At 71.3% G+C, this 57671-nt stretch carries 42 protein-coding genes, 1 tRNA gene and 1 pseudogene (2 of these 44 running past the window's edge); 27 read left to right on the forward strand and 17 right to left on the reverse strand.

Translation table 11 applies throughout. From position 1 onward, the window contains the following. Positions 1-314 carry the 5' portion of a hypothetical protein gene (locus PKF00_RS07975; RefSeq protein WP_271216730.1) on the reverse strand. The gene continues 67 nt to the left of window position 1, outside the view, so the window shows 314 of its 381 coding nt (coding positions 1-314); its start codon is at positions 312-314; its stop codon lies off the left edge, out of view. A 190-nt stretch (positions 315-504) separates the two neighbouring features. Here PKF00_RS07975 and PKF00_RS07980 point away from each other — a divergent pair, with 190 nt between their 5' ends. The 11 genes and pseudogenes from PKF00_RS07980 to PKF00_RS08030 all read left to right on the forward strand — a co-directional run bounded on the left by PKF00_RS07980 (position 505) and on the right by PKF00_RS08030 (position 19399). Then, complete coding sequence (locus PKF00_RS07980; protein WP_271216731.1) at positions 505-2271, forward strand: PD-(D/E)XK nuclease family protein; 1767 nt, start codon at positions 505-507, stop codon at positions 2269-2271. Between the two features lie 15 nt (positions 2272-2286). Continuing rightward, positions 2287-3399: a pPIWI_RE_Y domain-containing protein gene (locus PKF00_RS07985; RefSeq protein ID WP_271216732.1), complete on the forward strand. Its 1113-nt coding sequence runs from the start codon at positions 2287-2289 to the stop codon at positions 3397-3399. After that, positions 3396-6590, forward strand: coding sequence for a hypothetical protein (locus PKF00_RS07990; protein WP_271216733.1), 3195 nt, complete (start codon positions 3396-3398; stop codon positions 6588-6590). Before PKF00_RS07985 ends, PKF00_RS07990 begins: the two co-directional genes overlap by 4 nt. After that, the gene (locus tag PKF00_RS07995) at positions 6587-9115 is read left to right on the forward strand and encodes an RNaseH domain-containing protein (RefSeq protein WP_271216734.1); all 2529 of its coding nucleotides are present in this window, start codon (positions 6587-6589) and stop codon (positions 9113-9115) included. Before PKF00_RS07990 ends, PKF00_RS07995 begins: the two co-directional genes overlap by 4 nt. A 178-nt stretch (positions 9116-9293) precedes the next feature. Beyond that, on the forward strand, positions 9294-10793 hold the full coding sequence (locus tag PKF00_RS08000; protein ID WP_271216735.1) for a TIGR02677 family protein: 1500 nt from the start codon (positions 9294-9296) through the stop codon (positions 10791-10793). After that, the gene (locus PKF00_RS08005; RefSeq protein WP_271216736.1) at positions 10790-11941 is read left to right on the forward strand and encodes a TIGR02678 family protein; all 1152 of its coding nucleotides are present in this window, start codon (positions 10790-10792) and stop codon (positions 11939-11941) included. The genes PKF00_RS08000 and PKF00_RS08005 overlap by 4 nt, the downstream gene beginning before the upstream one ends. Continuing rightward, positions 11941-16026 (forward strand): TIGR02680 family protein, encoded by a 4086-nt coding sequence (locus PKF00_RS08010; RefSeq protein WP_271216737.1) that lies wholly within the window; start codon positions 11941-11943, stop codon positions 16024-16026. Before PKF00_RS08005 ends, PKF00_RS08010 begins: the two co-directional genes overlap by 1 nt. Then, positions 16023-17291 (forward strand): TIGR02679 family protein, encoded by a 1269-nt coding sequence (locus tag PKF00_RS08015; RefSeq protein ID WP_271216738.1) that lies wholly within the window; start codon positions 16023-16025, stop codon positions 17289-17291. The genes PKF00_RS08010 and PKF00_RS08015 overlap by 4 nt, the downstream gene beginning before the upstream one ends. Beyond that, a pseudogene (locus PKF00_RS08020) lies at positions 17291-17380 on the forward strand (VOC family protein); the annotation flags it as partial. The gene PKF00_RS08015 and the pseudogene PKF00_RS08020, both read left to right, overlap by 1 nt. A gap of 280 nt (positions 17381-17660) precedes the next feature. Further along, positions 17661-18716, forward strand: coding sequence for an STM4015 family protein (locus tag PKF00_RS08025; protein ID WP_271216739.1), 1056 nt, complete (start codon positions 17661-17663; stop codon positions 18714-18716). Between the two features lie 317 nt (positions 18717-19033). Continuing rightward, positions 19034-19399 (forward strand): ricin-type beta-trefoil lectin domain protein, encoded by a 366-nt coding sequence (locus tag PKF00_RS08030; RefSeq protein WP_271216740.1) that lies wholly within the window; start codon positions 19034-19036, stop codon positions 19397-19399. Between the two features lie 208 nt (positions 19400-19607). Here the strand turns inward: PKF00_RS08030 and PKF00_RS08035 are convergent. Beyond that, positions 19608-19679, reverse strand: a tRNA-Arg gene (locus PKF00_RS08035). A 103-nt stretch (positions 19680-19782) separates the two neighbouring features. Continuing rightward, complete coding sequence (locus PKF00_RS08040) at positions 19783-20820, reverse strand: C40 family peptidase (protein ID WP_271216741.1); 1038 nt, start codon at positions 20818-20820, stop codon at positions 19783-19785. Positions 20821-21432: 612 nt separating this feature from the next. Here PKF00_RS08040 and PKF00_RS08045 point away from each other — a divergent pair. Beyond that, positions 21433-21822, forward strand: coding sequence for a response regulator transcription factor (locus tag PKF00_RS08045; protein WP_271216742.1), 390 nt, complete (start codon positions 21433-21435; stop codon positions 21820-21822). A gap of 136 nt (positions 21823-21958) precedes the next feature. On the opposite strand, the gene PKF00_RS08050 is transcribed toward PKF00_RS08045, so the two are convergent. Next, the gene (locus PKF00_RS08050) at positions 21959-24709 is read right to left on the reverse strand and encodes an ATP-binding protein (RefSeq protein ID WP_271216743.1); all 2751 of its coding nucleotides are present in this window, start codon (positions 24707-24709) and stop codon (positions 21959-21961) included. Between the two features lie 104 nt (positions 24710-24813). Between PKF00_RS08050 and PKF00_RS08055 the strand changes: the two genes are divergently transcribed. Then, on the forward strand, positions 24814-25434 hold the full coding sequence (locus PKF00_RS08055; RefSeq protein WP_271216744.1) for a LysE family translocator: 621 nt from the start codon (positions 24814-24816) through the stop codon (positions 25432-25434). Here PKF00_RS08055 and PKF00_RS08060 read toward each other — a convergent pair. Then, positions 25386-26180, reverse strand: a complete 795-nt coding sequence (locus tag PKF00_RS08060; RefSeq protein ID WP_271216745.1) for an alpha/beta fold hydrolase — start codon at positions 26178-26180, stop codon at positions 25386-25388. The genes PKF00_RS08055 and PKF00_RS08060 overlap by 49 nt on opposite strands. Before the next feature lie 97 nt (positions 26181-26277). Between PKF00_RS08060 and PKF00_RS08065 the strand changes: the two genes are divergently transcribed. Further along, complete coding sequence (locus PKF00_RS08065) at positions 26278-26871, forward strand: TetR/AcrR family transcriptional regulator (RefSeq protein ID WP_271216746.1); 594 nt, start codon at positions 26278-26280, stop codon at positions 26869-26871. A 105-nt stretch (positions 26872-26976) separates the two neighbouring features. Here the strand turns inward: PKF00_RS08065 and PKF00_RS08070 are convergent, their stop codons facing one another. After that, positions 26977-27699, reverse strand: a complete 723-nt coding sequence (locus PKF00_RS08070; protein ID WP_271216747.1) for a TetR/AcrR family transcriptional regulator C-terminal domain-containing protein — start codon at positions 27697-27699, stop codon at positions 26977-26979. 76 nt (positions 27700-27775) lie between these two features. Between PKF00_RS08070 and PKF00_RS08075 the strand changes: the two genes are divergently transcribed. Then, the gene (locus tag PKF00_RS08075; RefSeq protein WP_271216748.1) at positions 27776-29173 is read left to right on the forward strand and encodes a DHA2 family efflux MFS transporter permease subunit; all 1398 of its coding nucleotides are present in this window, start codon (positions 27776-27778) and stop codon (positions 29171-29173) included. A gap of 56 nt (positions 29174-29229) precedes the next feature. On the opposite strand, the gene PKF00_RS08080 is transcribed toward PKF00_RS08075, so the two are convergent. The 7 genes from PKF00_RS08080 to PKF00_RS08110 all read right to left on the reverse strand — a co-directional run bounded on the left by PKF00_RS08080 (position 29230) and on the right by PKF00_RS08110 (position 39489). Continuing rightward, positions 29230-30441 carry a hypothetical protein gene (locus tag PKF00_RS08080; protein ID WP_271216749.1) on the reverse strand — a complete coding sequence of 404 codons (1212 nt, stop codon included), beginning with the start codon at positions 30439-30441 and terminating at the stop codon, positions 29230-29232. Positions 30442-30472: 31 nt separating this feature from the next. Continuing rightward, a complete protein-coding gene (locus PKF00_RS08085) occupies positions 30473-30859 on the reverse strand; it encodes a Rid family detoxifying hydrolase (protein WP_271216750.1) in 387 nt (128 codons plus the stop codon). A gap of 35 nt (positions 30860-30894) precedes the next feature. Continuing rightward, positions 30895-32004 carry an alanine racemase gene (locus PKF00_RS08090; RefSeq protein WP_271216751.1) on the reverse strand — a complete coding sequence of 370 codons (1110 nt, stop codon included), beginning with the start codon at positions 32002-32004 and terminating at the stop codon, positions 30895-30897. Positions 32005-32075: 71 nt separating this feature from the next. After that, the gene (locus tag PKF00_RS08095; RefSeq protein WP_271216752.1) at positions 32076-33599 is read right to left on the reverse strand and encodes an N-acyl-D-amino-acid deacylase family protein; all 1524 of its coding nucleotides are present in this window, start codon (positions 33597-33599) and stop codon (positions 32076-32078) included. 159 nt (positions 33600-33758) lie between these two features. Beyond that, positions 33759-37310, reverse strand: a complete 3552-nt coding sequence (locus PKF00_RS08100; protein WP_271216753.1) for a DUF4153 domain-containing protein — start codon at positions 37308-37310, stop codon at positions 33759-33761. 58 nt (positions 37311-37368) lie between these two features. Next, positions 37369-38058 carry a response regulator transcription factor gene (locus tag PKF00_RS08105; protein WP_271216754.1) on the reverse strand — a complete coding sequence of 230 codons (690 nt, stop codon included), beginning with the start codon at positions 38056-38058 and terminating at the stop codon, positions 37369-37371. 498 nt (positions 38059-38556) lie between these two features. Then, positions 38557-39489, reverse strand: coding sequence for a GNAT family N-acetyltransferase (locus tag PKF00_RS08110; RefSeq protein ID WP_271216755.1), 933 nt, complete (start codon positions 39487-39489; stop codon positions 38557-38559). Positions 39490-39913: 424 nt separating this feature from the next. On the opposite strand from PKF00_RS08110, the gene PKF00_RS08115 reads away from it, so the two are divergent. From PKF00_RS08115 to PKF00_RS08135, 5 genes are all read left to right on the forward strand, one after another. Next, entirely contained in the window at positions 39914-40762 is an 849-nt protein-coding gene (locus tag PKF00_RS08115) for an arylamine N-acetyltransferase family protein (protein ID WP_271216756.1), read from the forward strand. A 390-nt stretch (positions 40763-41152) separates the two neighbouring features. Beyond that, the gene (locus PKF00_RS08120) at positions 41153-42817 is read left to right on the forward strand and encodes a serine/threonine-protein kinase (protein WP_271216757.1); all 1665 of its coding nucleotides are present in this window, start codon (positions 41153-41155) and stop codon (positions 42815-42817) included. Continuing rightward, a complete protein-coding gene (locus PKF00_RS08125; RefSeq protein ID WP_271216758.1) occupies positions 42814-45090 on the forward strand; it encodes a protein kinase family protein in 2277 nt (758 codons plus the stop codon). Before PKF00_RS08120 ends, PKF00_RS08125 begins: the two co-directional genes overlap by 4 nt. Then, positions 45083-46606: a serine/threonine-protein kinase gene (locus PKF00_RS08130; protein ID WP_271216759.1), complete on the forward strand. Its 1524-nt coding sequence runs from the start codon at positions 45083-45085 to the stop codon at positions 46604-46606. The genes PKF00_RS08125 and PKF00_RS08130 overlap by 8 nt, the downstream gene beginning before the upstream one ends. A 36-nt stretch (positions 46607-46642) precedes the next feature. After that, positions 46643-48013 (forward strand): protein kinase family protein, encoded by a 1371-nt coding sequence (locus PKF00_RS08135; protein WP_271216760.1) that lies wholly within the window; start codon positions 46643-46645, stop codon positions 48011-48013. Between the two features lie 63 nt (positions 48014-48076). Here PKF00_RS08135 and PKF00_RS08140 read toward each other — a convergent pair whose 3' ends face one another. Continuing rightward, a complete protein-coding gene (locus tag PKF00_RS08140; RefSeq protein ID WP_271216761.1) occupies positions 48077-49045 on the reverse strand; it encodes a winged helix-turn-helix transcriptional regulator in 969 nt (322 codons plus the stop codon). A gap of 327 nt (positions 49046-49372) precedes the next feature. Between PKF00_RS08140 and PKF00_RS08145 the strand changes: the two genes are divergently transcribed. Further along, a complete protein-coding gene (locus PKF00_RS08145) occupies positions 49373-49564 on the forward strand; it encodes a tail-anchor membrane protein (protein WP_271216762.1) in 192 nt (63 codons plus the stop codon). Positions 49565-49762: 198 nt separating this feature from the next. On the opposite strand, the gene PKF00_RS08150 is transcribed toward PKF00_RS08145, so the two are convergent. Beyond that, positions 49763-50074: a DUF3817 domain-containing protein gene (locus tag PKF00_RS08150; RefSeq protein ID WP_271216763.1), complete on the reverse strand. Its 312-nt coding sequence runs from the start codon at positions 50072-50074 to the stop codon at positions 49763-49765. 54 nt (positions 50075-50128) lie between these two features. Beyond that, positions 50129-50881 (reverse strand): SURF1 family protein, encoded by a 753-nt coding sequence (locus tag PKF00_RS08155; RefSeq protein ID WP_271216764.1) that lies wholly within the window; start codon positions 50879-50881, stop codon positions 50129-50131. A gap of 143 nt (positions 50882-51024) precedes the next feature. Here PKF00_RS08155 and PKF00_RS08160 point away from each other — a divergent pair, with 143 nt between their 5' ends. From PKF00_RS08160 to PKF00_RS08170, 3 genes are all read left to right on the forward strand, one after another. After that, positions 51025-51192: a hypothetical protein gene (locus PKF00_RS08160; RefSeq protein ID WP_271216765.1), complete on the forward strand. Its 168-nt coding sequence runs from the start codon at positions 51025-51027 to the stop codon at positions 51190-51192. A gap of 246 nt (positions 51193-51438) precedes the next feature. Next, a complete protein-coding gene (locus tag PKF00_RS08165; RefSeq protein WP_271216766.1) occupies positions 51439-52896 on the forward strand; it encodes a flavin-containing monooxygenase in 1458 nt (485 codons plus the stop codon). A gap of 201 nt (positions 52897-53097) precedes the next feature. After that, positions 53098-53439 (forward strand): hypothetical protein, encoded by a 342-nt coding sequence (locus tag PKF00_RS08170; protein ID WP_271216767.1) that lies wholly within the window; start codon positions 53098-53100, stop codon positions 53437-53439. A 267-nt stretch (positions 53440-53706) separates the two neighbouring features. Here the strand turns inward: PKF00_RS08170 and PKF00_RS08175 are convergent, their stop codons facing one another. Continuing rightward, a complete protein-coding gene (locus PKF00_RS08175; RefSeq protein WP_271216768.1) occupies positions 53707-55461 on the reverse strand; it encodes a gamma-glutamyltransferase family protein in 1755 nt (584 codons plus the stop codon). Positions 55462-55605: 144 nt separating this feature from the next. On the opposite strand from PKF00_RS08175, the gene PKF00_RS08180 reads away from it, so the two are divergent. From PKF00_RS08180 to PKF00_RS08190, 3 genes are all read left to right on the forward strand, one after another. Continuing rightward, positions 55606-56742, forward strand: a complete 1137-nt coding sequence (locus PKF00_RS08180; protein WP_271216769.1) for a sensor histidine kinase — start codon at positions 55606-55608, stop codon at positions 56740-56742. After that, entirely contained in the window at positions 56739-57386 is a 648-nt protein-coding gene (locus tag PKF00_RS08185) for a response regulator (RefSeq protein ID WP_271216770.1), read from the forward strand. Before PKF00_RS08180 ends, PKF00_RS08185 begins: the two co-directional genes overlap by 4 nt. 90 nt (positions 57387-57476) lie before the next feature. Next, positions 57477-57671 carry the 5' end (the start) of a Uma2 family endonuclease gene (locus PKF00_RS08190; RefSeq protein ID WP_271216771.1) on the forward strand. 456 nt of this gene lie beyond the right edge of the window, so the window shows 195 of its 651 coding nt (coding positions 1-195); its start codon is at positions 57477-57479; the stop codon falls past the right edge of the window.

Here is a 57671-nt window from a genome sequence, read left to right on the forward strand (position 1 = left end):
ATGCTCCTCGGACGCTGTGCCCGCTTCCTCGCGGCGGCCGAGGCCTCATAGAGGTCCAGCTCATGCGAGGTCAGTCGCCACACACCGGAGCGAAGCCGGCCAGACTCACTGCACATCGCCGAGAGATCGCGGAGGATCAGTTCTTTGCGCTCCTTGATTTTCGACTCACCCGGGAGCAGGAAAACCGCCGCCCTGATCTTCAAATAGGTCGCGCATTCATGCGGACGCTCGAATACGCGGATGTCGCAGGCGATCACCAGTCGGCCTCGCTGCCCGACCAGGGGCAATCGGCGCTCATCGGGGACGCCCAGCACCTCGTCTCACGAGCCGAACTCGGGCCGTACACCTGCCCGGACGTGACTCTCGAGCCCACCGCAATCCACCACAAACCCTACAATAACATCTCGCCACCCAAAAATTCCTTGTGACTGCTATTCACACTGTGCTTCACTGTGTCCAGAGCGAGGAGCACCCTCCTCAACCCTCCGCATCGGGAAGAGCGCGATGAGTCAGTCCCCCATCATCCAGTTCACCGGAAACCCCCGTGTCGTCCGGCTGTCGGCGAGCCTGCTCGACCGCCGGGACGCCGACTGCGACTACTTCGCGGCCGTCAAGGCCCGCCCGCAACTGTGGCCGCAGCCGTACGAGAAGCGCAGATACGCACCGTGGGAGACCTTCCCGCTCGGCCTGGTCATGGACGCCCTGAACCTGATCGAGTTCAACGGCGTGTCGATCGACGAGGCCCTGACCAGGTCACTCGGCAACGCCCGCAACGGTGTGCATCCCGGCGTCGCCAACTGGGTCCGGCACGCCTGCCAGACCTACCTGGAGACGGCCGAGAGCCTGGCAGCCATGCTCGCCTCAGAGGGGGTGGAGCTCCGTCCCGAGCGCAACCCCCGGATCGTCCAGGGCGGCCGGTCCCCCATGGAGATGCGGTCCCTCACCGTCTGGGGCCGCTGGTACGGCTCGCCGGACGGCGCAGTGGTCGAGTTCCGCAGGATGCGTCTGCGCCGCCCCCTGGGCATCGCGGACGCTCCGTCCACGCAGGCGATGGCGTACGTCGCAGCGGCCGGCAAACAGGTGGCGGACCCGGCGGAGCTGTACACCCTCATCCCCGTCCCGGTGCGGCCCGTTCCCGTGCCCCGGCGGGTGCGGGTCGTCGAGGTCGGGCTCACCGCGGGCATGGACCTGGTCCTTCTCGACACGACGGACCTGGAAAGGATCCACAACACCTACGCCTCGAACGTCAGGCCCGCGACGGTCCGGCTGCTGAACGGCGACGGCCGGAGCCCCGGGCAGGACTGCGCCGACTGCAAGGCGCGGGTCTCCTGTGACGCTCTCGCCCACGCACCGGGACTGCTCGGCCTCGACGACCGGGGCACGCACCGGCGGACCTGGTCGATCACGACGTCCCGTTATCACCAGATCTGCCCGGCGCAGGCTCACCTGCGAGAGCTGCGGCTGCCCGGTGACTGGGAGACGAGCCCGGCGGCCGAGCGCGGCCGGAACGTGCACTCATGGCTCGAAGCCGCCCATGTGCGCGAGAGACCCTGCACCGCGGCGGACCTTCCCGAAGTCGGCGCCGACGACTGCGGCATCGCCGATGAGCTGATAGAACGACAGGAGTACGCCCAGGCCAGGCCGTACCTGCTCCAGCATCTGGGGGTGTGCCCGCTGCGCGGTCCGGGTGAGGTCTCCGATGTCAGGCCCGAGCCGAAGATCGCCGTCTACGACCCGCAGGCCGACGTGGTGGTGATCTCCCACCCGGACCTGCTGCGCCGGGTGGACGGACGACTCGTCTACCGCGAGCAGAAGACATCGGCGGTGCCGCGCGGCATCACCGCGGAGAACGCGCTGGAGATGGTTCCGCAGCTCGCCCTGGCGGTCCGTTTGATCTCCGCCGGTGTCTTCGGGGACACCGGCGGACTGGTCGAGCTGGAGCAGCTCACTCCGGCCTCCGCCGAGGTGCTGACGTTCGACGCGGCCGACCCGGCGACGGTCTCGGCCGCCGGACAGGTCGTCCTCGACCGGGTCCGGTCCTGGCACCGTGACGTGGCCTTCCCTGCCAATCCGGGCTCCTGGTGCCAGTTCTGTCCGGTGTCCCGCTGGTGCCCCGACTCCTCCGGCCCCACCGCGCGCACCGTGGACGACCTCGTGTTCGACCCCGCCACCGGAGAGCTGCTGGCGAGCCCCGGCCTGGCGGACAGCCACGTCGAGGCGATCGCCGCCGCGATCGCCGAACCCGAGACCGACGACGAGCCACCGTTCTGAGAGGGACGAACAGCCGTGAGCACGCCCCCGACCCCGATGGAGCGGTCGGTCACCGCGGCCATCCGCGCGGGTTATGCCTGGAGTGTCCGCCACGAACGCCGGGAGGCTTGGCGGGAGGTGGCCCGGATGACCGGCGTCATCATGCGGCACCTCGGCCCCGGCAAAGGGCCGACCACTCCGGCCGAGCTGGTGCCGCTGCTGCGCCGACCGCTGGGCACGTGGCTGCCGACCGCCGACGAGGCGCTCGCCGAGCTGGTCGTCCTGGACGAGGACGACCAGCTCACCGACGACACCTTCGGGGTCGGCTGCGACTACACCGCCGAGGTGCTGGCCGGACAGAAGGATCCGGGAGAGCGGTGGCTGCCCTCCTGGCGGACGCACCGCGCCGAACAGGTGGAACACGACGTCTTCAAGCGGCTCGTCGCGGGCACCGACGACGACTACACCGCGGGCAGGCGTTTCCTTGTCGAGAACCCCGCGGGCCACGCGAAGACGATCGTCAAACGGCGGGTGAACCTGGGGCTGCCGCCGCTGGCGGAGTTCAAGGACATCCCGAACGACCGCCAATGGCGGGGCCAGTGGTGGCCCTGCCCGGTCTGCTCCTGGCCGATGAGTGTGGCGTCTTCTCTCGTCCGCTGCCGTTTCACTCCACACCGGGCCGTCTACACCCTGCTGGAGGGCGACGGTCGGAACCTGAGGCTGCAGCCCGCGCAGGGGTCTCGGCAGACGGTCAAGGCTCGGACGGTCGAAGGCGCGGCCTGCGTCGAAGAGTCGGTGTGGCGGTACATCGTCGTGCCGGGTGTGGTGGAGGTACGGCTGCGCGACCGCATCGCCGCCCTGCCGGACGTCGACGCGGTGCTCTACCCGGGCCAGGACACCTACGACATCGGAGTCCGGCGGCCCGGAGCGAAGGAGTGGGCCTTCACCCTCGACGTCAAGGACTACAGCTCCGCCCGAGCACTGGCCGGCAAACTCGCCGTCAGACGGATCACCGCACGTCACCTCGTGATCCCCGACTACCGCGGCGACCAGCTCGGAGAGCTTCGCCAACGACTGCCCGACCTCGACATCTCCACCGAGACCCAGATCCACCGCCGTATCAGCCGGGCTCTGGGAGGCACCCGATGAACACCCCCGCGCGCCCGCTGGTGATCTCCTGCGCGTTCGCGCTGGCCGAGGTGTTCTTCGGCACAGCGGACACCGGGCACGCCCAGTTCCTCCTCACCGGTCGTGTCGACGTCTGGCCGGGCTACTGGGAACTCTCCGAAGAGGATCGGCAGCGGGCCGGCGACCTGCTCCGGCATCGGAGCGAAGACCTGGCCAACACCGAGGTCTTCCTCAAGGCCGTGCGGGAGCTGGCGCCCGCGGGCAGGCTCGACGGTTACCGGCAGGACGCGGAGACGATCCGCCCGATCCACGGGGTGCCGCCCCGGCAGCACGCCGACCGGTTGCTGTCGGATCTGGCACGGCTGCGGCAGAGCCGGGTCCTGAAGGTGGCCAGGCCCGGTCGTTACGTCGCGATGCTGCACGGGATGCGGGTCAACGACGCGACCGTTTCGGCCGAGGCGGCGTACAACCTCACCGATCTGGGCGATCTCGCCCAGATGGCTCCGGCGGTCACCGACGCTCCCCGGTTGGACGCGGTCGAGATCTCCCTCGACGAGCTGAAGAAGACGGCCGAGCGGATCGACGACGCACGCGGCGAGTCCCACCGTCTGGAACGGCTGGAGGCGATCTTCGCTCGGCTGCCGGAGCGAGCCCTGCTCGTCCGGTCGGGCGGCATCATCCAGCCGTTGCAGGCCCCGACCGGATTCGGCAAATCGGTCCTGCTGGAGGTCCTCGGGACGATGGCCCCGGAGAGGGGCGTCCGGATGGCTCTGGTCGTCCCGTCCCGTGCCGCCGCGCTCGCTCTGACCTACCAGATCGAGACCAACCTCTCACTGCTGGAGATCTCCGGCTCCTGCGCCCCGTTGGTGTCTCCCGCCAAGGTCATGGAGGACGCGGAGAGGATCGCCCGGGACGACCCCGGCGGCTTCGGAACATGGGCCTACGATCGGCTCTCCTACGGCTGCGCGCTGTCGGCCTCCGCCGAGACCGAGGAGACGGTCGACGGGTGGAAGCCCGGGGACGAGCCCTGCCGAGATCTCCATCTGAACCGCCTGGACGGGCGGCGCCACGCCTGCCCATGGCGGAGCTCCTGCGGCAAGTTCCGGCTGATGCGCGACGCCGTCGAGGCCGACGTCATCGTCACCGTGCACCAGACGTTCACGTCGGGTCGCATGCACATCCCCCTGACCACCGCCCGGGGCGTCAGCGACCAGGTGCCCGTCGAGGAGTTCCTGCTGCGCCACTGCCAGCTCATCGTCATCGACGAGCTGGACCAGTTCCAGAATTCGGTGATCGGCAAGAGCGCCCGTCATCTCGAACTCGCACACGGGCGGCGTACGACCCCGATTCACCGGCTCGACAACGAGTTCCGCGACGTCTTCGGGCTGGTGCCGCCGAAGGTAGACGGCGAGATCCGAGCGATCCTGTCCGATCTGCGGCTGCTGTCCGAGCAGTACATCGCGAACCTGGTCAAGGAGTGGTCACCCCCGGTCCGCGTCACCCGGAACCACCGTCGCGTCGACCACTGGATCGTTCCACGCGGTCACGACGCCTGGATCACCGCGCGCCTGCTCGGCCTCGACACCGAGGACAGGAAGGTCACTCCGGACGAGGTCGAGGCTCTCCAACAGCTCTACGCCGCACCCGGCACCCGCCCCGTGCCACCGCTGAAACCGACCGGCCTCGACGAGGGCACCGCGGCGGAGATCTGGGCGAGGATCACCGCAGCGCTGACCGCTATCTCCGACGGCTGCCGCACGGACACCCTCATGACGCACAAGGTCGCGCTCAGCGAGTCACTGCAGAGCGTGCTCCCTGGCGACCGGCTCCGCGGTGACGTGGTCGACCGGATGATCCGTCGCGCCCATCTGGAACCACTCCGGCGTAAACTCTCCGAGCTCTTCTACCGCACCGCGCACCTGCGGGCGCTGGGGGTGGAGTCAGCCGAGACCATCGCCGACGCGCTGGGAGGCTTCACAGCGTGGGAGGCCATGCCCGCCAGCCCGCTGGGCCGGCTGTTCTTCGCCTTCAAGGAGCGCTACGACAAGGAACAGCCGAGGCAGACCAAACTGTCCGTGGCCGCCTTCGGCGGTGACCCGCACGGCTACGTCCGGTACCTCGGCGAGATCACCGCACGTGGGCACGCGCGAGTTCCCCGCGGGGTCCTCGGATTGTCAGCGACCAGTTTCCTTCCCGGCGCGCCGCACCATCACGTCCTGGCCGACCCCGCGTGGGTGATCCCCGACACCGACCCCACAGGGGTGACCATCCATGCCGCCCGTGTCTTCGGCTCCGACCAGCGGGCGATCCGGGTCTCCGGAGTCCAGGGCCGTCAGCGTGAGATCAACCTCGGAGACGTGGCGGAGGGCCTCTACCGGCTCAAGCTCTCCTCTCATCTGCGGGAGCTGGCACGGCAGCGAGACGAGCGGGGCGAGCCCGGCCGGGACCGCGTCCTGGTGGCCACCACCTCCTACGACAGCGTGCTGACCATCGCCGAGGGCATGGTCCGTGCGGGAGCCCCGCACGGCAGCCTCTGCCTGCTCGCCCGGCCCAAGGGGGAAATCCTCATCAAAGATCCGCGTTGGCACGTCCTGCCCTCCGACCGGGTGGAACGGTTCCCCTCGACCGGCGCGGACATCCTCATCGCTCCGCTCGCCGTGGTCGAGCGCGGCGTGAACATCCTCGACGGCCGTGTCTCCGCGCTGGGCGCCATCTACATGGTCGTCCGTCCCGTTCCGGTCCTCGACGAGCCCGAGGAGCTGCTGGCGCACATCAGCCACCGACTGTGGGCGGACACGCGCGACGAGGACCGCGCTTTTCTGGACCTGCTGGATCCTCTGGACCGGATGGAGGAGCGGATGCGGCAGGCGGGCCGACACTTCGAGGAGATCGTCCGCTCGGCGCAATATTTCGGTTCCCTGCCCGAATGGGTCCAGCTCGGCATCGTCGCCGAGATCATTGTCGGACTCGTCCAGCTCGTCGGCCGGGCCCGTCGCGGCGGCACCCCCGGCGAGGTTCACCTCGTCGACGACGCCTTCTTCGACTCCCGCAGCAGGTCCGACCTGCCCACCCTCATCGGCCGTCTCAGGGAGCGCTGGACCGAGGACAGGCAGCTCGACCGGCTCCTGGCCCTGTACGGCCCCACTCTCCAGGCCTTCTTCGACTTCGCGGACCGTATGAACCGCATGACTTCCCCCGGAGAACCATCATGATGACCACCGCCGCCTTCCGGCTTCCCCGCAATCTCCTGGGCGAGGTCTGGGTCTATCCTCTGCCGCCCACCCTCGGCACCGCCCTTGAGGAGCTCAACGGCAGATGGCGCCGGAACGGCAGGAACGGCGAGCATGCCAGTGCTCCACGGGCCTCCCTCGCCACCGCGCTCTCCGCGGTGACCGGGCAGCCGGTGATCATCCTGCCCGACCCGCGCCCGGGCGTGGACGGTCCCTGGCTGATCACCACCGCCCCCATCGAGCCGTCCGCCCTGGCCGTCGCCACCCGCGTGTGGGAGCGGCTGGCCCGGGGCGGTCAAGACTCCAACGTCCTCGCCCCCGTGCTGGAGACGCTCGTCCCCCGTCGCATGAGCGTCGGCGGCGACGTCGAGCCGTCCGCACTGGGCCGTGTCACCGCGTCCAACTGGGTCTATCGAGTGCTCGGCTGGACGCTCGCCGAGCGCCTGGCCTCCCAGCCGATCGATTTCGACGGCCGGAAGGTGGAGTTCCGGCTCGACACCAGGGGCGACCTGATCGCCTGGGACGACGTGATCACCCTGCCGCTGCGCAACGGCACTGTGGCCCGCGGGATGATCAGAATTTCTCTGGGGATCAAGACTCTGCGGGGGATCGGCGACCTGGTCTGCATCCCTCAGGTGAGTTTCAGCCGCCTGGTGGACAAGCTGCCCAAGGTGAAACAGGTGTGGATCGAACATGGGCGTTCCGCCGGAGGAACCGCCCTGCTCAAGCTCCCCGTCTCCGCCAGGAGGGCGGACGGCGGGTGGGAGCACTTCTTCCGGGACTACAGCGGCGCCATCGTGGAGGAGTGCGGCCTCTCGCCGATTCCCTGGGGTGAGACGGTCCTCACCGAGCACCCCGACCGGGTCCGTGCGAGCAGGAGCGTCAACTGGTCACACCCCTTGGGCACCGGTGTCGGGACCCGCGCCTACCTCCGTCTGATGGACCACGTGACCAAGGTGTTCGACGTCAAGCCGGTCGCCTACCTGCCAACGAAGATCAAGGTTCAGCACGACGACGCCATCGACAAGGAGCGGATCAGCCCGGACTCCTTGGACGCCGCCGTCTCGTCTGCGGGATTCGAGAGGCTGCGCATCGTCCACCTCTCGGCCAGGTCGGCGATGCGGGAGCGGGTCCGCGGAGAGCTCGAGAAGTACGGACAGGAAGGCGCCGCCCGACTGCTGCCCGACGTGGGCCTCCCCCAACCCCTGACCCCGCGGACAGAGGTCGTGTCCTACGACGTCGCGCCGCTGCTCCAGCACGGCAGGACCGACAGGTCGGGACTGCTGGCCGCCGCCCCGCTGCTCGGACCGGAAGCTGGCACCCTGGTCCTGGCGGTAGTGGACACCGAGTACGAGAACGGCGGTGACCAGCCGGACGACGCCAAGCCGGTACTGCGGCAGGCACTCGCCAAGCTCGGCGTGACCTCGCAGTTCATCGCGTTTCCCCCCGGTTCGGACGGTTCCCTGCCCGCGGCCAAGAGGTCCGCGCCGGACGCCGAACCCGTCGACCAGATGGACTACCCGCTCGTCGCGGCGATCAGGGACCTGTTGCGCGGGGGCGGTCTGACTGACGGCCGTCTCGCCCGAGCCGTCACTCTCACGCCGTTCCCACTGGACCGGAGCGCCTGGCTCCTCGGCGTCCACGTGCGGATCCAGACCACCTCCAGGAAAACCAACGGCACGAACGGCCGCCCCCTGCTGGTGAGCGTCCTGGTCGCCGCGCACGCCCACACCGACCCTCTCCAGCCCTGGGATTTCAGGATCTACGTTCCCGGTCGAGGATGGCTTCGGCACGCGGCAGGCCTCAGCGTGTTCCACGCAGGATCCATCGGCACCCCGATCGTCAACTACCAGGGGGCGTTCGCCGACCTGCGAGGGTTCGTCGACAGCGCGCTCAGCGAGCTGCCGGGAAACGACCCGGTGGTGGTCATGACCAACGCCGAGGCCACCCGGCGAGTCTGGAGCGGGCTCACCGACACCCGGCTGGGCGAGGGAACCCTGCCCGGAGACAGCCTGCCCGCCTCCCGGGACATCGCCGTAGTACGCGTCGGCACCGAGGACGCCACCGTTCCCCGCCCTGTCAACCACACCGACGGCCGCCAGCCCGACAAGGATCCCGGCAAGCCGACCTCCCCCAGGAACAGGCTCTACGAGCTCGTCGGGGACGACGGCACCCACAGCTGGCTCCTCGGTCAGGCCTCCCGCACCTTCAACAGCGGTAGCAAGGGGCGTGTCGGTGCGGACTTCACCCGGTTCACCCTGCCTCCCAGCCGCCAGAAGGAGCAAGGCAACAACTGGCACGCCTTCACCGGCACCGAGTTCGTGGCGGCCAGATCGGGCCTCTTCGACGAGGAAACGGTCGTGGCCCTCACCGCGCGCCTGTGCGCTCAGCCCCTCTCCTGGGACAGCCGCACCCGCCAGCCCGTGCTCCTTCACATGGCCGACGCCGCCGACAGGACCCATCCGGGCTACCGGACCGAACAACAGGACGGCGAGACCTCCGAATGATCCTCTCAGCGCATCCCTTCGCCTCGGGAACCGGTGAAAGCACTCCGAGGTGCCAATCCATACAGATCATCCAGGACACCGCGTCGTCTTCCCGCTTCGGAGCGGCTACCTCAGGCAAAATGGCACAGTGATCGACCCGTCACAGGCAAATCACCGGAGTTCCCACCCCTTCGCCCATTTGAGCGCGCCGAACGCCCCCCTCTACCGCCAGGTGCTACGCGCGTTCGCGCGGGCGAAAGAACGCTTCGTCGTGCACCTGCGGCCCGAGGACGTCGCGGCCGAGTTGAAAAGGGACAGCGACGAACAACTCGCGCAGGCACTGGAGAAGCTTGTCGAATGGGGGAATCTGCGGGCCGACGCCGACACCGGCAGGGTCACCTCCGTCGAGGACTTCCACCGCAAGCGGTTCCTGTTCCAGCTCACCGCCGCAGGACACGCCGCTGAGCAGGCCATCGCCTTCTACGAGGAGGCGATCGGTCGGCGCGGCGCGCTCCAATCGGTGGCGCTGGGCGACATCGCCGGCCAGCTGCAGGCCTTGCGCGGGCTCGCCAAGCAGGCAGACCCCGACCCCGTCAAGGTCCACCTCCTGCTGCTTTCCCTGGCCGAGCGGTTCTCCTCACTGGCCGACAACGCCCAGGCGTTCATGGCCTCGCTGCGCCGTGCGATCGATTTCTCCGACGGAGACGTCGAGGGGTTCGTCGCCTACAAGGAACGGCTGATCGACTACATCAACCGCTTCATCGCCGACCTGGCCAACTCCGGAGCCCGGATCGCCGTGCTCCTGACCGAGCTGGAAGCCCACGGCCACGACAGGCTGCTGCGGCTGGCCGCCCGGCGCGAGGCTGCAGACGCCGTACCCGAGGGGACGGACGAGGCCGAGGCATACGGCAGAGCCGAGGCGACGGCCCACGCCTCCTGGGAGAACCGCTGGCATGGACTCAAAGAGTGGTTCGTCTCCCGTGACGCGGGCCGCCCGTCCCAAGCCCGTCTCCTGCGTCAGTCCGCGGTGACGGCCATCAAGCAACTCCTCGACGCCGTCGGTCTGCTCAACGAGCGGCGTTCCGGCCGTTCTGACCGCTCGGCCGACTTCCGTGCCCTAGCCCGCTGGTTCGCCGAAGCACCGGACGAGCAGGCGATGCACCGCCTCTGGCGGGCGGCTTTCGGGTTGTCGCCCGCGCGGCATCTCACGGTCACCGCCGAGACGCTGTCAGTTTGGAAGGAGGGGGATGTCGCTCCCGGCACGTCATGGCGTGACGCCCCGCCGATCCGGATCTCCCCCCAGCTGCGCATGACCGGCTCTTATGAGCGCCGGGGCAAGCCGACCAGGATCCAGGACCGTTCCCAGGCTCGCAGACTTCTTCTGGAGCACGCCGAGCGGGAGGCTCTCGAGACGGCCGCCGCGCGGGCCCAGCTGCGCACCGACGGCCCGACGCTCCTGTCCGAGCTGGACGTCCTCGACCCTCGGGCGTTCCGACTCTTCCTCGCGTTGATCGGCGACGCCCTGGCCGCCCGGCTTCCAGGGGAGACCGGGGCGAAGGTGGTGAGCGGCGACGGTTCGCTGGAGATACGGCTCTCACCGGTGCCCGATGGAGGGCAGGTCGAGATCCGCACCGTCGACGGGGTGCTCACCGGGCCCGAGCACCTCATCGAGATCACCGACCTGATGGATGTCTCGTGACCCCCGCGGAGGAGGCCGCCCGGCGTCGGGCCGCGCTCCGCGCCCTACTGGCGAAACCGCTACTCACCGTCGGGCACGATGCCGACAAACTCGCGCTTGTCCGGCAGTACGCGGCCGAGCTGCGCGACTGGCTCACCCGAGAGACCGGCTGGCGGCTGCTGGCCGACGCGGAGACCGCCAGGTTGTTCAAGACCGTCCCGGACGGCGACGACGCCACCCGTCCGGCTCGAGGCCGGGCCAGGGAGCCGTTCGGCCGCCACCGTTACGTCGTCCTCTGCCTGGCGCTGGCCGTACTGGAACGGGCAGACGCGCAGACCACGCTTGGCCAGCTCGCCGAGGGAGTGCTGAACGCGACGGCCGAACCGGAGCTTGACTTCGCCTTCACCCTGGACAGCCGGACGGAGCGGGCCGACCTTGTGGCGGTGGTGCGCATGCTGCTCGACTGGGGAGTGCTGCGCAGGGTCGCCGGTGACGAGGACGCCTACCTGTCGGCCAGCGGAGACGTCCTGTACGACATACGCAGGCACGTCCTGGCCGCGCTCCTGGTCACAGCGCGCGGACCGTCCACGATCGACGCCCTCTCCTTCGAGGAACGTATGGCCCAGCTCGTCGCGGAGCCCGTCGCCGACACCGAGAGCCTGCGCAACCAGGCGGTGCGCCGACGACTCACCCGCAAGCTCCTGGAGGACCCCGTCGTCTACTACGACGACTTGGACGAGGCCGAGCGCGCCTACCTCACCTCCCAGCGTCACGCGGTCATTCGCAGGGTCGAGGAGGCCACCGGGTTGGTCGCCGAGATCCGCGCCGAGGGGATCGCGATGGTCGACCCCGACGACGAACTGACCGATGTGCGCATGCCCGAGCAACGCACTGACGGGCACGTCACGCTGCTGGTGGCCGAGCATCTGTCCGCTCGCGACGAGGTCACTCCGGAGGAGCTGCGCGTCTTCGTACGACAAGCTGCCGCGGCGCACGTCTCCTTCTGGCGCAAGGGCGTGACCGAACCCGGCGCCGAGGACGAGCTTCTCGCCGTAGCCCTGGAGAAACTGACCGCCCTGCGCCTGGTCGAGATCCGCGGGGAGCGCGTCCACGGCCTGCCCGCCATCGCCCGCTACGCCCTCGACACCCCCGTCATCCGAGGACAGTGATGCTCCCGACCCCCACCTCCGAACGCTGGAAGCCCTTGCGAGCCGGGCTCGTCGACATGTTCCACTACGACGTGGAGGAGTTCCACTTCCACGACGGACGACTGCTGCTGCGCGGCAACAACGGCACCGGCAAGTCCAAGGTGCTTGCCCTAACCCTGCCGTTCCTGCTCGACGGTGAGCTGGCCCCGCATCGGGTCGAACCCGACGGTGACCGTCAGAAACGGATGGAGTGGAACCTGTTGCTGGGCGGCAGGCATCCACATCCCGAACGGCTCGGCTACACGTGGATGGAGTTCGGCCGCCGTGCGGCCGACGGAGGCGTGGAGTTCCGGACCGTCGGGTGCGGCCTGAAGGCGGTCAAGGACAAGGGCATCGTCAAGCACTGGTTCTTCGTCACCGGCCAGCGGATCGGTGACGGGCTGGAACTGACGTCCCCTGCCGGGGTCGCGCTCACCCGCGAGAAGCTGCGGGAAGCCGTCAACGGGCGCGGCATGCTCTACGAGCGGGCCTCCGACTACCGCAGAGCCGTGGACGAGGCCCTGTTCGGCCTGGGCGAGCACCGCTACGAGGCCCTGGTCAACCTGCTCATCCAGCTTCGCCAGCCGCAGCTGTCGAAGAAGCCCGACGAGAGAATGCTTTCGCGTGCCCTCACCGAGGCGCTGCCGCCGATGAGCTCCGTCCTGATCGCCACGGTGGCCGAGGCGTTCCGTGGGCTCGACGAGGAGCGTGAGACGCTGCGGGCGCTGGAGGAGACCCGTAAGGCCGCCTCAGAATTCCTCGACCACTACCGGCGATACGCCAGGGTCGCCGCCAAACGCAAGGCCGCGGCGCCCCGCCTGACCCACAGCCGCTACGAGCATCTTGGGCGTGACCTCCTCGATGCCGAGGCTCGCCACACCGAGGCCCAGGCGGAGCTGGAGGCGGCGCAGAAGCAGCTCACCGAGCTGGCGGCGACTCGGGTCCGCCTGGAGGCTCGCGGGCAGGCGCTCCGGCAGAGCCCTGAGATGCGTGACGCCGAACGGATCAAGCAGGTCGGCGAGGAGGCCGAGCGGCAGACCCGACACGCGCGTTCCAAGGACAAGGACCGGGACGGCCTGGCGACGGAGGTCACCCGCCGTCAGCGTCGGGCGGACACCGCCAAGGAGAAGGCCGACCAGGCCGCGGGTGACTGGGACGCCGCACGGAGCGAGGCGAGCACCGCGGCGCGGCGGGCCGGATGCGAACACGCTCACCTGGAGATCACCACCCGGTGGGAGAGGAATCCGGCTGCCTCTCACCGGGACGCCGAATCCCTGGTCGACCGGCGATCGCAGGCAGTGGCCGAGCTCGACCGGCTGCTTTCGGCCGTGGAGCGAGCCCAGGCACGGTTCGAGGCCGCCCGCGCGGAGGTGGACCGCCTGACCGGTGAGATCCAGGCCGCCGGCGAGCGGATCGCCACCGCCGAGACGACTGTCCGGCGGCAGGCGGCCGGCCTTGCCGACGCCTACATCTCCTACCTCGCCGACGTGGTGGAGCTGCGGATCGACGACCCGGACGAGCTCCTGACCGCCCTCGAGTCGTGGGCCGAGACGACCGAGGGCCAGAACCCAGCGGCATCGGCCGTTGACGACGCGGCACGGGCCGCCACGGCCGAACTCAGCCGCGGGGAGGCCGAACTCGGTGCCGAACTGCGCGAGCGGCGACAGCAAGCCGTGGCCGTCCAGGAGGAGATGGCGCGGCTGGAGGCAGGCGGTCACGACGCCCCGCCTGCCCCGTACACGCGCCCTCCCGGGGTACGCGACGGCCGCCCGGGAGCGCCGCTGTGGAAGGTGGTCGACTTCACCGAGGCCGTCTCCGAAGACCACCGCGCCGCCCTGGAAGCGGCGCTGGAGGCCTCGGGAATCCTGGACGCCTGGGTGACTCCCGAGGGGGCTCTCCTCGCGGTGGACGACACGGCCGTCCTCACCGGCTCCCCCATCGTCGGCCCCAGCCTCTCCACCGTGCTGCGTCCGGCCGTCGACCGCGCGGATCCCTGGACGGCCGCGCTGCCGGACTCCGCCGTCCATGCCGTCCTCGCCGGGATCGGACTCGGGCCGGGCGCGGCGACCTGGGTCGCAGTGGACGGGCGCTGGGCCAACGGCGTACTCGGTGGTTCCTGGCGCAAACAGAGTGCCGTTCACATCGGTGAAGGAGCGAGATGGGCCGCCCGGCGGGCCCGGCTGGCGGCTCTCGCCACGGAGCTGGACCAGGTGCGCGGGGCACTCGCGGAGCTGGACGAGAAGCTGAGGGCGCTCGCCGTACGGCAGGTAACCCTCGCGGCCGAGCACCGCGCGCTGCCGTCCGACGCCCCACTGCGTGAGGCGCACTTCAAGCTGTCCACCGAACACGGGCGCAGACGCGAGCTCGACGCCAACCGCACCACCGCCGTCCAGACCGTGGCCACTCGACGGGGTGAGGTGACCGAGGCTCAGGAACGGGCGGCGGAGTTCGCCGATGATGTCGGGCTGCCATCGGACAGGGACAGGCTCGCCGAGGTCCGGAACGGCGTGTCGGACTACCGGCTGGCCCTGGCCGGACTCTGGCCCGCGGGCAAGGCGCTGCTCGCCGCCCGCCAGGCGGCGGAGGAAACAGCGGAGGAGCTGTCACTGGCCCACGAACGGCACACCGAGGCCACCGAGAACGCGGCGGAGGCGCGTGCACAGGCGGAGGCCGCGACGGAGGCTCACCGGGCGCTGGTGGAGACCGCCGGAGCCGCCGTCGAGGAGCTCTACCGCCGTCTTAATGAGGTACGGCGGGCGCTGGAGGAGCGGGACGCCGCCGAACGGGCCACCCGCGAACAGGAACGGGCCACGCTGATCAAACGCGGCAAGGCCGAGGGCGAACGCGACACCCTGCGCGGCGAGATCGGACAGGCCGAACGGCTTCGCGACGCGGCCGTCGCCGAGTTCCGCTCGTTCGCCGCCACCGGCCTGCTCGGCATCGCCCTGCCCACACTGGAGATCCCCGACCCCGCCATCGAGTGGGCAGCGACCCCCGCCGTGCTGCTGGCCCGCACCGTCAACGCCGACCTCGACAGTGTCGACGACGGTGATGGCCCATGGGACCGTGCTCAGAAGCGGGTCACTGAGGAGCACAAGTTGCTCTCGGACGCCATGGCCAGACATGGCCACTCGGTCGGGCTGACCCTGCACGACGGCGTCATGATGGTGGACGTGCTGTTCCAGGGTCACAGTCGGGACATTCCCAGCCTGGCAGAGGCATTGAAGGAGGAGACAGGGCACCGGGCGCGGCTGCTGTCGGCCAGGGAGCGGGAGATCCTGGAAAACCACCTGCTCAACGAGGTGGCCGGCACCCTGCACGAGTTGATCGCCGCCGCCGAAGAGGAGGTCCGGACGATGAACGCCGAGCTGGAGTCCCGCCCCACCTCCACCGGCATGCGGCTTCGGCTGCTCTGGAAGCCCGTGCGGAACGCTCCTGATGGTCTGGAAAGGGTGCGGGAGAAGCTGCGCCAGACCGTGGACGCTTGGTCGGCTGCCGATCGCGAAGCCGTGGGCGCCTTCCTGGCGGAGCAGATCGCCAGGGAGCACGTCGACAACCCCACCGCCGGCTGGAACGAGCAGCTGACGAGAGCACTGGACTACCGCGGCTGGCATGGGTTCGCGATTCAGCGCCTCCAGGACGGTCAGTGGCGATCGGCCACCGGCCCGGCCTCGGGCGGAGAACGCGTCCTGGCCGCCTCCGTGCCGCTGTTCGCCGCCGCCTCGGCACACTACAAGTCCGCGGGCAACCCGTACGCCCCTCGCTTGGTCGCACTCGACGAGGCGTTCGCAGGAGTGGACGACGACTCACGGGCCAAGTGTCTCGGTCTGCTGGCGACGTTCGACATGGACGTCGTGATGACCAGCGAGCGGGAGTGGGGCTGCTACCCGCAGGTGCCGGGGTTGGCAATCTGCCAGTTGTCCAGGCGTGACGGCATCGATGCCGTACTGGTCACCCCGTGGCGGTGGGACGGGCACGAACGCCGCCGGGCCGAGCGTCCCGACCCGCGTCCGGTGCTGCCGCCCGTTGTCGCCGCCGATCCGGAGCAGGATGGGCTGTTCTCATGAGCGAGCGGTTAGAACGGCTGCTGGGCGGGCCGGAGACCTCCTGGCTCGTCGAGCGGGTGCGCCGTCGCCTCGAACGGGGCAGGTCGCCAAGCGGCCCGGTCACCTTGAGCGCCGCCACAGCAGAACAGCGCCGGGCGATCGAGCGGCTGCTCGGGCGCAGGGCGGGCATAGGTTCCTCCCTGTCGGTCTCGCTCGACGAGGTGGATCGGGTGCTCCGGTCCAGCGGTGCCTGCCCCGAAGGCCTGGCCGCCGCGGTCGTGCTGCTTCGAGGTCCCGTCCGCAACCTTGAACAGGAAAACGCCCTTCGGGACGAAGCGTGGAGAGAGGCTTTCGCAGAGCTGGACGCGGTCCTCGCCCACCGCCCGGAGCTGTCCGGCTGGCGGTCCTGGCTGGAGGTGACCGGTCTGGTACGGCGAAGCGCCGGTGACCCGGACGAGGCCCGGATCCTTCTCGACAAGATGGCCGTGCTCCTACCGCAGTTGCCGCATCCCAGCATCCCGATCGGCCGCCTGGCCGCAGAGATCTATAGGGACGCGCACGCGCTGGACGAAGGGAAGCCGCTGGCGGCGCTCGCGCTGTCGGCGGCCCGTTCCCTGAGCGGCCTGCCGTACGCGGGAGACGGCACCGCCGACGCCCGGCGGAAAGCGTGGGCCGCCGTCGGAGTTCACCTCGACGACCTCTCGTCGTACGTCCTGTGCCTTGGTCTTCCCGGTGACGACGACACTCCGACCGGACGCATGCTCGTCGCGGCCCAGGCGGCGGGTGAGCCCTGTCTGCTCACGTTGCGTCAGCTCCACCGGCACGAGTCCCCCATCCGTGCGGGGCTGGTCAGGATCTGCGAGAACCCTGTTGTGGTCGCCGCCGCAGCCGACGAGTTCGGACCACGCTGCCCTCCTGTCGTCTGCACGAGAGGCAGGCCTTCGGCGGCCGTCTGGCGGCTACTCGACCTGCTGGCCGCCGGCGGCTCTGAGTTCGCCTATCACGGCGACTTCGACTGGGGCGGGATCGGCATCGCGAACGCCGTCCGCGAACGGGTCGGCTGGCGGCCTTGGCGCTACGACGCGCTCGCCTACGAGGCGGCGATCTCCTCGGCCAGGGCACTCTCCGCAACGCCTCTGAGCGGTCGCCCGCATGCGACGCCGTGGGACTCCGAACTGTCGGCGGCGATGGCTCGGCGGGCCGTACGGGTGGAGGAGGAGATGGTTCTCGGAGAGCTCCTCACGGATCTGGCCGCGGAGTCAGGCAATGACGGCACCCTGCCGTGAAGGCCGTCCAGGAGCCGATCGAGCAGCTGTACGGCGTTCGCGACTGTGCCTTCCGCGATCCTGTAGGGGACTTGACCCGTATCCAGGAACCACTCTCGCCGGCAACCCGACCACCGCCCGCGGCCAACTGGCCGCCCTGCTACCGACGCACGAGCAGACATTGGGCGCCGAACACCCGAACACACTGGCCACCCGAGGCGACCTCGCCCGGTGGGTGGAGGCGGCCGGGCAAGACCCCGAAGACGGCGAATGACGCACTCGCATGTCGGCCCGCGTACCGGCCGCCCAGGTGGCCGAGGGTGATCACTTCCGAAACCGTCGCCCGCGCCTGGTAAGACATAAGCCCGCACTCCCGACCGAGGACGCCGCATGTTCATCGATGGCAACGAGATGTTCGTCGACGACAACGAGTACGACAGGTATCTCGACGCGCTCTATCCCGGGAGAGCGGCCGACCCGCGCGACCCCGGCGAGACGTTCCTCCACGAGGACGGGTTCTACCGCTGGGACAGGATGGGCCGCCACCGCGACACCTACGCCGGGCTGCCCGTCGCCGGATTCCGTATGCTCAACGGCCACGGCGATCCCGACCCTTCGCACTTCGCCTGGCCCCTGCACGGCAGTGAGATGTACGAGGAGGCCGACGGCCCCGGGTTCGCCGCGGGGCTGGAGAAACTGCTCGCCACCGTCGACGGTTCCCAGATCCAGGCCATCGTGGTCGCCGGGATCAGCGCGCGCGACGCCCCCGCCGTGCTCGCCGCCAACGCCCACCGGCTGCCCCGGCTGCGCTCGCTGTTCCTCGGCTTCATCGAGCCCGACTATCAGATCTCCTGGATCCAGCAGGGCGACATCACCCCGGCCCTGGAGGCCTTCCCCCGCCTGGAGCGGCTGGACGTGCGCGGCAGCGAAGGTTTGCGGCTGCACCCTGTACGGCATGCCTCCCTCAAGGTTCTGCGGTTCGAAACCGGCGGCCTGCCCGGCGAGGTCGTGCGCGCGCTCGGGCAGTGCGACCTGCCCGCGCTGGAGCATCTGGAGCTGTGGCTCGGCGTCGCCGAGTACGGCGGCGACGCCACAGTGAACGACCTGGAGGGCGTCCTGTCCGGGACGGGCCTGCCCGCGCTGCGGCGGCTCGGCCTGCGCGACAGCGAGATCCAGAACGAGGTGGCCGCCGCCGTCGCCGCGGCACCGGTCGTCGCCCGGCTGGAAGCGCTCAGCCTGGCCATGGGCGAACTGGCCGACACCGGAGCCGAAGCCCTGCTGAGCGGCCAACCCCTCACCCACCTGCGCCACCTCGACCTGCACCATCACTTCCTGAGCGAGGACATGGCCAAACGAATCCGGCGCGCCCTGCCCGGTGTCGAGATCGACCTCTCCGAACCCCAAGCACATCTGAGGACATGGCGCTACGTCGCCGTCTCAGAGTGAAGACATGACGCCGCCACCGAGCAGCCGCCCGCCATGTCCGGCGACACACCTGCGGCCAGGCCGAACTCTTACACCACTCCCGTGGACGCTCCCGGTTTTCAGTCAGTCCGGCCTTCGTCCGAGGAGTCGACATGCCAGCGCGTGATGCCCAGGTGTCGGCGGCTGCCACGGCGACCTTCCTGGGGCGGATGCCTCGAACGAGAGACACCAGGGCTAGCAACCATTACGTTCCGCTCATGGCGGCGGATCTCGGTGACGCCCCCGCGTGAGTCGCGATCGGCGTTTCGTGCGCCGCGTTCGTCCTGCCTCTGCGCGGATTGAAGTGGCAGAGGGAAGCGGCCCAGGCGCAGAAGGTTGCGGCTGAGGCCGCTGGACGTTCGGCGAACGCCGACGAGAAAGTCGCGGCCTTAACGGAGCCGGCCCACAGCGAGCAGATTTCCCACGGGAGGACGGTCATCGACTTGTCGAACGAACGGCACGAGGAAGTGGTGAGGTGGAAACTCGACCGGTCGAAGAACCGGTTCATCCTCCGGAACGTGGGAACAGCCGTCGCAACCGGTGTGAGAGCGGGCGGGCAAGGCGTTGCCCGGACCAGCTTCTCAGTTTCCGGATGGTGCGGCGGTACGGCCTGGGGCATCGGTGAGCTTCGTGATGGCCAGCAGCTTGGCGTACGCGGCTCCTGACGAGATCGAGGTCACCTGGGACGGGCATCCCGAGCCCGTGATTCTGCCGGTGCCGCCTCGCTGATCAGGTCGCCATCATGATCTCTGCCTGCGTCCTGCCCACAGAGCCCGTCGCCGGGCGTCAAACGGCGTCACAAGGCGGCTGAAGCACTCAGGTGTCGAAAAACAGAAGACCAGCTCACACGATGTGTGAGCTGGTCCAGATCGGTGCCCCCTGCAAGATTCGAACTTGCGCTCCCGGCTCCGGAGGCCGGTGCTCTATCCCCTGAGCTAAGGGGGCCAACGAGTGATTAGATTACCAGCATCTGGAGGGGAACCGACACTCGAAGCGCGAAGCAGACGATCTCGGGGGCCGTGGGGGTTGGCGTGGGGAGCCCGGGAGGTTATCCGGGGAGGGTGCCCGGACTTGGGCGGACGGCTCCTCGGTAGCGGGCTCGGTAGTAGGGCGAGGCTGTGAAGTTCGTCGTTCTGACGACGTCGCCGGTCTTCGGGGCGTGCACCATGACGCCGTTCTTGACGTAGACGCCGACGTGGGTCGGGTCTCCGGAGCCGCCACCGAAGAAGACCAGATCTCCTGGGCTGAGCTGGGAGAACGACACCCGGCGGCCTTGCCTGAACTGGCTTCCCGTGTAGTGGGTGAGCCTGGCGCCCGCCTTCGACCATGCGTGCAGGGCGAGCCCCGAGCAGTCGAAGCCGCCGCCGGTCGGACCCGCGCCCGAACCACCGCCCCAGACGTACGGCCGTCCGACCTGGCGCAGCGCCGCCGCGACAGCCGTCCGCCCAGGAGACGCAGGGCCGCCCTGCCCAGCGAGCGACCTTCCCCGCCCGGAGGGCGAACCTCCCTGCCTGGGAGGCGAACCGCCCTGTCCGAAGGGCGAGGACGAAGGAGTCTCCGGACGTCGCGTGACCACGATGCGTCTGCCGGACAAGCGTCCAGCACTCCTCGGCTCTCTCCCCGCCTCTCCGCCTTCGTCGCTCCTTCCGGCCTCCCCGTCTTTTCCGATCTCACCGATCTCGGTGACCTCGCCGATCTCGTCTGTCGTTCCGGTCCCCGGAGCGGGGACGGCGGAGCCGCCCGCGCCGAGAGCGGTCCCCCGCCGGGTGACCCCCGGCGCACCTTCCAGCTGCCCGTCACCCGCGTGGTGCGTGGCCCCTGGCGTGCCTCCCGGCTGCCCGTCACCCGCGTGGCGGGTGACTCCTGGCATGGATTCCGGCTTCTCGTCACCCGCGCGGCAGGCGGCGGCCGACGTGGCGTGGATTCCGCCTTCGAGCCGTCTGCGGGCGTCGTCAGGCGGATCGGCCTCGAAGAGCAGTCGCATCCAGTCCTTGACGACCTCACGACAGGGACGGGTCGCGGACGTCTGGGGAGCAGCCACCAGTGCCGCCGCTAGGGCGGTGATGGTGACGAACGTCGTGATCACGCATGGCCTCCTGGCTCGATGAACGATCGAGGCCCCAGGATCGGCGGGGCGACGTGATCACCAAGGAGCCGAATCCGGTTCTGTGGAAAACGGATGGGCTGTCCACAGAACGGGGGGCGAGGAGGCAGGGAAGCTGACACGGACCGGGAGGAGGTGGGGCGAGGCCGACACAGGCCGGGAGGAGACCGGGCGGGAGGAGAGGAGAAGACCGGATGAGGTCGGCACGGGGTAGAGACCGGGCGAGGCCGACACGGGCTGAGAGAAGACCAGGCGGGGAGAAGACCGGGTGGGGGAGCTGACTGGATCGGGGAAGGTGGAGGAGTGGGGAAGGTGGAGGAGTGGGAGGGGACGGCGGGTGGCCGTAACCGTTTCCTCGTTGAGAGGTCGGCGGCCCGATCCATCTCCCGGACTGCTCCTCGGTGACGCAAGACCGGAGGGTGGGAGCCGGAGGAAAGCACCGAACTCCCTCAAGCCCGCAGCCGGGAGGATGTGACCGAAAACGCCTCAGGAACCGGCTGTTGCCTGCGAAAACCTGTCGTTCGTGGATAGCTGTGTGTACACATCCATCGAAAACCGCGCGTGACACCTCTCCGAGGGGTTAGCCTCACGGCCGTGAGTGAGGTTCTGGGCAGGGTTCTGGTGGTGGATGACGATGAGATCATCCGACAGCTCATCGCGGTCAATCTGACCCTGGAGGGGTTCCAGGTGGAGACCGCCTCCGACGGGCAGGACTGCCTGGATCGGGTGCTGGACGTGATGCCCGACGTCATCACGCTCGACGTCATGATGCCCAGGCTCGACGGCTGGATGACGGCGACCAGGCTGCGCGGCGACGAGGAGACCAGTCACATCAAGGTGGTGCTGATCACCGCGCGGGCGCAGGAGGACGACAAGCGGCGGGGGCTGGGCATCGGCGTCGACGCCTACCTCACCAAGCCGTTCGACCCCTCCGAGCTCATCCAGGTCGTCCGCGACCTGGCGCTGGCCGCCCACAGCGGCTGACCTCGTCCGGCTTCGCCTCCGCTTCCTCACGGGGCAGCCGGTTTCTTACGGGACAGTCGGTTCCCCGTTGACGGAGACGCCTCCCGCGAGCCGTACGGCTCACTGCGGATGTACGGTGCGGCCAGGGATCGTACGGCTAGAGCAGGCCTTCTTCGCGGGCGAGGGCAGCGGCCTGGGTGCGGGAGGAGACGCCGAGCTTGCCGAGGATGTTGGAGACGTGCACGCTCACCGTCTTCTGGGCGATGAACAGCCGCTCGCCGATCTCGCGGTTGGGCAGGCCCTGCGCGACCAGGGCGAGCACCTCCTGCTCCCTGCCCGTGAGCAGCCCCTGCTGGGCGGAGGTGAACCTGGCGCGGCGGCCGAGCTCGGCAAGGGCTTCGCCCAGCGGCCTGGCGCCGAGGGACCCGGCGGCCTCGACGGCGCGCCGCCACTCCGCCAGGGCGGAGGAACGGTCTCCTGAGGCGAGCAGCGCCTCGGCCAGCCGCCAGCGTGAGCGTGCGGCCTCGTAGACGAAGGCGGGGTCGAAGACCTCGACGACCCTGCGCCAGGCCTCGACGTCCGCGTGACCGTGCGCGCGCCGCCACTCGGCCTCCGCTCTCGCCATCCAGCCTTCTCCCTCCGCGCCGATCCCGGCCCTGACCGCCCCCCGCGCGCGGGCAAGCAGTTCGTCGGCCCCGTCCGTGCGGCCCAGGTCGGCCAGGGCCCACAGCGCGACGGCGCTGATGCGGATGACGCCCGCGTCCGTGGGATCCACGGCCTCGAGGACCGCGGTGGCGTGTTCCAGGGCGAGGGCGGGGTCCTGCCGCCAGAGGGCGTGCTCGGCGGCCATGCCCCGGGACATGTAGGCGACGAGGGAGTCGGACCAGAACGGCCTGAGCCAGGCGAGCCGCTCCTCCACATTGGGCGCTCCCGTGGAGACCTCGATGAACAGCGCGAAGGAGGACAGGACGGCCTCGGGGATCCTGCCGACACGCGCGCCGAACCTGGCCGCAACCTCGGCGGCCCGCGTCCAGTCTCCCGCCATGTAGTAGATCAGGAACTGGAGGAAGCGCAGGTCGGTGCCGTAGGTGCTCCACGACAGGCCGTTCTCCTCCGCCAGCCGTATGCCGTGTTCCGCGGTCACGGTGGCGTCCGCCATGGAGCCGCGTTCGTACTGGAGGCGGGCGTGGTGGAACAGGGCGCGCAGGTCCATGGCCAGGTCGCCGGAGTCCCGGAAGGCGACGGAGCCGGACAACTCCTCCGCCAGCGCGGTGTCGCCTTCCTGCTCGGCGCAGCTGGCCAGCACGATCACCGCCCCCTTCTCCGCGTCGCTTGCCCCCGTCGCGCCTGCGACCTCGAGCGCGCGTTCCGCCAGCGGCCTGACCTCGGCGGAACGGGGTGACCAGGTGAGCGTGCGGGAGAGTGTGGCCAGTGCCCTGGCCAGGGCGGCGCTCGCCGGGGCCGCGGCGGCGACGGCCGCCTCCGCGGCCACGATCGCGGCCTGGACGTCGTCGGAGTCGTAGAGGTAGTAGGCGAGCCGCTCGCAGACCTCCGCCGAGGGGGGAAGCGCCCGCAGCTGGGCGACGGCCCTGTGGTTGTCGCCCATGTCGGCCGCGGCGGCGGCGGTGCGCAGCGCGAGCCGCACGCGGTCGGTCCCGGTGAGCAGGACGGCGTCGGGAACCCGGTCCCACAGTCCGAGCGCCTGGTCGTAGTGGCGGTGGGCCTCCGCGGGGGCTCCGAGCCGCTCGGCCCTGCGCCCGGCTTCGACTGAGGCGGCCAGCCCCTCCGCGAGGTCGTGTCCGGCCAGGTAGTGGTAGGCGAGCTCGGCCGCCGCGCCGTCACGGGCGGTGAGCAGACGGGCGAACTCCGAGTGCAGTCTGGTCCGCTCGCCGGGAAGCAGGTCGGTGTAGACCACCTCCTGGAGCAGGGCGTGCCGGAAGGCGTAGCCGTACTCGCCGTCGAGGCGGAGCAGTCCCCTTGAGACGATCTCCCGCATAGCCTCGTCGAAGGCCAGGTCGTCCAGGCCCGAGGCGTCCTGGAGCAGGTCGTGGTCGACCCGCCTGCCCGCGACGGCCGCGCCGCGGAGCACCCGCTGGGCGGCGTCCGAGAGCACCTCGGTCCGGGAGAGCAGCAGGCCGGCCAGGTCACCGGTCATCGAGCAGCCCTCGGAGACGGCCTCGAACAGCTCCTCGGCGTAGAACGGGTTGCCCTCGGCCCGGTCGACGACCTCGTCGACCGTCCGGGCGTCCGCGCCGCCGAGAGCGGCCAGGTAACCGGTCATGTCGTCGCGGTCGAGCGGCCCCAGCTCGACGGACGTCACCGACGGCAGGCGTTTGAGCTCGGCGAGGACCCGGCGCAGCGGATGACGCCGGTGCAGGTCGTCCGTGCGGTAGGTGCCGACCAGGCAGACGCGCTCCGTCTGCAGCATCCGGCTGAGGAAGACCAACAGGTCTCGGGTCGACCGGTCGGCCCAGTGCAGGTCTTCGAGGACCAGCAGCACGGGCCGCGCGGCCAGGAAGCCGAGCATCGAGCCGAAGAGCTGCTGCTGGGTGAGGCCGGAGGTGGCCTCGGGGCCGAGGTCCGCGCCGCCCGGCAGCAGCCTGCCGAGGACGGGACGGGCGTCGATCTCCGCGCGCAGCTCACCGCCCGCGCCACGCAGGGCGTCGGCCAGCGGGAGGTACGGCAGGGCGTCGCCGAGCTCCGCGCACTGCCCCACGAGCACGGCGAAGCCCTCCTGCCTGGCCTGCTCGACGAGCTCCGTGACGAGGCGGGTCTTGCCGATGCCCGCGTCGCCTCCGACGAGGGCGACACCGGCCAGCCCCTCGGCCGCGGCGCCGAGCACCCCGACGAGCCTGCCGAACTCGGTAGACCGCCCGATCAGAGCACTGTGCGCCCTTCGCCACCCCATTTCGGGGAGTATGCCACGGCCATTCCGACAGCAAGCCGATCGGTCCACGGAAACGCCCCGCCAAGGCCTTCAGTACGGGACCAGGACAGGCCTATGGTCACATCATGATCTCTCTGTCCACGTTTCTGGTCTTCGTGGTGGCGTCACTGGCACTGGTCCTGGTGCCGGGGCCGAATCATCTGTACATCGCGGCCCGGGGCATCGCGCAGGGCCGGGCCGCCGCGGTCGCGAGCGCGTTCGGCGTCGAGACCGGCACGCTGGTGCACATCGCCGCCGCGGCGGCGGGACTGTCCTACGTGGTCGCCAAGTCCGCCACGCTCTTCAACGTGATCAAGTGGGCCGGCGTGCTCTACCTGGTCTATCTGGGCGTCAGGGCGCTGACCCGCAGGCAGGAGGCGACCCTCAGGGAGACTCCGCCGCAGCCGCTGCGCGCGATCTTCCTGGAGGGCGTGGTCGTCAACGTACTCAACCCCAAGGTGATCCTGTTCTTCCTGGCGTTCCTGCCGCAGTTCGTGCACCCGGAGGCGGGGGCCGTGCCGCTGCAGATCGTCGTGCTGGGCGGCACCCTCCTGTTCCTCGGCCTGATCTCCGACATGATCTACGCGGCGGGCGCGGGCGTGCTCGGCAGCAGACTGCGGAACCGGGCGGGCGTGCTGGGCTATGTCAGCGGGGTGGTCTATCTGGGGCTCGGTGTCGCGACCGCGCTCTCGGGCCGGTCGACCTGACCTGGGAGCCGCCCGGCCGCCCCGCCGGTCCGGTCGTGAAGGTCGCTGAGGTCGCTGAGATCGCTGAGGTCGCTGAGATCGCCGAGCAGGCGGGCCAGCGGTCCGGGGGCGGCCATCACGCCCAGGTGCCCGCGTCCGGGGAGCAGGATGAGCCGCCCGTTCCTGCAGGCGCGCAGGAAGTCGCGCTCGTCGGCCCTGAAGGGGTCACGGGCGCCGTTCACGAGCCACACCCGCCCGGGATAGGCGGCCAGCGCCGCGAGCTGGTCGTGTCCGGCGACGGCTTCGACGACCTGCGGCATCACCTCGCACGACAGTCCTCCGGCGACCATCGCGGCGCCGGAGGGACCCGGCAGGAGACGGCGCAGGGCGTAGGAGCTGAGCCGGTTGGCGAACGACGGGTCGCGCGCGGCGAGCGCGGCGGCGATCCGGTAGACCCGGACCGCCGACGCGCTGCGGGCCGTGCAGCCCATGGCCACCAGACCCGCCACCCTGCCGGGAAAGCGCTCGGCGGTGGCGATGCCGACGTAGCCGCCCAGTGAGAGGCCGACCACGAGCGCCCTGCCGCCGAGGGAGTCGATCGCGGCGGCCACCGCCGAGGTCGCGCCCTCCATCGAGAACGGCTCGCCGCGACGGACGCCGTGACCGGGCAGGTCCACGGCCGTGGCGGGGCGGTCGAGGCGGGAGACGACGGGGTCCCACATGGTCGCGCTGACCCGGATTCCGTGGACGAGGACGACAGGCGGCATCGGTGACCTCCAGACACGTCAAACGCAACGGTGCGTCGCGTTCATCAGGACGCCCCATTGAAACACAACGCACCGTTGCGTTGCTATAGTCGGACGCATGGCACCGCGCAAGGAGCAGCAGATCTTCCAGGCGACGCTCGAACTGCTCGCCGCCAAGGGGTACGAGGGGTTGACCGTCGAGGGGGTGGCCGAGCGCTCCGGGGTCAACAAGACCACCATCTACCGCTGGTGGCCGTCGAAGGCGGCACTGCTCGCCGCCGCGCTCGTCGAGGCCGACCTGCTCGTCAGCGCGCCTCCGGACACCGGAAGCCTCAGGGGGGACCTGGAGGCGCTGTTGCGCGGGGTGGCCGCGCTTCTCACCAGTCCTCCGGCCGCCGACGTCGCGGTGGCGGCACTCGGCGCCGCCGTGCACCATCCGGAGCTCGCCACGGCGGCCCAGCGCTTCTTCGCCGACCGGTTCGCCAGGGAGGAGGCCGTCTTCGCGCGGGCGAGGCGGCGCGGCGAGCTGCCCGACACGGCCGACCCTATGTTGATCATGGATCTGCTCGCCGGGGCGGTGTGGCTGCGCGCGGTCTTCCGCGGCCTCCCCCTCGACGACGACTTCGCCGCCGGGGCGGTGGCGGCGGTCCTCGACGGGGTGACCCGCCCGAAGGCGGCCGACGCCGCGAAGAGCCTCGGTGAGGTCCCCTGACGGGAGCCGCCGACGCCGCGGAGCGCCTCGACGGCCCCTCCGCAGAGCCGTCGACGCCCGGGAGCACCCCGGGACAGCCGGTCGCCCCGAAAGGAGGCCCAGGGGCTACAGGGCGAGGTCCCTGGCGATGCCGTCGAGCATCCAGCGCAGGCCTCGTTCGAAGTCGTCGTCGGCCCGGTCGCCCCCCTCGACGTCGGGAGCGCCGTCGGCGAGGAGCGGCGCGAGGTTGGGGAACTCGCCGCTGTCGATGAACTCGCGCAGGTAGGGCCGCATGAGGGCGTCGCGCTCCGCCTGCGTCCAGGCGTATCCGCGCGAGCCCTCCTGTCGCATCCCCTCTCGGATCACGAATCCCAGCGCGTAGTCGTCGACCGCCGCGATGATCCGCCACTTCCACTCGGGCTCGATCCGCAGGCGGGAGAGCGCGGCCAGTGACTGCTCTCCGTGCCGCAGGCCGTTCGGGCCGACCTGCGGGCGCCGGGAGACGAGGTCGACCAGCCAGGGATGACGTCGGAGGACCTCCCGCGTGCGCCGCACGATGGCGGAGATCGCCTCGCGCCAGTCGCCGGGCAGCTCCCCCTCGACCAGGATCTCCGCGTTGACCTCGTCCGCCATGAGGTCGAACAGGTCCTCCTTGCGCTCGATGTGGGTGTAGAGGCTCATCGCGCGGGCTCCGAGCTCCGCGGCCACCCTGCGGATCGAGACGGCGTCGATCCCCTCGGCGTCCGCGATCGCGATCGCGGACGCCACGATCGCCTCACGTGTCAGTTTCGGACGACGTTTCGCCACCTCACGCGCCCAGACCGGCCCTTGCGTCTGCTCTGATCCCACCTGTTCAGTGTACGGCGTAGCGACCTATCGCTACAGTGTACGGAAAATCGATACGCCGTACGGAATGGTGGGCGCGATGACAACGACGCAAGATCCGTCAGAGACACGGCCCGACCCCGCCCTTCGCGCGATCTCCCTCGTCGTGGTGCTGGGCACGGTCATGACCATGCTGGACGCGACCATCGTCAACGTCGCGATCAACGTCCTCGGCCGCGACCTGGGCGTTTCCCTGAGCACCGTCCAGTGGACGGTCACCGGCTACACCCTGGCCCTGTCCATGACGATCCCGATCACCGGCTGGGCGATCGGGCGGTTCGGCGCCAAGTCCACCTGGATCACCTCGCTCGCCCTCTTCGGGGCCGGGTCCGTCCTGTGCGGCGCGGCCTGGTCGGCCGGGGCCCTGATCGCCTTCCGGGTGCTGCAGGGCGTCGGCGGAGGCCTGCTCATGCCGGTCGCGCAGACCCTCCTGACCAGGGCCGCCGGTCCCGAACGAATGGGGCGGACGATGGCCGTGATCTCCATCCCGTCGATGCTCGCCCCGGTGCTCGGACCGCTGCTCGGCGGGGTGCTCGTCGACCATCTGAGCTGGCGGTGGATGTTCTACGTCAACGTCCCGGTCTGCGCGCTCGCGCTGCTGCTCGCCGTACGGCTGCTGCCGCGTGAGGAACGCCGCGCGGACAGTCGCCTGGACGCCCTGGGCCTGGCGCTGCTGTCTCCGGGTCTGGCCGCGCTGGTCTACGGGCTCTCGCAGACCGGCGAGGCGTCAGGAGGTTCCCGGGCGCTCGCGGGGCTGGTCTTCGGCGTCGTGCTCACGGCGGCCTTCTGCGCGCACTCGCTGCGCCGGGGCGAACGCGCCCTGCTCGACGTGGCACTGTTCCGCGACAGGGGACTGGCCGCCTCCGCCGCCGCCCTGTTCTGCTACTCGGTCGGGGTGTTCGGCGTGCTGCTGCTGGTGCCGCTGTACTCCCAGAGCGTCCCGGGCACCGGCGTGCTCGACGCGGGGCTCCTGATCGCCCCGATGGGAGCAGGGGCGATCGTCACCATGCCGCTGGCCGGACGGCTCACCGACCGGCTGGGCGCGCACCTGCCCGGGATCGCCGGAATCGTGACCGTCCTCGCCGGGATCTTCGCCTGCGCCCGCGTCGACATGTCAGCGGGCGCGTCGCCGCTGGCCGCCGCGCTGTTCGTCATCGGGCTCGGGCACGGCCTCGTCACCCCGTCGATCATGGCGGCGGCCTACCGCACCCTGCCCCGTTCCGTCCTGCCCGGAGCGGCGACCGCCTCGCAGATCGTGATCAGGGTGGGAACCGCCCTCGGCGCCGCCGTGATCACCGTCATCCTGCAGACCCTGACGCGCGGCTCGGACGGCCCGCAGGCCGCGGCCTTCGAGGGAAGTCTCCTGTGGGCCACGGCGATCGTCGCCGTCGCCCTCGTCCCCGCCCTGCTGATCCCCCGCCGTCAGGCGGCGCCGTGACGACCTCCACGCCCCGCTCCCGCCGTCGCCGGGCGCCGCCCCGAGAACCCCGCCGGTCAGCCCGAGAGCGCGCCCGGGATGCGGTCGAGGATCGGGTACGGCATGAGCCCGTACGCGTAGAAGTCGACCGCGTCCGCCCCCGCGGCCCGCACGGCCCTGACCTTGGCGACGAGCCGGTCGGCCGAGTCGGTGTCGGGAAAGCCGGGGCGGAGCACGGCCCGCAGTTCCTTGTCCTTGCCCGTCGAACGGCGGTAGGCGGCCACGTCGTCGGCGACGCGCGCGGCGTCGCGGGCGTAGGCGAGAACGCCGAGCGAGGGCACCAGGTCGCCGAGGGCGACCAGGTCGACGCCCAGCTGCCAGGAGTCGTGCGCGGAGAGCCCCGAGGGGGGCAGACCGTCGATGTAGCCCTTGGCCGAGCCGGTGGCGTCGAGGAAGACGAGGCTGGAGCCCTCGGCGGCGACGGCGGCCGAGACCTCGGAGACCAGCGACGTCACCACCTCCGAGCGCGCCCGCGCGTAGGAGACGACCTCGGGCCCCGCGTAGGCGGTCAGCGCGGCCCGGGTCACCTCGCCCTGCGCGGGCGGGTCTCCGTCGAGGACGCCTCCCACGATCCTGGCGCACTCCTCGCGGGCAACCTCCGCGTTGACGCCGAGGTCGGCGGCGCGGCGCATGCAGAAGTCGCAGAAGCACAGGCCGAGCAGGAACTCGTCCATCGGTCCCAGCGGGACGAAACTGCGCTCGTTCTGGTAACCGCAGCCGAAGGTGCCGAAGTGCAGCGCCTCGGCGACCACGCTGTCCACCCCCTGCCTGGCCACGGCCCGCCCGAGCGCCACAGCGTAGAGGCGGACGTCGGGGTGGGAGGGGCACAGATCGGCGGGCGAGCCCCGGTCTCCGAAGCAGTTGCGCAGGGTCACCTCGGGGTTGGCGAGGCCGAGCGTGGTGTTCATCAGGAACACGGTCCAGCCGTGCAGTTTGAGACCGCGCTCGGCGGTGGCCCGGCGCAGCGCGGCCAGCGGCTCCTCCTCCGCGCCCTCCTGCACCGGCGGGACGAGGCGGAGCCCGCCGAACAGGTCCTCCGGCGGTGTGAAGTGCACGCCGTCCCTGCGGACCGTCACCCGGGGACGGCCGTGCGGGGTCACGTCGCGGGCACGGTGATAGGCGGCGGCGACGGTCACGCCCGTCACGCCGTATCCGGTGATCCGGTCGAGGACCGCCTCAAGGCCCTCCCCCCGCACGTCCTCGACGTAGACGTATAGCGAGCTGTCCAAACCGCCGCCCTCCCACGCAGTCGGTCAGACTCTAACGTGCCTTGTAGGCCACGAAGTCGATCTCGACCAGGATGTCCATCAAGTCGGACCCGACAGTCGTGCGAACCGGGTAGGGCTGGGTGAAGTATGACTTGTACACCTCGTTGTAGGCGGCGAAGTCACGCTTGAGGTGCTGCAGGTGGACGGTCGACTTGACCACGTCGTCGAACCCGAGGCCGTGGGCCGCGAGGATCGCGCCCAGGTTGCGCATCGTCTGGTGGGTCTGCTCGGCCACGTCCGCGCCGACGACCTCGCCGGTCCTGGGGTCCAGCGGTCCCATCCCCGAGGTGTAGACGAAGTCGCCGACCACGAGGCCCTGGGAGTACGCCCCGACCGGCGCGGCGCCCTCGTCCGTGCGCAGTTCCTGCTTACCGCTCATGTCACAGCTCCTTGGAGACCCTCAACAACGGAAAACTAGAAGTATGTGGTTATCAGGTCGACGACCACGTAGTCGTCGTCGACCACCGGCATGACCCGCCACTTGTCGAAGGCGGTGCAGGGGTGGGAGATGCCGAAGGAGACCAGGTCTCCCGGCTTCACCGGCGAGCCCGGCGCGAGCCGCAGGACCGCGTGCTGGTCCTGGACCTTGAGCACCGTGGCGTCCGCGACGGCTCCGCGGGGGATCGGCAGCCCCTCGTCGAAGGGGGCGTCCCGCTTGCCGAAGCCGACCACGGCCATGCCCGGCTCCGGGACGCTCAGCACGTGCGCCCAGATCTCCAGCGCGGCGCGCAACTCCCCCTCGATCCGGGTGTACGGCGTGCGCTCGCGGTAGTAGCCGTCGTCGTGGGAGACGTAGGCGCCGCTGCGGAGCATGATCCTGGCCTGGCAGGCGGCGAGCTCCCTGCCGATCACGTCGAACCACTGGCTTCCGCCGACGGACAGGATCGGGTCGCGCACCCGCAGGTGCTCCAGCGCCTCGACCATCCGGCGCAGATAGGCGCGCACCTCGTCGGCCGTCCCCAGCGCCCCCTCGTAACCCGCGACGCCCGCGAGCTCGACTCCGGGGGCGGCCTGCGCGGCCGCCGCGACCTCCAGGAACTCCTCGAGCGTACGGCTGCCCGCCCGGCCGCCCTCGTGCCCCAGCTCGGCCAGCACCTGGAACGGCCTGGTCCCGGCGTGCCGGGACAGCGCCTCGACCCCGGCGACGGAGTCGACGAAGCAGAGGAACTCGAAGGACGGGTCGTCGGCGAGCTGCCCGGCGACGGCGTCGAGCCCCGCCGGGTCGAAGACCTGGTTGGCGATCATGACGCGCGGCACGCCGAACTCGCGCAGGGTGAGCGCCTGGCTGGGGGTCGCGGCCGTCAGCCCCCACGCGCCCGCCTCGAGCTGCGCCCTGACCAGCTCGGGCGACATGGTCGTCTTGGCGTGCGGGACGAGGAGCATCCCGTGCTCGGCGGCGAAGGCCGCGAGCGTCGCGATGTTGTGCTCGAGCGCGTCGCGGCGCGCCACCATCACGGGGAAGCTGAAGGCCCCTCCGAACAGTGAGGACCCCACGGCCCTGCCAGGATCGACGATCCCCTTCACATGACGCTCCCTTCGCTTCGCCCTGGCGACCCTATCCTCAGGGCCGCAACGCCCTGCCTCTGACGGCATCCTCAGGGCCGCAACGCCCTGCCGCTCACGGCCCCGGTGAGCCGTCCCCCCGCGAGCACCGGGACACCGGAGACGAGGACGTCGTCGACGCCGGTCGCGGGGACGCGCGGGTCGGCGTAGGTGGCCTGGTCGGAGACCGTCGCGGCGTCGAAGACGACGACGTCGGCCGCCTGGCCCGTGCGGATCAGGCCCCTGCCAGGCAGGCCGAAGCGGCGGGCCGGGTGGGAGGCGAGGTGGACGACGGCCTGTTCCAGGGTCCAGTCGCCGGTCTCGCGGACGTGACGCCCGAGCATGCGGGCGAACGCCCCGTAGCCGCGGGGGTGCGGGTGCCCGCCGACGTAGATGCCGTCGGAGCCGCCGGTGTGGGCCGGATGGCGCAGGATCGCGCGGACCGACTCCTCGCCCTCGGGCCCCTCGTCGGGCCTGGCCATCACGCAGCCCGCCTCGAGGCGGGTGTCGATCAGGACCCTGCGGCAGAACTCGTCCGGCTCGGCCCCCGCCCTGGCCGCGGCCTCGGGGAGCGTCAGGCCCTCGGCCCACTCGTCCCCCGGCACGTGGGAGAAGGTGATCCTCGGCCAGAGCTCCGCGTCCCACTCGATCGGCTCGGACTCCAGCAGCTCCAGCGCCCTGTCGGTGTCGGCGGCGGGGACCCAGGACGGCAGCGCGACCATCGCCAGGATGGTGCTGCCCCGCAGATAGGGATAGGTGTCGAAGGTGACGTCGAGCCCGTCGCCGCGGGCCCGGTCGATCAGCGGCACCAGGGTCGAGGCCGGCCCGTGGTAGTGCGAGACGTGCACGGCGGCGCCGGAGCTCCTGGCGATGTCCGTCACCTCGGCCATGCCGGTCGCGGCCTTCGCGCCGTACCCGCGCATGTGCGTGACGTACGGCAGGCCGCCGAGAGGCGCGCAGAGGGCGGCCAGCTCCGCGGCGTCGGCGTAGCGCCCCGGGGCGTACTCCAGGCCCGTGGACAGCCCGACCGCCCCTTCCGACAGACCGCGCTCGACGCGGGCGAGCATGGCGGCCAGCTCGTCGGCGGAGGCGGCCCGCTCCGCGGCTCCCATCACGTCGTAGCGGATGGTGCCGTGCGGCAGCAGGTAGGCGGTGTTGAGCGCGGTCGCCCTGTCATATCCCGCCAGCAGCTCCCGCACGCCGAGCGGCCCGTCCGCCGAGGGATGGGTCCCGTTGACCGCGGCGAAGTAGCGGGTGGCGTAGGCGAAGGCCTCGGGAGTGGAGGTGGGGGCGTAGGAGAGCCCGTCCTGGCCGAGGACGAACGTGGTCACTCCCTGGCGCAACGCGGCGAGCTGCACCTCGGGGTCGAAGACGAGGGCGTCGCCGTGGGCGTGACAGTCGATCAGTCCCGGCATGATGTGGCGACCGGAGGCGTCGATCACCGTCGCGGCCTCCGCGCCGGCCAGCCTGCCGACGGCGGTGATCTCGCTCCCGGTGACGCCGACGTCCGCCAGAAAGGCCGGAGCACCCGTGCCGTCCAGCACCTGGCCACCTCTGATCAGCACATCGAATGACATGATCGGATTCAATCATCGAAGAGGGATTTTTGGGCATGTTCGAGCGTTCCACCGGCTCCGCTGTCCCTCTGTCTCCCCCGTCCGGCCTGTTCGGCCTGTTCGGCCGCGGCTCCCGCCGGGAGGCGGAAGCCGCGCAACCGCGGCGACGGCCGTGACGCGTCAGTAGTCGTACTCGGCGGGGACGTCGCGCTGTGAGGCGGGAGTGACCGGGCATTCGGGGCCGGTGAGCACCGGGTGCCGCTCGAGCGCCTCTCTCGCCTGCTGTCTGGCGAGGTTCCAGCCGTTCCACGGGTCGGGAGCGTAGAGGCGGTTGACGGCGATCACGTCCCGCAGCACGCAGCTGCGCATCGGCTCGGGCAGCCGGTCGAGCGCGGGCACGGCCTCCGCCCCGAGGCCGCCCAGGTAGGCCCGGTCGAGCCGCTCCACGCCCCGCACCGCGACCTGGGTCTCCGCGACCCGCAGATCCGGGTTCCACACGGCGAACGCCAGCAGCGCCGCCCCGGTCATCATGACGAGCGCCCTGGGCAGCCAGTTCGCGTGACCACGCCGGGTGAGCCGTGCCGCGCCCGCCGCCAGGACCAGCGCGAAGACCGCGCCCAGCCACCAGATCGCCGCTCCGACCGTGGCGCGCAGCCGGGAGAATCCGTACGCGTCGACGTAGAGGTCGAGGCGGTGCATCGCGGAGACCAGGACCACCATGGTCAGCGCGCAGAGCAGGCCGAGCAGCACGGCCATCAGCCACCGTTCCCGCTCCCCGAGCTCGAGCAGGACCGAGGCGGCCGCCACGATCGCCAGCACGAACACGCTGACGACGACGAGCTGGAAGAACCCGGAACGGGCGTACTCGGCGTAGGTCAGCCCCGCGGCGGAGACCACCCACCGGGTGCTGCCGAACAGCACCGTCAGCTGCATCCCCACGAACACGCAGAACAGCAGGTTGAGCGCGACCAGCGGGGTCACCCACAGACCCCGGCCGACCGTGAGCCGCAGGGGGGGCACCGTCGGCTCGGCCACGGGGCGCATGCCGACCAGCACGGCGGAGGCGACCACGATCCCGAAAGCCGCGAACAGCACGATCCGCAACGGCATCGACTCCGCCCAGTCCTGCGCGAGGAACACCCGCTCGACGGCCTTGGCGAAGACCGCGTCCGCCGAGACGAACAGCCCGCCGAACAGCACCACCAGCACCAGGGCGAGGCATGTGCCGATCAGCGCGGGCACCACCTTCCTGCGAAAGGCCATCCCCTTCACCGGCGCCGCCAGGAACCACGGCACCGGCAGCAGCCCGATCAGCACGGACGCGCCGCCCCTGGCGATCCCGAGCCAGCTCCGTCCCGCCCCCGACAGGGCCAGGGCCGCCAGCAGGAACCCCGCCAGCAGGAGCAGTGCGACGAGCCAGTCGGAGTCCCTGATCGTCGACACCCCGATCATCCCGTACGCGATCACCCCCAGCCCCGCCGACCAGGGCGTGATCCGCCGGCGCACGACCGGCAGCGCCGCCGCGCCCATGGCCACGGCGACGAGCGCGAACCCCAGCCCCGTTCCGCTGTACGGCAGCGCGACCGCCGCGAGGAACCCGACGGCGGCGCACACCGGCAGCACCCACCGGGGGGTCTCGGGCAGCTCAGGCCGGGGGAACACCGGTGGCGCCACGTAGTCCCCGGGGGGGGATCCCGGAGGTCCGCCCGTCTCCCCCCGCCCGGACTCCCCTTCTCCTCTCCGTTCATCCCCGCCGTCGCCGGACGTATCCTGCGCCTCCTCGTCCGCTCCCGCCTGCCCCGGAACGGCGGGACGCGACGACTGCGCGGGACGCTCCGCCTCCGCCGTCGGGTGGGAGGGGGTGACGCCGAGCACCGTGCCGACGAAGCCCCCGACCATCACGGCCGTCAGACCGGCCAGCAGCGCCAGCAGGAGGCTCACGGACGCGATGGCCGCCACGACGGGCACAGCGCAGATCCCGCCGATGAACAGGCCCCCCACGAGCCCCACGAACGCTCCCAGCCAGTCGCGGGGCGGATGCGGCCGCCGAGGGGCCCTCAGCACGGGCTCGTGCACGAAGGGCGGGTACGGCGCGGGCCCGGCCGACGCGGAGGAGGGCGTGGGCACGGCGGGTCGCCCGCCCTCGCCGGTTCGCCCACCCTCGGCGGACGGAGAGGTCTCGGCGGAGGGGGAGGCCTGCGGGCGGACCCGCTCGTGAGGCGGGTGGGGCCGGAAACCGGCCGACTCCTTGTCGCCTTCGGGAGTTCCCGAGTCGTGCGGGGCGTCGGCGGGGACCCCGTCCGTCTCGGCCGTGGGAGAGAGCCCGGCGACCTCCGAGACGGCGGAAGAGGTCCCGACGGTGTCGGGAGTGGCGGGAAGGCGCGCGGAGGAGGGCACAGGGGTCCGCCCCCGCTCGGCCGCGGAGATCTTCGTGTCAGCGAGCGCGGAGGCTTCGGCGGGCACGGGAACCTCGGCGGGCTCGACCGTTTCAGCGGGCTCGAACGTCCCGGAGGCCCCGGAGCCGAGCGTCTTGGAAGATCCAGAGTCAAGCGTCCCGAAGGCCCCGGAGCCGAGCGTCCCGGAAGACCCGGAGTCAAGCGTCCCGGAGGCCCCTGAGCCGAGCGTCCCGGAAGGCCCGGGGCCGAGCGTCTTGGAAGACCCTGAGCCGAGCGTCCCGGAGGCGTCCGGGATCGCCGAGGCGGGGGACGCCTCCGCGAGGTCGGACGCGGACGGGATGTCCATCGTGATCCTTTCTGGAAGGTCGACCGCGATCCGGCAGCCGACGCCGTCCTCCACCCGGATGGAACCGCCGTGCAACTCGACGATCTCCTTGACGATCGCCAGGCCGAGTCCGGCGCCGCCCTCGTCCGCGGCCCGTCCCGCGTCCAGGCGGGAGAAGCGCTCGAAGGCTCGCGCCCGGTCCTCGGCGGGGATTCCAGGGCCCTGGTCGGTCACGCGCAGCCGTACCCCGGCGCCCGCCGAGGCCGCCGCCAGCACCACGACCCCGCTCTCGGGGCTGTGCCGTACCGCGTTGTCCAGGAGGTTCGCCAGCACCTGCGCCAGCAGGTCCGGATCGGCGCGGACGCTCAGCCCCTCCGGCACCTCGCAGCGGGCGGTGACGCCGTCCCTGGCCAGTACGGCCTCACGCAGCGCCTGGTCGCACAGCGGCCCGAGCTCGACCTCCTCCACCTCGATCGGCCGCGCCCCCGAGTCGAGGCGGGACAGGTCGAGGAGCTGGGCCACCAGCCTGCCGAGCCGCTCCGTCTGGGCCAGCGCCGTTCCCAGCGTGACGGGATCGGGCGTCGAGACGCCGTCGACCACGTTCTCCAGTACGGCCCTGAGCGCGGTGATCGGCGTGCGGAGCTCGTGACTGACATTGGCGACCAGCTCACGCCGCTGCCGGTCGACCTCTCCGAGGTCGGCCGCCATCGCGTTGAAGGCGCGGGCCAGCTCGCCGACCTCGTCACGCGAGGTGGCGGTGACGCGCAGGCCGTAGCGGCCCTTGGCGATGGTCTGCGCGGCGGCGGCCATCTCGCGCAGCGGCTTGGTCATCCCCCGCGCGAGCAGCTGCATCATGATCAGGGCGAACACCACGGCGACCGCGACGCGGACGTTGCGCGAGTAACCGGCGTTGATGCCGACCTCGTTGACGACGAACGCCGCCGCCACGGCCAACAGGATGACCATGCCCAGTTTGATCTTGATCCGGCCGAGGAAGTCGAGGGGTCTCAATGGTTGGCTCGTCCCGTTGTTCGTTGTCCGAGTGATGAGATGAGGGGAAGGGGCGGGGTCACTGCCGGACGAGGGCGTAACCGACCCCGTGAACGGTCCTGACGACGCCGGGACCGAGCTTGCGTCGCAGCGCGCGCACGTGGCTGTCGACCGTGCGGGTGGCCGCCGCCTCGGAGAACCCCCAGATGTCGGCGAGCAGCCGCTCGCGCTCGAACACCTGGCCGGGACGTTCGGCGAGGCGGCACAGCAGGTCGAACTCGGTCCTGGTGAGCTGCGCCTCCGCCCCCCGCACGTAGACCCTGCGCTCGGCGGTGTCGATCTCGATGTCGCCGACGCGGACGACCGTGTCGGCCCCGGCGAGCTGGGAGGCCCGCTCGACCCTCCGCAGCAGCGCGTGCACCCGCGCGACCAGCTCGCGCATGCTGAACGGCTTGGCCATGTAGTCGTCCGCCCCGACGCCGAGCCCGACGAGCAGGTCGGTCTCCTCACCCAGCGCGGTGAGCATGAGCACCGGCACCGGCCTGGCCGCCTGCATCCTCCGGCAGACCTCGAGCCCGTCAAGGCCGGGCAGCAGCCGGTCGAGCACCACCACGTCGGCTCCGGTCCTCGCGTAGGCCGCGAGCGCCCCCTCACCGTCCCCGACGACCTGGACGTCGAAGCCCTCGGCCGCGAGGCGGTGCCGTACGGCCCGCGCGATCGTCTCGTCGTCCTCCACCACGAGGACACGTCGTTGCTGAGGGGATGTCATGTTCCGCAGCGTAGAGGGGGCATGTGCAGATGACCTGCGGTGAATTGTGAATATTTTGCGCACCCGTCCGCTACCCGCGCCGCTCCTCTCACCCGCGAGACCACATCCCCCGCCAGGACCGTCCAGACGCGGACGGATCGGCGTCGGTGCACGACCCGGGAAGCCTTCCCGGACACAGCGCCAATGCTGTGTCCGGGAAGGTTCACCGAGTTGCGCGCCGTTCGAAGGCGCCGATCACGTCCGTACCGACACTCGCCGTACCGGCGCCCGAAACACCACGAACCTGGTGAAGACATGTGGCCACCACACCAGACCACGAACCCGGCGAAAACACGCGGCCACCACACCAGACCACGAACCCGGTGAAAACACGCGGCCACCACACCAGACCACGAACCCGGTGAAAACACGCGCTCACCACACGAGATCACGAACCCGGTGAAAACACGCGGCCACCACGCCAGACCACGAACCCGGCGAAGGCACGCGGTCACCGCACTAGATGAGGATCATCCTGCGCCCCATGACGTGGTAGCCGAGCCGGGCGAACGACGCCGCCATGGGCGCGTTGCCCACGTCGGTGTTGTCGTTGACCTCCGGCGCGCCCTCGGCGGTGAAGATGTGCAGCGCCTCGGTGACCAGGTCGTCGGCGTAGCCGTGACCCCGGTGGGCGGGGTCGACCCCGACGTAGCCGACCGTCGCCGACCTGTCGTTACGGGTGGGCATGACGATTCCGACCAGTTCACCGGAGGCGTCGCGGGCGAGCCGCCAGCGCCCCCGCCCACCGGCCATCCCCGCGACCGCGGCCACCGTCCCCTTCGCGGTCTCCCGTGCGCCCTGCTCCGCGAGGGTGCGCCTGTCCCAGGCGTCCAGGCTGCCCTCGAGGACCCTGACCAGCAGGTCGACCACGAGTCGGTCGTCGTCGGCCGGGGTGAAGGCGAGCCGGGTCGACCTGGGCGGCAGTCCCTGCTCGGGGGTCCAGCGCAGGTTGAGCCGCTCGACGGACCGACGCCACCCGGCCTGCTCGGCCCCGCGGATCCGGTCGGTGGCGTCGGCCACCGCCTCGGGTCGCTCATGCCAGTCGGCGGGCAGGACCAGGTGGTACTCGGGCCGCTCGCCCGTCCCTTCAGGGGCAGGCAGCACGGCGTGGGCGGCCCGCAGCAGGGCGGCTCCCACCTCGATCCGGTCGGGGCCGAGCCCCGGGTCGAACCAGTCGAGGCTGTAAGGACGCTCGGAGCCGCGCGGCCCCCAGAACGCGGCGCGCGCGACCACCTCGTCGCCGCGCAGCGCCACCCAGACCCATCCGGGCCGGTAGTCGCGCTCGTCAAAGGACAGGGGCCACGTCCCGACGCCCGAGGCGGGCAGCGGTCCGTAGCGGTGGAACAGGTCGAACTCGCCCGCTTCGAGCGGACGGAAAAGCAGATCTGACACGTGAAACTCCAGACAGCGGGTGCGCTCTCCGGATCTCAGGCGGTCCGCCGCCCGAGGCGGGAGCGCGTGACCAGGTTGGCGAACATCTGCTCCTCACCTCCTCATGCTCGAAGGGACGATCAGGTTAGCCGTGGGGACGACCCGCCCTCAACCGGATAACGCGGCCGGCGCACCCGCCGAAGGGGCGGCGGGGCCGGCGAGCCCTCCCGACCCGTGCCAGGCCCGCGCCCTCAGCCATGCCCGCGCCCGACGCCTCCGCGCCCCCGGCCATGCCGGGTGACGCCCCGTACCCCGGTCATGCCCGGCGACGCCCCCTGTACCCCGGCCATGCCCAGCCATGCCGGGACATGTCCCGGCCATGTCCCGGCGTCGCCCCGCGCCCCGGCCGTGCCCCCGGAGACCGCTCTCCGCATATGGTGACGGGGTGATCGACGTCGGCGCCTACCTCCGCAGGATCGGTGTCAGGGCCGAGGGCCCGCCCAGCGCGGAGTCGCTTCGCCTGCTCCACAGGGCGCACGTCGAGAGCGTGCCGTACGAATGTCTGGACATCTGGCTCGGCCGTCCCACGACGGTCGACCCGGTGGAGTCGGCCGCGCGGATCACGCGTGGCCGGGGCGGCTACTGCTACCACCTCAACGGCGCGTTCGCCCTGCTGCTCGAGACGCTCGGCTACCGGGTGGCCCGGCACGTCGGCGGCTCCCAGTACGACGCGCGGTCTCCCGCGGGCGCCGACGGCGGACACCTCGTGCTCACGGTGACCGGCCTGCCGAGCGCGGACAACCCCGGCGGCGGGTGGATGGTCGACCAGGGGCTCGGCGACGGGCTCCACGAGCCGCTCCCCCTCGCCGAGGGCGTCTACCGCCAGGGCCCCTTCACCTACGGCCTGCGCCCCTCCCAGGCGGAACCCGGCGGGTGGCGGTTCGACCATGATCCGCGCGGCACCTTCCTCGGCCTGGACTTCCGCCCGGAACCCGTTCAGATGTCGGCGTTCGCCGCCATGCACGAGTTCCTGTCCACCTCGCCCGAGTCAGGATTCGTACGCGTGGCCACGGTGCAGCGACGCGACGCCACGGGCGTCGACATCGTGCGGGGCCTGGTCCTGACCCGTCTCGGCGAGCGCGAGCACACCATGATCCTGGAGACCGAACGCGACTACTTCGAGATGCTGGCCGACGTCTTCGCCCTTTCCCTGGACGACGTGACACCCACCGAACGCGCCAAACTCTGGCGTCGCCTGTGGACCGCCCACGAGCAGTGGTCCGGACTGCGCTGATCCCGTACTGGTCCCGCGCTGATCCCGTGCCGGCCCCGTACTGGTCCCGTACTGGTCCCGCGCCGGCTCAGCGCCGCTCCAGCGGGAAACCTCCTGCCGCGAATCGCTCCTCCACAGGAAAGACGGATGGGGTCGAAGCGCCGTTCGCCTGTCCCGTGCCCCTCCACGGGAGGGGTCATGGGCGGTTCGTCCCTTCACTTACGGACACATGCGGACGCTCACATACGGATACATACGGACGCTTTCGGGGTGACCTCACACGCCGACGAGAACGCGCGTGACACTACGAAGACCGAAGCCAGGGCCAAGTGGCCGGAATGCGATCCTCATTCATTGGTCCATATGCCGCTAAGTGGCTATGTTGCTGTCCGCGATGGGATGGCGAACGGGGTGAACGGGATCGACACTCGAGTGCTAGCGGGCCGCTACCGCCTGCTCAACCCCCTCGCCGAGGGCGGGACGGGCGCGGTCTGGCTCGCCGCCGACGAGATGCTCCGCCGTGACGTGGCGGTCAAGGAGGTACGGCTCCCGCCGGACCTCGACCCCGTCAGGCGGCAGGAGGCCTGTGCCTCCGCGCTCCGTGAGGCCAACCTGGCCGCCCGGCTCAAGCATCCCTCCATCGTGACCGTCCACGACGTGATCATCGATCAGGACCGGCCCTGGGTCGTCATGGAGCTGCTGTCGGGCGCCTCCCTGGAGCAGACCGTCCGCCAGAGGCAGCCGCTGCCGACGCACCAGGCGGCCCGGGTCGGCGTGGGGATCCTCAGCGCGCTCGTCGCGGCGCACGCGGCCGGGGTGATCCACCGGGACGTCAAGCCGGGCAACGTCTTCCTCACCCGGACGGGGCGGGCCGTCCTGACCGACTTCGGCGTCGCCGTCGTCGAGGGCGAGGCGACGGCGGGACGCACCGGCCACCTGATCGGCTCCCCCAACTACATCGCCCCCGAACGCCTGCGCGGCGAGCGCGGCGGCCCCGCCTCCGACCTGTGGTCGCTCGGCGCCACGCTCTACTTCGCCGTCGAGGGCCTGCCCCCGCACCCGGCGGAGACCCCCGTCGCGGCGATCGGCCGGGTGCTCACCGACCCCGCCAGGCCGCCGGAGCGCGCGGGGGCGCTCGGCCCGCTGCTGACGCTCATGCTCGCTCCCAGGGCCGAGGACCGCCCCTCCTTCGACGACGTCGCCCGCTCCCTCCAGGAGATCGCCCTCGGCCGCCCGGCCACCGCTCTGCCCCCGGGTCCCTCCGGATCCGTCCCCTCCGGGCCCGTCCTCGAGAGGATCCCCGTCCCCTCCGAGCACGAACGCCCCCTTCCCGAGGAGTCGACCGGCGGGCGGCGGCAGGCCGGAGCGCGGGAGCGGAGCGGGGGACACGCGCCCGTGCCCGTGCCGCGCGGGAGGCGCACCGCCGTATGGGCGGCGGCCGAGGTGGCGGCCGTCGTGGCCGTCATCGCGGTCACCGCGGGCGTCGCCCACCTCCTCTCAGACGGTACGGCCCCGGCGGCCCCGGCCAGGCTCAGCGAGAAACCCGGCGTGTTCGCCGTCCCGGTCGACCCGTGCAAGCTGATCTCCGCGACCGAGGTCAGACAGCTCCTGCCCGCCCTGAAGGCGGCGGGCCAGCCGACCAACCAGGGCGGCTGCCAGTGGACGACCCCCGGCGTCGGCCTCCAGGTCTATCCCGCGGGCCTGGACAAGCAGTGGGGGAAGAGCCCGCGCCAGGCCCACGAGCTGTTCGTCAACCAGCGGCACAGCGTGCTGCCCAGCGGGCAGACCGCCTGGAGCTGGCCCGGCATCAAGGCGGGGGTGCGCTCGGCCAGGTCGACGGGTCCCCTGGAGGTCGGACCGGCCGGGGACGAGGCGTTCGGCTACGACCTGTACGAGAACAGGAAGACCGGCAGGCTGGAGAAGAGCCACGTGGTCCTCCGCGTCGACAACCTGGTCCTCGAGGTCGCCTACACCGTGGTGGACGGCAGCAAGGACGGCCCCAAGATCCAGGCGGGCGCCCACACCGCCGCGACCTGGGTCGCGCAAGCGCTGAACAAGCAGAAGGCGAGCGGATGAACCATCCAGACGTCCCACGGTCGCAGGGCAGGCACGCGGGCCGCCACGCCGTGACCGGGTCAGGCTCTGTCGGGGCGGCGAGCCCGGCGTTGCTGGAGCAGGCCTCGCTGGAGCAGGTGATCGGACGCCTGGGACCGATGCCCCCGCAGCGGGTCGCCACCGTTGGCCTGGCCGTGCTGGATCAGCTCGTGGCCGTGCACAACCGCGGGATGCTCCACGGCGACGTGCGTCCCGGCTCGGTGCTGCTCGGCCCCTACGACCAGATAACCCTCACCGCGCCGACCCTGCGCTCTCCGGCCTTCACCGCCCCGGAAGGCGTGACGGGCCCCGCGGCCGACCTGTGGTCGCTCGGCGCCACCCTCTACACGGCCGTCGAGGGACGTCCTCCGTCCCCCGGCGGTTCCCTCGACAGCGCGGGGCCCATCGGGCCGATCCTGTTCAGCCTGCTCTCCGGCGACCCCGGCCAGCGGCCCGACCCCGGCACGCTGCGCAACACCCTGCTCGACCTCTCCAGGAACGGCGGCGCGGTGCACACCCCGCTGCCCCCTGTCCGCGCCGACGCGCTGCCCCCGCCCTCTCCCTGGGCTGACTCTCCCTTCCCGTTGGAGCTTCCCGAGCTCCCGCCGCCTCCTCCCGAGCCCAGATCCGAGTCCAGGACGGTGTTTCCCGCGCCGATCCCCCCGGCGCCTCCCTTTGCGTCGCCCCCGGCGCCTCCTGCCATGACGTCCTCCCCCGACCCGCTGACGTCCTCCCCCGACCTGCTGGGGCTCTCCTCCACCCCCTCCGGGTTCGGGTTCTCCTCCGACCCACCGGGGTTCTCCTCCGATCCTTCCGGGTTCGGGTTCTCCTCCAATCCCTCGGCCTTCACCTCGAGCCCTTCGCTGTTCTCTCCGGACCCCGCAGCGCCCTCCGCGCCTTCCGGGCCCGCCGTACCCTCCATGCCCGCCGTGCCTTCCGGGCCCCACGCGCCTTCCGGTTCCGAGGCCGTCGGCGCGGCTTCGCCGTCCCTCCCCCAGGGGGCGCCGGAGACGACCGCCCGGGTCCCGCGCCCCTCCGAGCCGGGGACGTCCGCCTCCGCGCCGCACCCTCACGGACCAGGGACGCCGCATCCTCACGGACCAGGGACGCCGCATCCTCACGGACCGGGGGCCGCCGCCCCCGGGACACCTGCCCACGGCCCCCATGGAGCGGTCATCCCCGGGGCGTCCCCCTATGGAGCCGCACCCGTACCGCCCTCCCCCGCCGAGGCGGCCACCAGCGCGCCGTCCTCCCCCGAGCCCGAGTCGTCCATCCCCACCTCGCCGTTCCCGAACCTGGAGGGCGCGGCTCCCTCGTCTGCTCATCCCGCGCCGCCCCCGCCCGGAGCGCCGTTCCCTCCCGACGCGACCGCGCCCGTGCCGCCCGGTTTCGAGCCGGAGGCGGTCATCGCGCAGCCGGACATCCACCAGCGGACGGCACAGGGACCCGCCCCCACCCTCGTCTCCGTCCCCGTCGTCTCCACGCCCCCTCCCGGCTCCGTCTCACGTGAGCTCGTCCCGGTCTCCACGGCCAGGGGAGACGACTCCCCTCCGGACCCGATCGGAGCGGCGGAGCGGTCCGCCGGACGTCCCCCCGGCGTGTTCGTGCCCCGCTCGATCGTGGGGCTGACCGGCGGCCTGCTGCTGGCCATGGCGGTCACCATCGGCGTCCTGCTCGCCCCTGTGCTCAGCGGCTCGGGCGAGGGAGAGGACGCCCAGGGCTCCGAGTCCTCAGGGGGCAAGGCCCGCTTCGCCTCCGCGCCCAGGGCGTGCGGCCTGCTCGACGAGAAACAGGCCGACCAGGTCGTGCCGGGGTTCAAGAGCTCGGAGGTCGAGACCGCCGAGTGCAACTGGCTCAACCAGCATGACTGGCGCAAGCCCAACTCGGAGAGGTTCGACCTCCGCGTACGGCTGGTCGCCCAGAAGCAGGACGCCTCCGGGATCGTGAGGGCCAAGGAGTATCTGGCCGGAAAGCGGAAGGACTTCGCCGACAGGGGCAAGTTCGCCACTCCCAAGCCCACACCGCCCCAGGACCTGAAGGGAGTGGGCGAGGAGGCCTTCACCGTGAAGCGCTACGAGCCCATCACCATCTACGGCGGGTCGTACAAGGTCACCGTGGTGTTCCGGGTCAGCAACCTGATCGCGGAGGTCGAATACGAGCGGGGCGGCGTCAAGGAGGACCCCGACGGCGAGATCGCCAAGGGCGCGGCGCAGGTCGCCCGCTGGCTCACCGAGTCCCTGAAGAGCGATGGCTGACCAGGTGCTGCCCGTGCTCGCGGGCCGTTACCGGGCCCTCGACCGGCTCGGCGCGGGCGGGATGGGCGTGGTCTGGCGCGCCAGGGACGAGCTGCTGCACCGCGAGGTGGCGATCAAGGAGGTGCTGCTCAGCCGGAACCTGACGGAGGCGGAGCGGGCGGAGACACGGGAACGCACCCTTCGCGAGGCGCGGGCCGCCGCCCGGCTGAGCCACCCGTCCATCGTGGCCGTGCACGACGTCGTCGCCCAGGACGGCCGCCCCTGGATCGTGATGGACCTCATCCGGGGCCGCTCCCTGGACCAGGCCATCCGTCAGGACGGACCGCTCCCGCCCCGGCGGGTCGCCGCGATCGGCGTGGCCGTGCTGGACGCGCTGTCCCTGGCGCACAGCAGGGGCATCATGCACCGGGACGTGAAACCGGCCAACATCATGCTCGCCGACGACGGCGGGGTGCTGCTGACGGACTTCGGCATCGCGACCGTCGAGGGCGACGCCCAGCTGACCTCGGCGGACTCGCTCGTCGGCTCCCCCGGCTACATCGCCCCGGAACGGCTGCGCGGCGGCGACGGCCCGGCCGCCGACCTGTGGTCCCTCGGCGCGGCCCTCTTCGCCGCCGTCGAGGGACGGGGCCCGTTCCAGCGGAACGTCCCCGTGGCCACCCTGGGCGCCGTGCTGACCGAGCCGACCCCGTTCCCCTCGCGGGCGGGCGATCTGGCGCCGGTGCTGCTGGCCGTACTGGAGAAGGAGCCCCGGCAGCGTCCGGGGGAGGCCGCGCTCCGTACGGCGCTGCAGCGGGTGGCCCAGGGGATGCCCGCGGGCCCGCTCTCCCCGGCGACCGGCCCCGTGACCCAGCCCTCCCCCGAACCACGACGGGCCACGCGGTCAGGGCGCGGCCGTGCCGGATGGCTCGTCGGGGCCGGAGTGGCCGCGGCGGCCGTGGGGGTGACCGCGACGGTCCTGCTGACCACGGGCGGGTCGGGAACCCCCTCGCCCTCCCCCACGTCCGCCGACCCCGGCGCGGGCCGCTTCGCCTCCGCCCCCGCCCCCTGCTCCCTGCTCAGCAAGGCCGAGGTCCGCGCGGCGGGACCGACCTCCGCCCCGATCACCGACGTGGCCAAGAGGGACGCGGAGGCGTACTGCAGCTGGAACGACTCGTCCGGCGGGCGCACGCTCAGGGTCGCGCTCAGCCACCGGACGGCGACCCCCGGCAGATCGGCGGCCGACACGGCGCACGCCTTCTTCGCCGCGGAACGGGTCAAGGTCAAGGCCGACATGGGGACGGGGCTCTTCGGCTCCGTCGGCCCGCTGCGGGACGTGGACCGGGTCGGCGCGGAGGCGTTCGGCTACGACGTGCAGGCCCTGGACAAGATCCACTCGGTGGTGCGGTTCCGGGTCAGCAACCTGCTGATCGAGGTCAACCTGTCGGAGAAGGGCAAGCGCGCGACCCCCGAACTGCGCAGGCAGAGCGTGCGCGCCGCCCGGCTCGTCGCCGAGGAGCTGAACGGCCGTGACTGACGTGACCGGCCCGTCCTCGACCGGAGCGCACGCGCGATGAGCGATCCCAGCCTGCTCGCCGGGCGTTACCGGTTGCTGGAGCGCCGCGACCACACCGGCACCTCATGGCGTTCCCGCGACGAGCTGCTCGGCAGGGACGTCACGATCTCCGAGGTACGGCTCCCGCCGCCCGGTCCCGAGCGCGACCGGCTCCTCGGCCAGATCCGCGCCGCCGCCGACCTCAGACATCCCGGTGTCACGACCCTGCACGACGTGATCTCCGCTCCGGACAGGATGTGGCTGGTCGCGGAGGCGGTCACGGGCCGTTCACTGGTGCAGACCGTCAGGACCGAGGGACCGCTCAGCTCCGAACGCGCCGCCGAGGTCGGCCTGCGCGTGCTCGACGCGCTGAACGCCGCCCACGCGCGGGGCGTCCGCCTGGCCGCGACCCCCGACACGGTGGTGCTCGCCCCGGACGGGCGGGTCGTGCTGACGGGCATACCGACCGCTTTCCCCACCGACGACCTGCGTGATCTCGGCACCACCCTGTTCACCGCCGTCGAGGGCAGGGTGCCGGACACCGGGTCGCAGGCACTGCCCAGGATGGCGGACGGCTCGCCCCTGGCCGCCCCCGCCACCGGCTCCATGACGGGTGGCCCGACCGGTTCGAGCCCGCTGGCCCCGCTCGTCGAGGGCCTGCTGGCGGCGGACCCGGCCCATCGCCCCGACGCCACCTCGGTCCGCCTGGCGCTGGAGAAGGTCTCCCCCCGGCCGAGGGCCGTCCGCCTCAGGTCCCCTCTGGTCGCCGTCGCGGCGCTGGTGACCGCCCTCGCCGTCGTGGCGGGCGTCGTCCTGTGGTTCCTGCCCTCCTCGTCCGATCCCGCCCCGTCGGCGGAGAAGCAGGCTCCGCCGGCGGAACCCGCCTCGTTCCGCGCCGTCCCACGGCCCTGCGGGCTGCTGTCCAAGGAGCGATTGGCCGACCTCTATCTCACCGACCGTCCCTTCACCGACGGCACGGCAGAGTGCGGCTGGGGGTCGGCCGAGGACGCCGGCACCCCCACGAACCTCAGGCACCAGCTCTCCTACACGATCAGGATCTTCCCTCCCCGACCTGACGGGTCCGAGAAGAAGAGAGCGCACGAAGCCTTCGCGACCGCCTTCGCGGCCGCGACGCGGAACGCGGGGACGGACACCGACGGCGCCCTCAGAAGCAAACCGGTCCTCGTCGAGGGGATCGGCCAGGAGGCCTTCTCCGGAACACTGGACGCCGACTACGAACACGCGGTTGGAATCACCTTCAGGGTCGGCAACCTGCTGGTCACGCTGGAGTATCAGCGCGGCGGGGGACAGAACAGCTCGGGCCAGACGGAGAAGGGCGCAGCCGAGGCGGCAAAGTGGATCGCGGAGGCGCTGGCGCGCGGGAGGTGAGATCCGACGCGCTCCTTCTCTCCCCCAGCCCTCCTTCCCCGGCCTCGCTCGGCGCGGACCTCCTCAGCGCGAAGGAGCCTCCTCGGCGCCGGAGGAACGGATCTCGCGCCGCCGGAGCGGCAGGTCGCAGGAGGCGCAGAACAGGACGGGGGCGAGGGGCGCGTCGCAGGGGGTGTGGGTGAGGGTCAGTTCTGAGCCCCTCGGGGCGGGCAGCTCGCGCTGGGCCCAGTCGACCAGGAGGGCGAAGACTCCGAAGAGGGCGAAGCCCCTGTCGGTCGGCCAGTAGGAGCCGTCGGGGCCGGAGGCGAAGACGCCGAGCTCGACGAAGCGGCGCAGCCTGTCGGTGAGGACCGAGGGGGCGATGCCGAGCTCCGCCTGGAAGTCGACGAAGCGGCGGGAGCCGAGGAAGGCGGCGGCCAGGAGGGCGGCGCTCCAGCGGTCGCCGAGGATCTCCATCGAGTCCGGGTGATAGCCGATCGGGTCGGGGCCCGCGTCGTGACGGACCGTACGGCGGTGCCCGCGCGGCCTGCCGATCCGGGAGAACCCCGCGGCGGGTCCGGCCTCCACCCGGGTGTCCCGCGCGCTCACCGGCCCGCGACACGTCTCGCACCCGAGGTACGGCCCGGCCTCCTGTCCGCACAGCTCGTGCAGGAGCCGCGGCGTCGTCCCTCCGTCGGTCCAGTCCCACTCCCACGACCGGATGGCCGCGAGCGGCGCCCACAGTCCGAGCCCCCGTCCGGTCAGCCGGTACTCGTAGCGGGTGCGGCCGTCGCGGTAGGCGGTGAGCTCGAGGATCCCGTGGCCCACCAGTTCCCTGAGCCTGGCCGCGAGGACCGACTCGGAGATCCCCAGGGCGTCCCGCCATCCGGCGAAGGTCCTGATCCGCAGCGCGAAGGCCCGCTGCAGGATGAGCAGCACCCACCGATCTCCGAGGATCGCCAAGGCCTGCCCCGCCGCACCGGGCGCGTCGTCCGTCACCCCCCACCCGGTCCCGCCCACGCCGCCCGTCACCCGCCGCCCGGTCCCGCCCACGCCGCCCCTCCACTGCTCGCCCGGATCGCCGACGCGTCGCGGAACCGCCCGGCGTGACGCCGCCCCGGGCGGTCTGGCGCGCCCTGGGACGACACGGTCGGGGAGCAGGGGCCGTCGACGGGCTGGCTTCTCTTACCATAGCGCCCCGGGGTGTGGCGGGCCTTGATGAGCACGGGCGGGCCGCCGGGCGAGGTCCTGGATCGGACACGGGACCGGGCAAACACGATATATCTCGGATGGAACCCGGCGGGGGGCCCGCACGTTGGACAGGAGACGCAGAATGAACGACAGGCGGGGCGTGCGCTCCGCGTTCGGAGGATGTTGAGGATGTCGCCCGTCCAGAAGTATCTGCTCGGCGCAGGCGTGGTGGTGGTCCTGTCGTGGCTGTTCCTGCCCAACCTGCTGTTCACCCTGGTGGTCCTGGGCGTCATCGCCGCCCCGATCGTCGGATACCTGATGCTCGACCCGTCTCAGCGGGCCAGGCTCAAGCGCATCCGCAGGCGCGGCATCGACCGCTGACCCACCGGGCCGAGGGTCCCGCCCCTCGCCGGGGCGGGACCGCCTTCCCCGGGTCACGCGGTCCCGGGTCACACGGTCCCGGGTCACACGGTCACGGCCCGCCGACCCGGCGGTCGCCGCACGCTCCGGCGTCCGGGCCGCCGTGACGCGCTCCGGCGTCCGGGCCTCTGGGCGACCGCGGCGCGCCCCCGCGACGCGTCAGGCCGTCGCGAGCTCGGCCTCCACGCGGCGGGTGACCCTGCGCTCGAACACGAAGGACAGCAGCGGCACGGTGCCCGCGAGCATCACGCCCGCGATGTACGGCCACGACCAGCGAGCCTTCATGCCCAGGTTCATCGTGGCCACGAGATAGAGCATGTAGAGGAAGCCGTGGATCGGGGAGACGACCTTCGACGGGCCCTCGATGTCGAAGCCGTACCTGAGCACGATGCACGAGACCAGGACGAGCAGCATCACGCCGACGACGTACGCCAGGATGCGGAAGGGCTTGAGGGCGGATTCCACGGTCATCTACCTCGGTCTGGGAGTTCGGACACTGAAAAGATATGTCGGGTTCGGGGGGAGTCAGGCCGCGGCGGGTTCGGGTTCCGACTCCCGCTCCGCCGTACGGCCACGCAGCGCGTCCCGCACGAAGTGCCACCACATGAAGACCGCGAAGAGGCCGAAGATCCACCACTGGGCGGCGTAGGCGAGGTTGCGCCAGGTCAGCCCGCCGGGCTCGGTCGGGGCGGGGGCGTTCACCGGCTTGGCCGCGACGGCGGGGGCGGGGGTCTGGGCCGTGGCGATGACGAACCCGTCGCGCAGCTTCACCCCCCGCCACAGGTTGACCAGCTCCGCCGACGAGACGGTCAGCACCTGCCCCTGCGGCAGCGGCCTCGCTCCGCGCCGCACGCTGTCGGTCGCCTCCGAGGGCTGCAGACGCCCGGTCACGGTCACCTCGCCCCCCGGCACCACGGCGGCCGGGTCACCGGCCGCGGCCACCCAGCCGCGCACGACGGGAATCGAGGTGCCGTCGCCGAGGTCGAGCGGGGTGAGCAGCCACAGCCCCCCGTCCCGTTCGGCGACCAGGAGTTGCCTGGACGGGTCGTAGGCCCCCTTCGCGGTCACCCTGCGGCTCGCCGCCTCGCTCGTCAGGTGCTTGCCGGGCTGCGTGAGAGTGGCGACCGCGACCGGCGCGGGGTCCCGTGCCGCGTGCGGCTTGCCCGACTCCTCGAACACTCCCAGTTGCCAGCGGCCGAGGAGCCCGCACACGACAAGCGCTCCGATCGCGAGCAGGTGAAGCGCCAGCACGCGAGGAGAGAACAGGATCCGGAGCATGACACCACGCTATCCGCCCACCCACGCGGTCCCGCCCCCAGCACCGCGCCTCACCGTTCCCTGAGACCGCGCCCGTCCCCGATCCTTATGAAAGTGGCATGAATCGGTAGTGGGTCAGCAATAAATGTCGCTAAAGTCGACCCATGTCTGAACCTCAGATCGACCCCGCGGGCAACACCCAGCAGTTCCGCGCGTTCGCCCAGCGCAAGGAGCCCGAGGCCGCGCCCGAAAAGCGGTCGCTGGTCGTGCCGATCGTCGCGGTGCTCGCGGTGGTGGTCGTGGCCGCCGTGGCCGCCTACCTGATCTTCTAGGAAGCCGGACAACCGACAGCGCCGACGGCAGTGGCCCTCGGCGCTTTTCGTGTTCCCTCGGTCTCCCCGGTCCGGCACGCCGGCTGATCGGCGTGAGATGACTCACCGCATGGGGTGTGGACCACGCGGAGAGACGACGCCTACCGTGGATCACGTGTTCAAGAGCGCGGAACGTCCTCGCCGCCGGACCGGGCCGTACGCCGGCGGGCTCCCCGTCGCCGCCGGAAGAGCCGACGAGGAGGCCCGGTGAGCACGCGCCCCGGGATAACGATCATCGGCTCCGGCTTCGCCGGGCTGGGCATGGCGATCAAGCTGAAGGAAGCCGGATACCACGACTTCGTGATCCTGGAGAAGGCGGACGACCTCGGCGGCACCTGGCGCGACAACACCTACCCCGGCTGCGCCTGCGACGTCCCCTCGCACATGTACTCCTTCTCCTTCGAGCTCAACCCGGACTGGTCGCGGATGTTCTCCCCGCAGGCGGAGATCCGTGACTACATGCGGGCCTGCGTCGCCAAGTACGGCCTGGCGCCGCACCTCCGCTTCCGCCAGGAGGTCGTCGAGCTGGCGTACGACGACGCCGCCAGGCGATGGCGGGTGAGCACCGGCGACGGCGGGACGTTCACCACCAACGCCGTGATCTCGGGCGTCGGCGCGCTGCACGTCCCCTCCCTGCCCGGCATCCCCGGCCGGGAGAGCTTCCTGGGCCCCTCGTTCCACTCCGCCGAGTGGGACCACTCGGTCGACCTGACCGGAAAACGGGTCGCGGTGATCGGCACCGGGGCCTCCGCCGTACAGTTCGTCCCCCGGATCGCCGGGCAGGTCGCGCGCCTTCACCTCTTCCAGCGCACGCCGCCGTGGATCCAGCCGAAACCCGACTTCCCCATCTCGTCGCGGATGAGGAGAGTCCTCCGGCTGCCGGGCGCGGCACGGGCGCTGCGCGCCTCGATCTACTGGGCGCTGGAGAGCCGCGCACTGGGGTTCACCGTCGACCCGCGCCTGATGAGGCCGCACGAGGAGACGGCCCTGCGACACCTGGCCAGGCAGGTGCCCGACCCGGTGCTGCGCGCCAAGCTCACTCCCGACTACACGATCGGCTGCAAGCGCATCCTGATCTCCAACGACTACTACCCGGCACTGGGCAGGGACAACGTCGAGGTGATCACGGACGGTGTGGCCGAGATCCGGGAGAGCTCGATCGTCGACTCCACCGGCAGGGAGATCGAGGTCGACGCGATCGTCTACGGCACCGGCTTCAGGGTCGTCGACGTGCTGAACGACCAGCGGATCACCGGCAGGAACGGGCTGAAGATCCAACAGGCCTGGCAGGACGGCCCCGAGGCCTACTACGGGATCACGACCGCCGGGTTCCCCAACCTGTTCTTCCTGCTCGGCCCCAACACGGGCCTGGGCCACACCTCGATCGTCTTCATGATCGAGTCCCAGGTCCGCTACGTGATCGACTGCCTGCGCCTGCTGTCGAGGACCGGGGCCAGGGCGCTGGACGTCAGACCCGAGGCGCAGCGCGCGTTCAACGAACGCCTCCAGAGCCGCCTGCGCGACCTGGTGTGGAACGAGGGCGGCTGCAGAAGCTGGTACCTCGACGAACACGGCGTGAACCGGACGCTGTGGCCCGGCTTCACCTTCGAGTACTGGGCGCGCACCAGGAAGGTGCGGCCGGGGTCCTACGAGCTCATCCGCTGACCGCCGCCCCGCCGCAGGCCGCGCCCCTCGGCGGGCGGCCCGCCCCACAGGCCCCGAAGGCCACCCCGGATCTCACCGAGCACAGGAAGCTCGCCGTGACGGAAAGTGACGACATCCAACCCTTCACGATAGGTAGTTATTCGACTACCAACTGTAATGTATGAGCTGAACACCTACCGTCACGAGAGGAGCTCATCCCCCATGCGTCTCTCCAGCCGCACGTTCGCCCTGGTCGTCACCGCTGCCGCCACCGCGGCCGCCCTGGCGACCGTCTCCCCCGCCCACGCCTCCGACGACCCGGTCCCGGCCGACGAGTCCTCCGCCCCCACCTACGTCTGCGACACGGTTCTGCACCACTACGGCTCCGTCCTGGGCAGAGGCCACTGCGACGGCCCGGACGGGGCGGTCAAGGAGGGAGAGGTCGTGGGTGAGGCCTCCCTGTCCGACCGGCAGAACCCCGTGCACAAGTACGTCTGCCTCTTCGGCGGCCGCACGAACCTGCCCGACGACGTCACGCTCAACGGCTGCCCCGAGGCCGACTAGTCCCAACGCAGTAGATCTCCCCCGCGTCGAGCGGCGACCGCCTCACCCGTGAGGCGGCACTCCCGACCTCGGCGCCACGGGGAACCAGTCCCGGCCTCCGAGCCGGACAGAGGGGGCCGCCCGCGGCACATGCGGGCGGCCCCCTCGTCGTGGGAGTTCAGGCGAGCCGGTGATCAGGGCGGGCGACGGGACGGCAGGCCGGATGTCGCGGCCCTGCCGTCCCCCCACCCTCGTGCCCGCTGGTCAGCGGCCCCTCCCGTCCGTCCGTCAGCGGCGCTCGCTCACCACCAGCGCGCTGCCGCCTCCCCTCCTGGTCGGCTCGGCGACGGCCTGGAGCCTGCCGCCGCCGAGGAACTCGACGGCGGTGGCCGCGCCGATCTCCGGGTTCAGCGCGAAGCTGTGGCCCCTGAGCGTGAGATCTGCGCCGTGGCGATCGATGAACGCCTGTTCGGCCTGGGTCTGGGCGGTGTTGCGCTGTGTCGCGCGCGGAGCCGCGAGCGCCTCGGGCAGCGACATGCCGAAGTCCCAGCGGTTGACCAGGACCTGCAGCACGGTGGTGATGATCGTGGAACCGCCCGGCGAGCCGACCGCGAGCAGCGGCCTGCCCTCGGACAGGACGATCGTCGGGGACATGGAGGAGCGGGGCCGCTTGCCGGGGCCCGGCAGGTTGGGGTCGCCGGGTGCGGGGCCGAGGGTGAAGTCGGTCAGCTCGTTGTTGAGCAGGAAACCGCGGCCGGGCACGACGATGCCGTTGCCGCCGGTCGACTCGATGGTGAGGTTGTAGGCGACCACGTTCCCCCACCTGTCGGTCACCACCAGGTGGGTGGTCTCCGGCCCTTCGGCGGGCGTCGGCGTCGCCTGGGCAGGCGGCGGAGCCTGGCACGGCCCGTACGAACCGTCCGGGCTTCCCGGCGCGGCCGGGTGGGCGATCGCCCGCTCACCGATCAGACAGGCGCGCTCCTTGGCGAAACCGTCGGACAGCAGCTCCTTCAGCGGAACACCGGGGACGTCGCCGACGTACCTGGCCCGGTCGGCGAAGGCGAGCCTGGAGGCCTCCAGATACTCGTGCGGGCCGATCTTGGGCAGCGCCTCCAGGATGTTGAGCGCCTCGCCGACCGTGGAGCCTCCGGAGGAGGAGGGCGCCATGCCGTAGACATCCATGCCCTTGTAGGTGACCTTCGTCGGCGGACGCTCGACCGCCCGGTAGGCGGCCAGGTCGGACGGCTCCATCAGCCCTGGCCGCACGACGCGGGTGGCTCCGGGGGTGACCGGCGGCTTCTTGACGGTGGCCACGATCTCCGAGCCGAGGCGGCCGCCGTACAGCCAGTCGCCTCCGCGTCTGCCGAGCTGCCGGTAGGTCTCGGCGAGTTCGGGGTTGCGGAAGGTCGAGCCGACCGGGGGCGGGGCTCCGCCCGGGAGATACAGCTTGGCGGTCGAGGTGAAGTCCTTGAAGCGGGCGGCGTTCGCGGCGGTCTGGTCGTGGAAGGTCTGGTCGACCGTGAACCCCTTCGAGGCGACCTCCGCCGCGGGCCTGAGCGCCTGCTTGAGCGAGATCGTGCCGAACCGCCTCAGGGCCAGCTCCCACTGCGCCACACTGCCCGGCACTCCGGCGGAAAGGCCGCTGGTCACCGCCTCGTCGAACGGGATCCCCTCCAGGGAGGAGGACGTCATCGCCCGGGGCGCCGTCTCCCTGCCGTCGATCGTGTGGACCTTCCGGTGCCGGGCGTCGTAGTAGACGAGGTAGCCGCCTCCGGCGAGCCCTGCCGAGTAGGGTTCGGTGACGCCGAGCGTGGCCGCCCCCGCGACGGCGGCGTCGATCGCGTTGCCGCCCTCGCGCAGCACCTGGAGCGCGGCCCTGCTGGCGTCCAGGTCGACGGTCGCGACCGCGCCGCCGTACCCCTCGGCGACGGGTTTCTTGACCGCCTGCGGCGACGGCGGCGAGGCGGCGGCGGGCCGTACGAGCAGGATCGAGCTTCCCGCCAGGAGCGCGGCGGCGAACATGGCTGAACGACGACTGATCATGATGGCCTCCCGCAGCCAGCTTGACTCAGCCGACCACCCCTGTCAGCCCCTCTGTCCGTACCTGGCCCTACCCCCTGCGACGTAGCCCGGCCTGCCTCCCAGGGCGGACGCGCAGGTCAGGGAGGTGGACGTAAAGTGCTGGACGTGCGCGCCCAACCCCGCTGGATCGTCCCGTTGCTCCCGCTGTCCGTGACGGCCGTCCAGGTCATGGGCTCCAGAGGGGTGCAGTGGAACCAGGTGCACAGCGCCGGGCTGATGCGGGTCGCGCTCGATCCGCCCGGCTACGCGCTGCTGCTCGCCGGACCGCTCGCCCTGACCGTACGGCGCCGGCACCCCGTGGTGACGCTGGTCGTGACCCAGATCGCCACCTGGGTCTACGTCGTTCTCGGATACTCCTACGGCCCGGTCTTCATCAGCCCCGTCATCGCGCTCTACAGCGCCGTCGCCGCCGGACACCGGCGCGCCGCCTGGCTGGCGGGCGGGCTGATGTACGTCTTCTTCTTCGGCTACGCGACCTGGTTCGCCGCCCTGCCGATCCCCCCGTGGTACCACAACCTGGCCGTGGCGGCCTTCATCGGCGTGGTGCTGGCCGCGGGCGAGTACGCCAGGGTCAGGCGCGAGCGGCTGGGCGAGCGCGAGCGCGTCGAGGAGGAGGAGTCCCGGCGGCAGGCCAGCGAGGAGCGGCTGACCATGGCCCAGGAGCTGCACGACGTGCTGGCGCACAACATCTCCCTCATCCACGTGCAGGCCTCGACGGCCCTGCACCTGATCGACGACCACCCCGAGCAGGCGCGCACCGCCCTCACCACGATCAAACACGCCTCGAAGGACGTGCTGACGGAGATGCGCTCGGTGCTCAGCGTGCTCCGCGAGGGCGCGCCCCGCTCCCCCACCGCCGGGCTCGACCGGCTCGACGAGCTCGTCGAGCGCGCCGAGCAGAGCGGCCTGACGATCACCAGGCGGATCTCCGGGCGGGTGCGGGCGCTGCCGCCGGGGACGGACAGGGCCGGATACCGCATCGCGCAGGAGGCCCTGACCAACGCCGCCAGGCACGCGCCGGGCGCGGCGGTCACGGTGCTGCTGGAGTACGGCCCCGACGAGCTGCTGATCCGGGTCACCGACTCGGGCGGCACGGGTCCCGGCGAGAGCCTGGGCGGCGGGAACGGCATCCCCGGCATGCGGGAGCGCGCCTCCGCCCTCGGGGGCACGCTGACCGCAGGCCATCACGGACGGGGCTTCCGCGTCGAGGCGCGGTTGCCGATCCCGGAGGAACCCTCATGATCAAAATTGTTCTCGCCGACGACCAGGCGCTGGTCAGGGCCGGTTTCCGCGCTCTGCTCGACGCCCAGCCCGGGATGACCGTGGTCGCCGAGGCCTCCGACGGGGCCCAGGCCCTGCGCCTGGCCGCCGAGCACGAGCCCGACGTGGTCCTGATGGACATCCGCATGCCGGGCATGGACGGCCTGACCGCGACCAGGGAGATGCCGCCGGGACCGAGGATCATCATCCTGACCACCTTCGAGCTCGACGAGTACGTCTTCGAGGCCCTGCGCAACGGCGCCAGCGGCTTCCTGGTCAAGGACACCGAGCCCGCCGAGCTCATCCAGGCCGTCCGCGTCGTCGCGGACGGCGACGCGCTGCTCTCCCCCGGCGTGACCCGCCGCCTGATCGCCGAGTACGCCAGCCGGGCCAAGACGCCCGACCCCTCCCACGACCTCGGCCTGCTCACCGACCGCGAACGCGAGGTCCTCGCCCTGGTCGGCACGGGCATGACCAACGACGAGATCGCCCAGAAGCTCTTCATGAGCCCGGCGACCGCCAAGACCCACGTCAGCCGCGCCATGATGAAACTGCACGCCCGCGACCGCGCCCAGCTCGTCGTCGTCGCCTACGAGTCAGGCCTGGTCCGCCCCGGCTGGCTCTGATCCCAGGTCGGGGGAAAAGCCGCACGCCGTCACGACATGTCGACGATACTGTGCGTGTTCACGAGGACACGAAGGGAAATACTCATGCTCATGATGTCACGACGACGCACCGCCAGCCTGAGGCCCACTCCCGAGACCGCGTCCTACCCCCTGCCCGGTACGGCACGCGAGCTGTTCGACGCGCTCCCGCAGCTTCCCGGGCTCCGCACTGAGATCATCGACGGGAGACTGATAGTGAGCCCGGTGGGCACCCCCGAGCATGCCAGGATCGCGATGCGCCTGTAC

The organism is Streptosporangium carneum (assembly GCF_027922005.1).
Lineage (GTDB): Bacteria > Actinomycetota > Actinomycetes > Streptosporangiales > Streptosporangiaceae > Streptosporangium > Streptosporangium carneum.

Bases quoted from the DNA above. Each gene is read 5' to 3' on its own strand.
- PKF00_RS08060 (WP_271216745.1), bottom strand. From the start codon at position 26,180: ATGCCGCCTGTCGTCCTCGTCCACGGAATCCGGGTCAGCGCGACCATG.
- PKF00_RS08160 (WP_271216765.1), top strand. From the start codon at position 51,025: ATGTCTGAACCTCAGATCGACCCCGCGGGCAACACCCAGCAGTTCCGC.
- PKF00_RS08130 (WP_271216759.1), top strand. From the start codon at position 45,083: ATGGCTGACCAGGTGCTGCCCGTGCTCGCGGGCCGTTACCGGGCCCTC.
- PKF00_RS07995 (WP_271216734.1), top strand. From the start codon at position 6,587: ATGATGACCACCGCCGCCTTCCGGCTTCCCCGCAATCTCCTGGGCGAG.
- PKF00_RS08075 (WP_271216748.1), top strand. From the start codon at position 27,776: ATGACAACGACGCAAGATCCGTCAGAGACACGGCCCGACCCCGCCCTT.
- PKF00_RS08150 (WP_271216763.1), bottom strand. From the start codon at position 50,074: ATGACCGTGGAATCCGCCCTCAAGCCCTTCCGCATCCTGGCGTACGTC.
- PKF00_RS08145 (WP_271216762.1), top strand. From the start codon at position 49,373: ATGTCGCCCGTCCAGAAGTATCTGCTCGGCGCAGGCGTGGTGGTGGTC.
- PKF00_RS08025 (WP_271216739.1), top strand. From the start codon at position 17,661: ATGTTCATCGATGGCAACGAGATGTTCGTCGACGACAACGAGTACGAC.
- PKF00_RS08010 (WP_271216737.1), top strand. From the start codon at position 11,941: ATGCTCCCGACCCCCACCTCCGAACGCTGGAAGCCCTTGCGAGCCGGG.
- PKF00_RS08175 (WP_271216768.1), bottom strand. From the start codon at position 55,461: ATGATCAGTCGTCGTTCAGCCATGTTCGCCGCCGCGCTCCTGGCGGGA.
- PKF00_RS08065 (WP_271216746.1), top strand. From the start codon at position 26,278: ATGGCACCGCGCAAGGAGCAGCAGATCTTCCAGGCGACGCTCGAACTG.
- PKF00_RS08135 (WP_271216760.1), top strand. From the start codon at position 46,643: ATGAGCGATCCCAGCCTGCTCGCCGGGCGTTACCGGTTGCTGGAGCGC.
- PKF00_RS08185 (WP_271216770.1), top strand. From the start codon at position 56,739: ATGATCAAAATTGTTCTCGCCGACGACCAGGCGCTGGTCAGGGCCGGT.
- PKF00_RS08155 (WP_271216764.1), bottom strand. From the start codon at position 50,881: ATGCTCCGGATCCTGTTCTCTCCTCGCGTGCTGGCGCTTCACCTGCTC.
- PKF00_RS08170 (WP_271216767.1), top strand. From the start codon at position 53,098: ATGCGTCTCTCCAGCCGCACGTTCGCCCTGGTCGTCACCGCTGCCGCC.
- PKF00_RS07990 (WP_271216733.1), top strand. From the start codon at position 3,396: ATGAACACCCCCGCGCGCCCGCTGGTGATCTCCTGCGCGTTCGCGCTG.
- PKF00_RS08015 (WP_271216738.1), top strand. From the start codon at position 16,023: ATGAGCGAGCGGTTAGAACGGCTGCTGGGCGGGCCGGAGACCTCCTGG.
- PKF00_RS08105 (WP_271216754.1), bottom strand. From the start codon at position 38,058: ATGACATCCCCTCAGCAACGACGTGTCCTCGTGGTGGAGGACGACGAG.
- PKF00_RS08085 (WP_271216750.1), bottom strand. From the start codon at position 30,859: ATGAGCGGTAAGCAGGAACTGCGCACGGACGAGGGCGCCGCGCCGGTC.
- PKF00_RS08050 (WP_271216743.1), bottom strand. From the start codon at position 24,709: ATGGGGTGGCGAAGGGCGCACAGTGCTCTGATCGGGCGGTCTACCGAG.
- PKF00_RS07980 (WP_271216731.1), top strand. From the start codon at position 505: ATGAGTCAGTCCCCCATCATCCAGTTCACCGGAAACCCCCGTGTCGTC.
- PKF00_RS08055 (WP_271216744.1), top strand. From the start codon at position 24,814: ATGATCTCTCTGTCCACGTTTCTGGTCTTCGTGGTGGCGTCACTGGCA.
- PKF00_RS08125 (WP_271216758.1), top strand. From the start codon at position 42,814: ATGAACCATCCAGACGTCCCACGGTCGCAGGGCAGGCACGCGGGCCGC.
- PKF00_RS08095 (WP_271216752.1), bottom strand. From the start codon at position 33,599: ATGTCATTCGATGTGCTGATCAGAGGTGGCCAGGTGCTGGACGGCACG.